Genomic DNA, 57,671 nt, shown 5'->3' with positions numbered 1-57,671 from the left:
GCATATTCGTTCATTGGCTCCACGGTTCCATTTTAATAAAGACGTTTCGGGATTTCCAGGAAGGGGGGTATGGAGGAAAAAATATTTTACAGCGATCGGTGCAGCACATACAGCAGCAGCAACCCCAGCGAAATATCGATGTGCTCGGCCAGGTAGGCGCGCACGGCATGGTTGGCTTTGGTGAAATATTCCTTGACGGTGTGGGGAGAAATCCCCATTTCCTCCGCGGCTTCGCGATAGGTTTTGCCCTCCATCCGGCAGAGGCGGAACGCTTTCTGCTGCTGGGGAGACAGGGCATCGAGGGCGCGCGCCAGCAAGGCCTGGCTGTCTTTCAGGTTAAATATTTCCTCTATGTGATTGTAGTTTTCGGAAGCTACCTGCCGGAAGTGGCCGTACAGATCCTGGTCGCGCTTCAGTTTGCGGTAGAAATCGATCATGAGGTGGTACCCGGCGCGAAACAGGTAAGCCTTGAAGCTTTTTTCCACCTGCAGCGATTCCCGCTTTTGCCAGATGCGGGAAAAGAGGTCCTGCACCAGTTCTTCGGCGATGGTTTCATCTTTGACCATCCGCAGAAAATTCCGGTAAAGTGTACCGCTGTATTGCCAGTAAAGTGTGGTGAACGCTTTTTCATCGCCTTTTGCCACCTGCAAAAGCAACTCGCTGTCCTGTATGCCTGTTGTATCCTCCCCTGTCATGCCACGTAGTTTGGTTGATCGCGCATCCGAACTACAATAATACCTAAAACAAGGTAAAGTTGTATATGGGCAAAATGGCTGGCAGCATATTTGCATCATAACCATCAAAACCTGACTTTATGCAAAAACCGACAAAAATCGATGCGGAAACCAACGTCATCACCTGGTTCGAAATCCCCGTCTCCAATACCCCGCGGGCCAAAAAATTCTACGAAACCATACTCGATATCGAGATGCGGACGGTACAGGCCGGAGACGATGAAGAGCTGACCTTCTTCCCTTCAGACCCGAACGTAGTGCAAGCCACATCCGGCCGCGTTACGGGCGTGCTCACCAAATCGCCGCAGGCCAAACCCGGCGAAGACGGCACCCTCATCTACCTCAACGCCTACCCGGAGATACAATCCGTGCTGAACCGGGTAGTGCCCGCCGGCGGATCGATCGTTACGCCCAGGCACCTCATCAAAGCGGGATACATCGCGGTGATCAGGGATACGGAAGGCAACCGGATCGGGCTGCATGCGGAACATTAATAATGCTCGATATGAAAAATTTTATCCAGCATATCAACCCGCAGCAGCTGCGCCACAACCCCGCGTTTTAGCAGGCGGTGGTGGCGCAGGATAAAGGTTGCGGGATGAATTGGATTTGCCGCGAAAAATCGCGTAAAACGGAAAATATTTTTTATTTGCCTGTCAGCTCGAAGGTGGCGGTCACTTCCACATACTCCATCGGTTTGGTACCGGGCTCCTTGCTGATTTTAGACCGCAATCTGCCGCGGATGATCCCCTTGTTGAAATCCAAAACGTCCACTTCTATCTTTCCCGGTTCATACAGCCCCCAGGTCATTAAATACCGGAAATGTAGCGGGGTACCGATGTCTAGCAAGTATGCATTATGCGTACCTGCGGAAAGGGAAGTAAAGGTGGCATAAAAACGATATCTCCTCGTAGTGGCCGTTGTAACGAGGCCGGTCGTCCATTTCTGTGCGGCCGGGTCAATAAACTGTTTCAGTTCGATCGTTTCCGTTGCGTCGGTCAGCGTATGCGTCTCGCCTTCTATGGTGAAAGTGATTTTTCCTTTGAGGACCCTATCCCTGGCGGTGCACACTTCGGCATCAGGGATTTTCGTAACGCCGCCCTTCACGGGATGAAGCGGCAGGAACGCCGTTGCATGACCGGATTCCTTATCTGTAATTTGATATTCAAATGCTTCGCTGCCCGAACACATGGGCAATTCAATAGCAAATTGCCCGTTTTCAAAGGGAATGGTTTGGGAATATCCTGCACCCTTTATAGTGATCTCACCTTTTTTAACCGGCTGCTTGTCACAATCGACGGCTTTCCCTTCGATTTTCCCGAAATTGGAATTCGATACGTTCAGCCGAATCACCTGCCCGTTCGCGGATTGCAGCGGACCAACGGTTGCAGTATACAAAACCGTTCCGCAGTTATCGCGCAGCACCACTTCGCAAGGGATACCCCGGGGAAGGTACGTTGCCGCTTCGCCGTTGCTGTTGGTGAATACTTCGTGCGACCATTGAGCGCCTTGCCTGCGGCCGTCTTTCCTTTTATAGGTAACGGAATAATACGCCAACGCATTTCCGTTCTGCTGTACGAACTGCTGTTTTGAAAACACCGGCGGCGCCTCGTCTGCCACGCAGCTGAAGCCCGCTTTCGGAACGTCGTACACATAACGGTCGTCTTTCTTCACGGCCGTTCCGATTTCTTTCCACAAGCCTTCCTTCAGTTCATACATCCAGGCGGTAGCGTTGTTGGGAGCGGTAGCCCTGGCGGCTTCGGGGATCAGGACGTGCATGGTGACCAACTTCCCTTTCACGACGTCTACCGTATCTATGCTCGTTTCATCCCGCAGGAGCGTGTGTACCATCACGTATGGATGCAGTACCATCATCTCCTTCTTTGCGTTTACCCCACGCATATCGCCCGGCTGCCGCGCTTCCAGGCCAGGAATGCCGGCTTCCCACCACCTGTAGTAGAATCTCGGATATATCGGCCCCAGGGCGTTTTTGGTATAATTCCAGAAAGACTGGTCGCCGTGTGTGATTGCCACGTGCTTCGGGTAGACCGGCAGGGTGGTCCCGGAGGTACCGATGAGGTTTCCGAGCAGGTAGTTCATTATCTGCTTGCGGAAAAAATGTCCTTTATCCTGTTGCAGGATCAGCGGAACGGAAACGGGGACCGCGGACGACGATTCCATGACGATGAGGGTTGCGTCTTCCCGTAAGGCCGGCTCGTTGACGGTGAAGATGCCGTTGCCGTCCGTCCACCCATAATTAAACCAGGGAGCGTTGGGATAGATGCCGAAAACTTCAAATCCCCTATGATCTACGGGCGCTCCGGTGACGTCGGAAACCAGTTGCCCGGTGATGGTTGCGGGAAGCTTCCGGCCACGGTCAGGGGGAGAAACAGGTGAGCCGGGCAGTTCCGCAGACTTTTCCTGGCAGGCGAAAAATGTTACGATGCAAAGCAGCGGCAAAACCAGGTGAGTGAGATAACGAAACATGATTTCTACGGGTTGGGGAGTTAATAAAAGCCGGAAACAAAAAAGCCAACTATCCGCTGGATAATTGGCTTTTCAAGAAATATGTTGAATTTGACTGCGAAAGGCAAATTCAAACTTGTCGGGATGGCAAGATTCGAACTTGCGACCTCCTGCTCCCAAAGCAGGCGCGATAACCGGGCTACGCTACATCCCGAGCCTTCAAACACTCTCCAGTCAAATCTGGTTGAGTTTGCGGTGAGGGAGGGATTCGAACCCTCGGTACAGTTTGACCCGTACGCCGGTTTAGCAAACCGGTCCTTTCGGCCTCTCAGGCACCTCACCGTTCCCTTGCGGGGTTGCAAAAATAGGAATAATTTAGAATTTTCCAAACAGAGAATGAATTAAGCGTAAATTTATTGTAAACCTGAATCCATGCCCGACGCAACCATCCTCCTGGCGTTCATCACCGCCGCCGTCATTTTGCTCATCATCCCCGGCCCTGCCGTATTGTATGTCATCACGCGGAGTACGGAGCAGGGCACCAAGGCCGGGCTCGTTTCCGTTTGCGGCATCCAGGCCGGCACGCTCGTGCATGCGGCCGCCGCATCGCTCGGGGTTTCTGCCCTGCTGATGGCTTCCGCCATGGCATTCTCCCTGCTGAAATATCTCGGCGCCGCCTATCTGGTGTACCTCGGCGTTAAAAAGATCGCCGATGCCCGGAAACAGTCTACCCGGCCGGAAGCCCCTCCGCCGCAGCCGCTGTCCGCCATTTTCTGGCAAGGCATGATCGTGAACGTCCTCAATCCCAAATGCGCCCTGTTCTTTTTCGCCTTCCTCCCGCAATTCGTTCGCCCGGAAAACGGGAACGTGGCGCTGCAGGTTTTGTTCTTCGGACTGCTGTTCACTTTCCTGGCATTCCTGACAGACGGCTCCTACGCCCTCGCCGCCGGCCGCCTCGGCAAATACATGAAACAAAACGCCTGGTACCGCCGCTTGGAAGCCTACATCTCCGGGATCATCTACATTTCCCTCGGCCTCCTTACCGTCGTGTTCCATCCGCAAACTTCGAAGAAGTAAACTCCCGTAAAAAAAACGGCCGGTACTGCAACCGGCCGGTGAAATATTATCGTAACGGTTCCACTTTCACCTGTTTCAACCGGAACAGCTCGTTCCCCGGTGCATCCGGCCGGATGCGGAGGCTCCACTCGCCGGGAGATTTCACACTCACCACCGCGATCGTCTGGTCGATGAACAGCAGCGGTTTGTGGGAATCGTATTTCCCCGTCAGCAACACCTGGAACCGAAAATCCTGCTGCGCGCCGCCATCCGGTTGCATTTCCACGATACCTTCCCGCTTTACGTGCGATGTATCCGCGGCATATTGCAAAGTGATCTTGTAATCGCCCGGTTCGGTGAACCGCAGGCGGTAGCTGATGCTGTCTTCCGGACGGCGCATACCGGCCGCGCAAACCGCGTGTTTCCAGTCGCCGAAGTAATAACTGTGTGTAAACCGTTCCACTTCCGCAGCGCCATGCACCGCCGCGCGTTCCGCCGGCAATGCGATGCTTTCGTACTGCGCGCCGGCCACCAGCGGGATGGCATGCCTTTCTTCCAGCGCGCCGCTATAATCCAGCACGATCACGGAATTGCGCGCATCGGGCAGCGAAGCGGGCAATGTGAGCCACACGTCTTCTCCGGATTGTTTGAAGGCAATGGGCTTGCCCCCGTCGAGCAGCCGGGCTTTGCCGGCTTTACCGGTGAACGCGGGCAGGAGGATTTTCCCGTTATGCGGCCGGTTGAACACGTGGAGGTACAGTTTCCCGGGGCGGCTCGTCATCACGCCCCAGGGCTGCTCCGCGATGGGAGCGTACGTGGAACCGTAAATCGCTTCGCCGTTCTTTTGCAGCCAACGGCCCGTTTCGCGGAAATATTGTTCCGAGGGCCCGGGAATCTTCCCTGTTCCATCTGGCCCGATGTTCATCATAAGGTTCCCGCCTTTCGACGCCACTTCCGCCAGCAGGCGGATGATCTCGCGGGGAGATTTGAAGTTCTGGTCGAAGCTGGAATACCCCCAACTGTCGTTATGCGTGAAAATAGCTTCCCACGCGCCTTTCACCACACCGGGCGGCACTTCGCCGTCGCCGAAATCCTTGAAATCGCCCAGGCCATTGCCTACGCGGCTGCTCACCAGGCAATTGGGTTGCAGACGATGCACTTTTTCCATGAACTCCGCAGATTCTTCTTTGCTCATATTCCCCGGCGTATCGAACCAGATGATGCCCAGTTCGCCGTAATTGCTCAACAGCTCGGTGATCTGCGGCAGTGATTTATTGCGGTAATAAGATGCGTAGTCTTTGGTTTTGTTATCGAAGTCCCAGCCATTGCCGCCGCCGTTGGGCTCGTGCCAGTCCTGGAACTGCGAATAATAAAATCCAAGCTTGATGCCGGCTTTTTTGCAGGCGGCGGCCAGCTCTTTTAAAGGATCGCGTTTGAAGGAAGTGGCGTCTGCGATATCGAAATCCGAATATTTGGAATCGAACATGGCGAAGCCATCGTGGTGCTTGGACGTGATAACGATGTATTTCACACCTGCCGCCTTGGCGATGTTCACCCATTCTTCCGCGTTGAATCCGGAGGGATTGAATCCTTTCGCCAGTTGTGCATATTCGTTGGCGGGAGTTTTATCCCGATGCATGATCCATTCCGTGATACCGTAATACCGTTTTCCGCGGATTTCTCCGCCGAAGTGCGAATAAGGCCCCCAGTGCAGGAAGAGCCCGAATTTGGCTTCGGTGAACCATTTCGTCCTGGCGCTTTTCCCCGCTTCGGCGTTCTTCCCCCACAATTCGCCGGGCTGCTGCGCCGAAGCGCCCATCGATCCCATCGCCAACGCGGCCACCATCGCCGCTTTCTTCAGGTCCGTTTTCATATCCGTAGAATTTACTGCAAGTATAACAAAGCCTGCGCCCCGCGTTTACAGTTAATTGCCGGTTACTGATAGTATTTGCACGCCGGAAAAATACGTTCCCCCCGGTCGGGAACATACTCTCGAAAGCGATTAACAATAACTAAAAACGGGAAAAGGTTAAGACCGTTGGCGCCGGCACAGGTAGTACGGGAACCTGCACCGGCCTCCAGGGGGTAATGGGGTTACAACGGTGGACAGGCCGATGGTCTTGGCAAATGGGCTACAGACCAATGAATTCCATCACAAATGTCTCGAATTCCAGATAGTCAGGAAAGCGTATTAATACCGAAAATCCGGAGCGTAGAACTACGCACCGCGTGTTAACTATCTGACCTCACATACGGGATATCCATCAATATTTTGACATAATTAATCTTCAGATGCATAATCATCGTTAAAATACCATGAAAAACGGCCAGGATTCGATCCTGGCCGTTGATGCAATCATGATAAATTCGGACTACCAGATCACGACACGCTGTGCGGGAGGCAACGTCATGGCATCGCCTTCGCTGCAATTCCAGGCATGCTGGAATTCTGCCAGGTGCGGCATGGGCCCGTTCACACGGAACTTGGCCGGGCTATGCGGATCGGTTTGGATCTGGTTGCGCAATGCGGCATCGGTGATGTTCATATGCCAAACCTGCCCCCAGCCGAGGAAGAAACGCTGCTGCCAGCTAAAACCATCGATGGGTGCGGGTTCCGCTTTCCCTTCGAAAGATTTTTTCAATGCGTAGTAAGCCAGCGTGAGCCCGCCGAGGTCAGCGATGTTTTCGCCGATGGTCAGCTCACCATTGATCTTGAAGCCAGGCAAGGCTTCCAGCTTGCCGAAGTAATCGATGTAACGTTTCGCCAGTCCGTCGAAATTCTTACGGTCGGCTTCCGTCCACCAGTTCTGCAAATTACCTTCTGCGTCGAACTGCGAGCCCTGGTCGTCGAAACCATGTGTGAACTCGTGGCCGATCACGGCGATGATACCGCCGTAGTTGATGGCATCGTCTGCATCGGGATTGAAGAACGGCGGCTGCAGGATGCCTGCGGGGAACACCACTTCGTTGTTCAGCGGGTTGTAGTACGCGTTCACGGTCTGCGGCGTCATGAGCCATTCGGATTTATCCACCGGCTTGCCGATCTTTTTGATCGTTTCGTCGTGCTTGAACTGCGTGGCATGGATGATGTTTTCCACCAGTTTGCCGCGCTGGATATCGATCGAGGAGTAATCTTTCCAGTTGTCGGGATATCCAATCTTATAGGTGAAGGCTTTCAGTTTCTTGTGGGCCATCTGCTTGGTTTCCGGGCTCATCCAGGTGAGCTGGTCGATGCGTTCGCCATACACGGTGCGCACGTTTTCGATCATCTCGGACACTTTCTGTTTGCTGGACCCGGGAAAATATTGCTTCACGAAAAGCTTGCCCAGCGGCATTCCCAGCACCCCGTCGGTAGAGCGGATGGCGCGGTCGATGCGGGGGCGCTGCATTTTCCGGCCGGTCATCACCGTGGCGAAGAACCGGAAATTCTCGTCATCGAACTGCTTCGGCAGATATCCCGCGAAAGTGCTCAGCAGCTGGAACTTCGTCCATGTTTTGAGCGTAGACAGCGGTGTGGATTGCAGGAGTTTGGCGCCATTGGCGATGTATTCCTTGTTTTGCAGCACGAGCGTATCGGTCCTGATCTGCTGCACGGCCGTAAACCCGCCCCAGTCGAATTCCGGCGCGAGGGTATGGAGCTCCCTGAAAGCGATTTTGTTATAGGTTTTCACCGGGTCGCGGAGCTGCACGTTGGTGAGCTGCAGCAGGGCGAGTTTCGTTTCGAAAGCGAGGATCGTCTGCCCGGGGTCTTTTTCCGGGAAACCCGCGAGGGCGAACATTTTGTTGATGTGGCCCACGAATTCCTTGCGGACGTTCCGGGTGCTTTCATCGGTACGTTCGTAATAGGAGCGTTCGCCGAGGCTGAGGCCGTCCTGCCCGCCGTATACCGCGTTCACTTTACTGTCTTTCATATCCGCGTCCACGCCAAACCCGGCCCAGGTGCTCACGCCGATGTTCTGGAGCTCGCCCACAACGATGGCCCAATCGGCCAGTGACTTGATATTGTCGATACGGCCGAACCATTTGGCGAGCGGCGTGATGCCGCGTTTTTCGATGGTGACGGTATCGAGGAAAGAGGCGTAGTAATCGGCGATCTGTTGTTCTTCCGTTCCTTTGGCGAGGCCGGTGCGGCTGGCGATGGCCTGGATAATACCTTTCAGGCGGACTTCCTTGTTTTCCTTATCAAGGATACCGCCGGCGCCCCAGCGGCTCTCGGTGCCGGGGATAGGGTTGTTTTTCTTCCAGCCGTTGTTGACGAATCCGTCGAAATCGTGGCAGGGTTTGATATTTCGGTCGATGGAAGAATTATCGAATGCCGGCACTTTCTGGGCGGCAACGGGCCCCGCGGCCGACAGGGCCAGGAGTATCCCGGCCGTCATGTGCCTGGCGGAGGTGTTGATAAATAGCATATGCTTGCAGATTTAGATGGATAAATTTATCGAAGTTCCGGCACTTACGGCGCGTCGTTTGTGTTAAAAGGTAAATTCGTAGGTTTGCAGAGACTAAAAAAAGTGCAAAGGGATGAATCTTCTGTTCGGACTATTTCGGTTTTTGACCTGGGGCAACCTGATTTCAGTGAGCCTGCTAGCGGTTTTCGTGTTGATTTCTGCATTGTTCAGCCCGTCGATACCGGCGTTGATGATGATATTGATGTATGCCACCACGTTCATGCATAATTACTATTGTCTGCGGCTGCAGCGCACGTTGCGGCAGCCGGGAGCCCCGCTGGCGGAGGGTTTCCCCAAGCAGATCATCATCCTGAGCGTACTGGCGTTCATTTACGCCATGTATTTCGTGTCTATGCTCATCCAACTGAACCGCCTGGAACCGTCGGAACTGGACAAACTGTTCCCCCTGGGCGAAATCCCAAAAGACACCGGCTACACGCGGCAAGACGTGCTGGGCGCCATGATGCGGATCATCAATTTCCTGTTCGGCATCCACGCCGCCGCCATCGCGGCAAACTGCGTGCTGTCCAGCTTTTTCCTCAATAAATGGAAGAAAGACCGCGAGCAGGCCGAGAACAACGAACATTTCTTCGACGTATAATTAAAAAGAACCATGCGCGCACCATTGGCAGAAAGACTCCGACCTGAAACGCTGGACGACCTCGTAGGCCAGGATCATCTGACCGGCGAAGGCAGCATTCTCCGGAAAGCCATCGCCGCCGGCAAGATACCTTCCATGATCCTGTGGGGGCCGCCGGGCGTGGGCAAAACCACCATCGCCAATATCATCGCGCATACGCTGCAGGTCCCTTTTTATACGCTGAGCGCCATTTCATCGGGCGTGAAAGACATCCGCGAGGTGATCGATCTCGCCAAAAGCCGCCATGCGGTGTTGTTTATCGATGAAATCCACCGGTTCAACAAATCGCAGCAGGATGCTTTGCTGGGCGCCGTGGAAAAAGGGATCATCACCCTCATCGGCGCCACCACCGAAAACCCGTCGTTCGAAGTGAATGCGGCCCTGCTCTCGCGAAGCCAGGTGTATGTGCTGAAGCCCCTCGGCCCGGAAGAGCTCGGCAAACTCCTCCGCATCGCCATGGAAAAAGATGCCTGGCTCGCTTCCAAAACGATCGAACTGCAGGAAACCGAAGCCCTCTTCAATATCTCCGGCGGCGACGCCCGCAAGCTGCTCAACCTTTTCGAACTGGTGGTAGACACGCTGCAGGAAGATTCGCCCATCGTTATCAATAACGAAAAAGTGATGGACATCGCGCAGCAGCGCGTGGCCATTTACGATAAGTCGGGTGAACAGCATTACGACATCATTTCCGCCTTCATCAAATCCATCCGCGGCAGCGATCCCAATGGCGCCGTGTACTGGCTCGCGCGGATGCTCGCCGGCGGCGAAGACATCAAGTTCATCGCCCGCCGACTGGTAATTCTAGCATCCGAAGATATCGGCAACGCCAATCCCAACGCGCTTTTGCTGGCAACCAGCTGCTTCCAGGCCGTGGCCATGATCGGCAATCCGGAATCACGGATCATCCTGTCGCAATGCGCCACTTACCTGGCTTCCTCTCCCAAAAGCAACGCGTCCTACATGGCCATCGGCGCAGCGCAGAGCGTGGTGGGCCAAACGGGCGACCTCCCCGTTCCCCTGCATATCCGCAACGCGCCCACCAAACTCATGAAGCAGCATGGCTACGGCAAGGGCTACCGTTATTCGCACGACTTCGATAACAACTTCTCCGAACAGGAATACCTGCCAGACGCCATCGCCGGCACGCGGTTCTATGATCCGGGAAGAAACGCCCGGGAAGACGAGCTCCGCCGTTACCTGAAAGCCTTGTGGAAAGAAAAATACAATTACTGATCCTTCGACTTGTCGAGAATCTCGAAGTCTAACCGGATCTGCTCCCCTTCCTCATCCACGATCGTCAGCATGTGCTTGCCCGCTTTCGGGCGGAACGACAGCTGGTGGAAATCCTTTGTTTCGCCGACGAATTCCTCGTCGAGGTGCCAGAAGATTTTGGCGTTGGGATGGCGGTGCGTGGCTTTGAACACGGTTTCGCCCAGCGCGCCGTCGATCTCCACGGGCACGTAAATGCGGGCGTGGGGCCGGGGATAGATGAGCTCCATCGCGCGGGCCCGGTCTTCGGCGGCGCAGCCGGGGAGATACGGCGGAAGGGGCTCGTAGGCGTGCGTGGCGCGATAGAAATATTCCATGGCGGGCGGCAGCACGAACCAGGGCTTGTGCTGCATCCGGTCTGGCTGCTCGCAATCGGCCGTAACGCGGTATTTGCCCGATGCGTCGAGGTGGATGAGTTGATGGTAGGGGCATACGGCCGAGCGAAGCCCTGCCTGCGGTACGGGCAGCGAATCGCGCTCGGTGCAATATTCTCCGGCCCGGTACCCGCTCTGCCGGCACACGGCGATGGTTTTGAGATGGTCTGCCGGCACGGTGAACGGCGCGGAATTCGGCAATAACCTGAAAATATCGAACATCAAAGGCGCCGCGGCGGAAACGCCCGTCAATCCCGGACGGCCTTCACCGTCGGCATTGCCCGTCCACACCGCCACTACGAACTGCGGCGTAACCCCGATCGCCCATCCATCCCTGAAACCGAAGCTGGTACCCGTTTTCCACGCAATCCGCTTCGACGATGCGAACGCCTGCCAAAGCATTTCTTCACCCGGGCGCATCACTTCTTCCATGGCGTTGAAAGTATACCAGATGGCGCCCGCGTCCAGCAGCCCGAATCGCGTAAGGCCGTAGCGGCCCGGCTTTCCGTCGGTAGCGCGGTACATGGGCGGATGATAGTCGTCCTGATCGTATTTGCCGCTGTAATGGTCCTGGTGCAGCAGCGTGCGCGCCAAGCTGGCATATACACCGGCCAGTTCCCACAGCGTGGTTTCCCCGCCGCCGAGGATCATCGACAAACCGTAGTGTGTGGCGGGTTTGCGCATGGTGGTAATGCCGAGTTGCCGCATGAGGTTGAGGAATCGGTCGCTGCGGTATTGCTGTAAAGTTTTGACGGCGGGAATGTTGAGCGACCGTGCCAGTGCGCGGGATGCGGGAACGCCGCCGTCGTAATGCTGGTCGAAGTTTTGAGGTGTGTACCCGGCGATGTGCGTGGGCACATCGGGCAGCAGCGTATTGGGCAGCATGAGGCCATCGTTCAGCATGCCGGCGTAGAGCAGCGGCTTGAGGGTGCTCCCGGGGCTGCGCGGCGCCTGGATGATGTCTACGTACGATTCCAACTCGGGGTTTTCGGGGTGATAGACGTTGCCGACGTAAGCGAGGGCTTGGCCGGACTCGACGTCGAGCACGAGGGCGGCGGCGTTATTGATGCCGTTGGCTTTCAGCTGGAGGTGGTGCCGGTTCACGATGTCTATGACGTTCTGCTGAAGGTCTCCGGTGATGGTGGTTTTCAGCCGCGTGCTGCCGGATTCGCCTTTCAGGCGGTACTCCTGGCGGAAGCGGCTCAGCAGGTGCGGCGCCAGCTCGGGCAATGGATGGGGCTTGTCGGGAAGGGGCTCCACACTAGCCAGCGCGCAGGTCGTACTGTCGATGGTACCATTGCGCCAAAGCCTTTGCAGCAGCGCGTTCCGTTTCTCCAACAGGCGCTGGCGGTTCCTGCCCGGGTGTATCAGGGCAGGACTATTCGGCAATACCGCGAGCGTGGCCGTTTCCGCCCACGACAACTGGTCCGGCTTACGCCCGTAATACCGCCACGACGCAGCTTCCAATCCCACCACGTTTCCGCCGAAAGGCGCATTCCCGGCATACAAACCCAGAATGGCCTCTTTCGAATACCGGAACTCCAGCCGCGTGGCCATCGCCATTTCCACGAGCTTCTGCCAGATGGTGCGCGGCTTGTTGCGGTACAGGCGGATCACCTGCATGGTGATGGTGCTCGCACCGCTCACTACTTTTCCCCCGCCAATATTCTGTTTCAACGCCCGGAAAGTAGCGCCGGGATCGATCCCCCAATGCCAGTAAAATCTTTTGTCTTCATACGCCACAATGCATTTGGCGAACTTCTCCGGCACGGATTTATCCGCCGGGAACCGCCACTGCCCGTCTTTGGCGATGGCAGCGCTCATCAGGTCGCCCTTCTCGTCTTCGATCACGAAAGAAGTAGGCGCAGTAAACAATTGCCGCGGCAGCAGGAAATAGTATCCCACCAGCAGCAGCGCCGCTATCGATAACCGCCATCTTCTCCGGTATGCCCAGGCCTTCAGTCGCGTCCACATAAGGAAAGAAAGGCCGGCGCTGTTACCCGCGCCGGCCCTGTTATATCGTTTAGAAAATTACTTCACTACTTCTACCCACTTGCCCGGCACAAATGCGTGTATCGTATTGTCGTACATCGCTTCGGCGCCCGTGGCGGGCAGATAGTACCGCCCGAGGTACGCCGCGTTCAGCAGCACCTGGTAGGTAACGGTTTTGCCTTCTTCCAGATTGAAATAGGTATACACCCGGTCGTCGCGGATATCGCGGTAGGTGTAGGGCGACATGCGTAATGTACTGTCGTTGCCCATCAACCGGGTATTGATGATCTCCCAGCCCGAGGGGAACACCTGTGTAAGCGCCAGTTGCTCGTAGAAACCGCGTTTGCCTGGGTTGCGGATGGTGACGGTAGCCACGAAGTCCGTTCCCTGTTTCATCTGTTCTATGTTCACCGGTTTGCCGGTGCGGGTGTTGTAATCCACGCTCATCGACATCACGTCCGGCTGGTTCTCGGCATAAGGGTTCTGCCCCGCTTCCGGCTGTCCGCGAAGGATCAGGCGGGCGTAGAGCACGTTCTGGCCATTATTCCGCATCGTTACGCTGTTCGTTCCTTTAAACGCTACCGGTAACTGCGACAGGTAGGATTCCGAATTAATCATCCCGCCCGCACCGTTCAAGCTATAGGAGAAACTCATCTTGCTGCCCTTGTTCGTTCCGCAGAATTTCGCCACGGCGATGAGCGAGTAGGCAGTGGTCTGGGTGCTGTACCATTGTTCTTTCCCCAGTTCGGCGGCTACTTCTTTGAGCAGGCCCAGTGCGGTATTGCGCTGGCCGAGGATGGTCAGTGTTTCGAGGATCATGGCCTTATCGCGCAGATCGGACCCGAAAGTTCCGCCCAGCTGCGTGTAGGGCGGTACCGTTACTGGCAGGCCGCGCACCAGCGAATTGGCGACTTCCGCCTGGCCGGCGAGTTTATACGCCGCGGCGAGCCGCCATTTGGCAGGGGCCGAGAGGTACTGGAATTCGCGGAGACGGTTCATGGCGCCCAGTTCCGGCGTGCGGGAAAGTGCCAGCAGGTACAGGCGGTATGCCTGCACGAGATCGCCGCCGGCAAAGTTGTAAGAGCTCGGCGCCCAGCTGATGGCTTTGTTGCGCTGGTATTTCCGCCAAGCGTCCAGGAATCCCGGGGGCAGGGCGTATCCCTTCTCCTGCGCTTCGAGCATGAAGTGGCCGGCGTAGTTGGTCCCCCACTCATCTGCATTGCCCGAACCCGGCCAGTACGACAGTCCGCCGTCGGTAGTCTGGAACCCTTTCAACCGGTTGATGCCGGCCTTGATATTACGGTCTACATCCGCTTTCTGCTTGTCGCTCAAATCCATAATGGTGCCGAGCGATAATTGCGGGAACACGCCGGAAGTGGTTTGCTCCACGCAGCCGTGAGGGTACTGGATGAGGAATTTCAATCGTTTTTCGAGGTTGAGCGCGGGAATGGTAGACACTTCCAGCACACCGGTATTGGTGCCGGCCATGCCCACCGGCGAGAACGGTGCGCTCCAGCTGCCGCCGGGCTCCAGCGTTTTGTCGATCACATTGGTCATGAACGGATTGGGATTGCGCACATCCAGTTCCACGTTTTCTTCCGCCCTTTCCTTACCGCTGGTGGCTACTACCTTGAATTTACCGATGCCTACGAGGTTGCGGATCTTCACGTCGAAATATACCAGCTGCTCACCGGGTTTCGGGAAGCTGACGGTTTTGGTAGCTTCGCCCACCACTTCGAAATACGGGTTAGACGTGAGGGTCACGCTGGCCTGTTTCACATGCGGTTCCAGACCGAAGACGGTCACCGGCAGCTGGATCGTTTCCCCGGGGCCCAGCACGCGCGGCGCGGTGGCCAGCAGCATGAGGGGCTTCTTCACGGCGGCCACTTTATCGGCACTGCCGTACGCTCCATCCTGCCCTGCTACCACCATGGCTTTTACGGAACCGATGTATGGCGGCAGCTGGAAATGATGTGTTTGCTGCTCTCCTTTCTTCAAATAAAACGGCCCCATGAATTTCACGACGGGCCTGAACCGGTTGGCCTTGGCCTGGCTGGCGCCGCGGTTGAGGCCTTCGTCACCACCGATGCTCAGTATCCTTTCCAGGTCGCCGCCCCATGCGCCGATCACGTAGTCGAACAAATCCCAGGTTTTCACGCCGAGGGCTTCGCGGGAATAGAATACGCCGTGCGCGTCGGGGGTTTTGAAGCGGGTGAGGTCGAGCAGGCCTTCGTCCACGATGGCTACCGTATAGGTCATCGGCTTGCCGCCGGCTTCGGAAACGGTGATGGATGCGGCAGACTCGGGGCGCAACGTTGCCGGCAGGGAAATTTGCGGTTTGAGGACCGTATTCGGATCTTCCACCAGCACGGGAATCGTTCCGTACATGCGGATGGGCAGGTCGTTCACGGTTTGCGCGTGCGGCTGCAGCAGGCTTACGTTCACATAAATATTCGGCGCCATGCTCGGCTCGGCCCTGAATTTATAAACGGTCTGCCCTTTTTCGGTACTGATCCAGTCGGTCTTGAGCACTTTACTGCCCGATTCGATGCTGATCAGTCCGCGGCCGCCTTCGCTGCTGGGGATGGTGATCGTCACATCTTCGCCTACGCTGTATTTCGTTTTGCTGGCGGTGAACACGAGCATGGAAGCTTCCGTCGGGTTTTCCTTCTGCATCCGTTCTTCGTAATTCGGCCAGTCGATGTATACGGATTGACCGGTGATGTGCCCGCTTTCGAGGTCTTTCACACGGATGAGGTACCGGCCCCAGCTGGGCTGCCGCACCAGGAGGTTCCAGCTGCCTTTGCCGTTCTGGAGCGTAACCTGGTCGGTGGAAATGAGTTGGTTATAGTTGTCGTTGGTGAAATTGCTGATATCGTCGTCGCTTTCATCCCACCACCAGCGCCAGCGGATTTTGTAAAGTTGCACTTCCACTTTCCTGCTACCGCCGATGTACCGGCCGCTGGCGTCTACGTTCACGATGCTGACGGAGTGTGTTTTATCGGTGACGAGCATGCCGGTCAGGCTGTTCCCCGTCGGCGCGCTCACGCCCACGTACGAGTCGAACACGTGATAGGGCATGGAGAAATGGTCGATACTGAAATCGCCGCCGGGCTCGAACACTTTCACTTCGAAATTGGCTCTGAGCACGCCGGGCGCGCGTTCCCCGACGGGAATGCTGGCAGATACCGGCGCGGAGCCTTCCTCGTTGAGGCTCGATTCGAAAATGGTTTTGTTCTCGGTGGAGAAAGATTCGGTGGGGTCGTCGAAATGGTAACCATCGAGTTTCGGGAACGTGGTGCGCGATGAAGTGAGCGACACGTCCACTTTGGCTTTGAGGCTTTGCGCCGGCGCGCCGAAGAGCCATGCCGCGGTGAGGGTCCCTTTGGGCTGATGGTCTTTCACCAGCGATGCCTGTCCGCCGAAATCGAGTTTCACCTTGAGGCGGTTGGGCTTCACGGTTTCGATGCGGATGTTGCGCCTGAATTCCGCGCCGCCCACTTTCACCTTGGCGAGCCAGCTACCCGTGGGCGCATCGGCATCGGTGAGCGTGTTGAAATTATAGAATCCGTTGAGGGAAATATGTTGATTGATGCGTTTGTACAGTTGTCCTTTCGGGTTGTACAGTTCCAAAGTTACCGGGTGGTTTTCGGGGAGCTTGTTGTCTTTGTCTTCCAGGAGGAAGGTCAGGAACAGGGAATCCCCCGGTCGCCAAACCCCTCTTTCCCCATACAAAAACCCTTTCATCCCGTGCTGCACCTGTTCCCCCTTTACGTCGAAGCGGCTCAGGGGCAGCGAGGAACCGTCGTCCAGCTTCAGGTAGCCACGCTCGTTTTCGCGTTTGGCTACGAGGAGGTAGGGCTTTTTCTTCAGTTCGAACTTCGCGAAACCGTCGCCGTCACTTTTCGTGGTGAACACCACCTGGTTTTGATAGTCGAGCAGACTGATATCCACGCCAGACATGGGTTTCGCGTCACGGATATCCGTTACGGCCACTACCATGCTGTTATCGTTCCCGCGTTTGGCGATGATGCCGATGTTGGAAGCGACGATGTTGCGCGAAGCCCAGCGTTCGTAATGGTAGTAACTGTTTCGGCAGGGATTGTCGCGGTCGTCCCAGCTGTACCCGTAGGGATAATAATCGTCGTACCGGCGCCAGAACGCGTCGTCTTCGTCTATCCCGTCTTCCCCGTAATATTCCCTTTCGCTTTCCTCGCCGTCTTCATCCGCAGCTTCGTCGTCACCTTTGCAGGAGTACAATGCGTACGCTTTCCGGAACCCGATCCTAACGCGGTAAATGGCGCCCGGCTCGGCTTTGATGATCTGTTCCAGGTCGAGGTTAAAACGGTTGCGGTGGCGGAGGTTGAGGGATTTGTCGGTATCGAGGCGGATGGTTTTTTCCACCACGGGCGCCGCCACGCGGCGCAGCTCGTTATCCCCGTTGAGGGTGTTGCGCTGGAGGTATTGAGGGATGTTGCTTTCGTATATTTTCAGTACCGTCACGTCTACGGCGGTCAATCCCACGGCTTCGAACGGCATGACCAGTTTCCCGCTTTGCGGCATGATCACGCCTTTTCCGGGAATGGAAACGGAAGGCATTCTATTTTCGAAATTCACGCTGCCGGTAAAGGCTTTGCCGAGGCGGTCCTCAAAAGCGCTCAGTACGCCTTCGTTCACGACCACGGTGTAATTCCCTTCCAGGCGGCCCGGTGCGAAAACTTTCACTTCACTGCCTTCGACGGTATATTTCAGGTCGGATTGTCCGCTGATGGTGATGAGGCCTTCCAGCGCCTGTGTGGGCAGGAGCGGGCAGGAGAACTGGATGAGCACATGTTCTTCGGGTTCATAGCGAGGCTGAATGTCGAGCACCTTAAAATCCCCGATGGCCGGCACTTCCACTTCGCGGCTGTCTTTCACGCCGGATTTGATGGGCGCTCCGTCCCACAGGATGTGGAGCCTGGCCGCTACGGATTTCCGGATGATGTTGCCGATGGTGAAGCGATAGGTTCGGTTGGCAACGTCGTGCTGCCAGCTCATGGTGGTTTTCGCGCCTTCGTATTGTACGGTCACGAGTTTTTCGATGGCCTGTACGTCTTCCGCGTCGGAAGTCCGCACCACGCCGGTGAACTGCATTTTCTCGCGGCTGTTGCCGGCGGTTTTAAGGCCCAGGAGCTCCACTTCGAAGGAAGGCTTGATGACTTCGAACCCGAATTCGAAGACTTTGAACTGCGAGGGAACGGCCATTACTTTCCCGAGCCTGAACTTGCCGGTGTAGCGTTTTCCGGGCTCGAGGTTCTTGTCTGGCCTGAATTCCAGCGTGGTAGCGTCTATCCAGAAAGCCTTCCCGGAGATAGCGGGGGAGAACGAGAATACGTCTTCCTCCACCGGTTCGTTGACGGCGTGGGTCACGTTCACGTCGCCGGCCAGCTGGATGCGGATGGCGCTTTGTTTGGAAATGATGCCAGACGTGTAGGCGTCGATGTAGCGGGCGAAAGCGGGGTCCACTTCTTTTGCTTTCGTTCCGCATCCTGCCTGGAATAACGCTGCGGCAAATACGGTTAACAGACAGGCCAGGGGCAGTAGCCGTTTGGTCGGATGCATAATGTAGGAGGTTTTTGAATGGACTAAAGGTATCGGATTTATATCATTTTCCCGCTGCGGATGCGCAAAAAGCGGTTCACGGGTGCGGGCAGCTCTTCTTCATAATGCGTAACGTAAATCATGGTCACGTCCATATGTTCGCAGAGCATTTCTATGATTTTTTTGAAGTGATTTCGCTGATGGTCGTCCAAACCCTGGGTAGGTTCGTCGAAGATGAGCAGCGGCGGATTTTTGACGAGGGCGCGGGCCAGCAGTACGAGCCGCTGGATGCCGGCGGGCACGTTCTTGAAAAGCTCCCCGGCATAATTCGCACTTTCCAGTACCTGCAGCCATTTCCCGGCGGTTTCCAGTTGTTCGGGGGTGGCGGGGCGCATGTAGCCGATGGTGTCATAGAACCCCGAGGCGGCAACTTGCAGGCAGGTGGCGTCGGATTTGAAATACTGGTGCAGTTCGGGGGATACGAAACCGATCTTCCGTTTGATGTCCCAGATGCTTTCCCCGCTGCCTCTTTTGCGGTCGAACAGGACGATGCGGTTGGCATACGACTGTGGGTTATCGGCCGTGATGAGGCTGAGGAGCGTGCTTTTTCCGGAACCGTTCGGTCCGAGTAGCGCCCATTTCTCGCCGGGGCGGACGTGCCAGCCGATGCCATCGAGGATAACGTTCTCACCATATTTCACATGGATGTTCTCCATTTGCACGATCGAGGTGAAATCGTATTTCGGGGCGGATTCGGTGAGAGATGCAACGAGCCCCGCGTCCATGGCGGTTGCGGCGGATTCCGGGGCTTCCGGGCGGTATTGCGCCAGGTATTCGGCGCGCGTCCAGGAGCCGGCGATGCGGCCACCGTCGAGTTCGAGGACGTGGGTGATGGCGGAGGGGATTTCCTGCGGGGTGGTAACGAGCACCACGGCCACGCCCGACGCGGCCAGGTGGTCTACGATGCCGTGGAAGGCCTGGCGGGTGGCTACATCGAGGCCGATGAAGGGATTATCGAGCAGCAGGAGCTCCGGCTGGCGCAGGAGCGCCCGGGCGATCATGACCCGGCGGGTTTCGCCGTTGGAGAGTTTGATGAGCTCTTTTTGGCGAAGGGGCCCGATGTTGAGGGGCGCCAGCAGGGGGGCGTCCGAGCGGTTTTCGAGGTATTCGTCGACCGTAGGTGCGTCTTCGGCGTCCATCGAGTTGAAACGCTGCTGGTAATAAAAATCCGGCATGTTCGATTTGTTCCTGAAATCGTTGTGATGCCCTACCATGGCTACGAGGCGGCGATAATTAAAGTAAGGGTCGTCTACGGGGTGCGTCTCCCGGTAGCGTTCATAAAAATAATGTCGGATACTCCCGCCGATCACATTATTTTTGCCGATAATTGTGTGAAGGAGGCTGGTCTTACCGGCCCCGCTCCTGCCAACTATCGCCCAGTGCTCACCGGTGTTGACATGCCAGGTGAATTCCTTCAGAAGGGTGTATTGCTGGTTACGGACCGTGATACGGTCCATCGACAGGAATGGGAGAGAATGGCTGCTCATGTTCGAAAAGGCTGTATGGTTTCCGGGGGCCAATTTCGGCACTCTATCCCTGAAATCAAACCCCCAAACGTGAAAAATTATCAAAAAAGGGTATAATAATGGATATAAGGTGGGAAATCAAGTCGTTCGAAGCGTTGAGCAACGAAGAATTGTACCAGGTGCTGCGGCTGCGGAACGAAGTGTTCGTGGTGGAGCAGCAGTGTGCCTACCAGGATGCCGACAACTACGACCAGCGGGCTTTCCACGTTATGGGCAGCACGGATGCCGGATTGGCAGCCTATACCCGGATATTTGCGCCCGGCATCAAGTTTGACGTGGCATCCATAGGCCGGGTGGTCACAGCTTCGTTTGCGAGAAATCATGGTTTCGGGCGGGAGCTGATGAACGTTTCGATTGCTGCGGTGCAGGAGAAATGGGGAAATATCGCTATTAAGATCAGTGCACAGCAATATTTACAGAAATTTTATGAATCTTTGGGGTTCGTACAGTGTAGTGATACGTATTTGGAGGATAATATCCCCCACATTGAAATGATTAGAGCATAATTATATATAAATTCAAAAAATGACGCCACTTGAACAGCTGCGTAAAATGCTGGACGAGCAGTATTATACGCAACAGAAAGAGGAATACTCGGTAGAATTGTTCCCCGGGCTTTCCGAAGACGAAATAGACGACATCGGCAATCAATTGCGCACCAATTATATCCCGGACGAGATCAGGGAACTCCTGGCCTTTTCCAGCGGTTTCCTCTTTTACGGCCTGGACGCCATTACTTTCGATGCGGTAAATGAATTCGAGATCCCGAACCTGATCCCCCGTTCTATCCGTATCGCCGGCGACGGCTACGGCAACAGCTGGGTGGTGGACGTGGATGCCGAGGGCGACTGGGGCAGCGTGTTCTACGTTGGCCATTCTCCCGCTGTGATCGTGAAGCAGGCGGATTCCCTCACGGGTTTCCTCGAACAGCTGCACGAATACGGTAAAGACCCGCGCAAATCGAACATCGGCCTGGTACACGAGATCGTCGTGAACGACATCTGGAACCGGGAAGACGGGCTGATTGGCCGCGACGATGCCAGTTATTCCGAAGATGCCGAACTGTCTGACTTCGCGCGCCGCCTGCCCCATTACTATATGCTGGGCGATCTGCGCTTCAGCGAAGTGGGCTCCGGTTTCGCCTGGGGCAAGTTCAGCACCGATCCCCGCGGTATTATCCGTTTCAAGGAAGGATATCTCTGGGGCATCGAGAAGAAAACTCCCCGGCCCGGTGGCTTCGGCGGAGGCGGTGGTCGCTTCGGCGGCGGTGGCGGCGGTCGTTTCGGCGGCGGCGGCAACCGTGGCGGCGGTGGCTACGGCGGCGGTAATCGTGGTGGCGGCGGCTATGGCGGCGGTGGAAACCGTGGCGGCGGCGGCGGTTACGGCGGCAATCGTGGCGGCGGTGGCGGCTATGATCGCGGCGGCGGCGGTTACGATCGCGGTGGAGACCGCGGTGGTTACGGCGGCGGCGGAGATCGTGGCGGTTATGGCGGCGGTGGCGACCGTGGCGGATATGACCGCGGCGGCGGATACGATCGCGGTGGTGATCGCGGCGGATACTCCGGCGGCGGTGACCGTGGCGGTTATGATCGCGGTGGCGACCGTGGCGGCTTCGACAGAGGTGGAGACCGCGGCGGGTACGACCGTGATAAAGGTAACAGCGGTGAAGAACGCGACTTTAACAGATAATATCGCTAAGGCATATATGCAAATCCCCGGTCCGTCGGACCGGGGATTTTTTATGCGAACCCCTATTCCGCAAACGGAAGCCTCTCCAAACCCAATCCCCCATTATTCAATCTTCCAACCCTCAAATCCATCCCACACCTGCCCCATCCACGTCATCCATAAAAAGCAACCTCATCTTCCTTTCAATCATAAATCCCTCAAATCCATCCGTCCCCCGCTCCATCCACGACATCCAATAAGGCAACTGCTTCCCCATTCAATCAGCATTCCCGCAATTATGCCTCCCCTTTCTCCAGCCAACCTAATTCAGCATTTCCCATCAACATAAAAATTGCCAAAAAAAGTCCCCGGCTGACCAGCAACCGGGGACGTATAACTTTCGTTCCGACTTATCAGGGAAGGCTCATTTTCTGCTTCACTTTCCACATTGGCAGCAAATAAGAGACCGTGTACTGCATATCAAACACATTGCCCTTGTTGCCTTTGCCGAAACCCGGGATCACCATCGGCGGATAATCTCCTTTCGATATTTTCTTCGTCAGCAGCAACCGGTCCTGGATGCTCCATCCGAGGTAAAAATTCTTCAATACTTCCACTTTCATCCCTACCGACACCTCGATCCAGTGGGCGGTTTTGGTGGATGATGCCAGGCTGCCCCGGAAATCTCCCCAGTAACTGCCGGGCACTTCGTAATTCGGCAATTCGTAATTGAACAGCGCAAATCCGTATTTCATCCCGGCGAACAGCATGAAATTCTCCTTCGGCACCTGCTTTTTCAACAGGTTGTAATTCACACCGAGCGAGATCGCCATGCCGTTGCCTTTGTAATTGTACAAGGTATCGGAATGCGAAGTTCGGTTCCAGGAAATATCCGATGCAAAGAAAATACGGTCGCGGTAACGGGCGTCGAGGGTAATGGTGGCGTCTGTGCGATAGGGTTGGAAAAAGTGCATCGCAATGCGCGAAAGGTCCGTACCGATACGCAGCCCTGCCGGCACTTCCACCACCAGGGCCTTCGCGGAATCCTTCTTTTTGTCCTGCGGGGCGGCAGCACCTTTGTCCTGCGCAACGGCACAGCAGGCGATCAGCAGGAAGCAGGCGCTAAAAATGGAGGATAATGTGAATTTCATTAATCGTTGTTATGTTTTTGGCGTTGAGCTGCACGGATTTAACGACATGCTTCGTAGACCAGGCGGAGTCGATGTTGAAATACATCACCACGCCGCACCCGGCAGACACGAAGTGCGGCTGGCGTTTGTACGCGAAGGTGAGCGTATCGGCCTTCGCCGTACTGTCTGACTGAAAATAGAACCGGCTCGTATCGTTATGCAGATCGAGCGGCAATTGCATGCCGCTGAGGCCGGTACGCTTCCGGATCAGGCTGTCTTTGTTCAGGGCAAACACCGTTACCTTGGGCAGCACGGTATCTTTATTCTGGGAGGGATTGCCGGGAACGGGATAGCGGAAACGGATGTTGGCAAAGGTACGCGTATCCTGATCGCACACCTTGGTATCGTCGTCGCACGCGGAAAGTGCCGCCATGCAACAAAGAAACAGGAACAGATATTTCATATAACGGGCTGTTGGCATGGTTCGCCTATTGCTTGAGTTCTTTCTTCAAAAATAAGGCGGTATGGCTTTCCTTGCATTTGCTCACTTCTTCCGGGGTTCCGGTGGCGAGGATGCGCCCGCCGCCTTCGCCGCCTTCGGGGCCGAGGTCTACCACATAATCCGCCACTTTCACCACATCGAGGTTATGCTCGATGACGAGCACGGTATTGCCCCGGTCTACCAGTTTGTTCAACACGTTGAGCAGCAGCTGGATATCCTGGAAATGGAGGCCCGTGGTGGGCTCGTCGAGGATATAAATGGTTTTGCCGGTATCCTTTTTCGACAGTTCGGTCGCCACTTTCACACGCTGCGCCTCGCCTCCCGAAAGGGTTACGGCCGATTGCCCCAGGGTGATGTATCCCAGGCCCACGTCTTGCAGGGTCTTCACTTTGCGATGAAGGTACGGCACGGCCTGGAAGAATTCCACGGCTTCCTCGACGGTCATGTCCAGCACATCGCTGATGGATTTGCCTTTATAGCGGATTTCGAGGGTTTCGCGGTTATAACGGCGGCCGTTACATTTTTCGCAATGCACGTACACATCCGGCAAAAAGTTCATTTCGATCACCCGAACGCCTGCGCCTTCGCAAACGTCGCAGCGGCCGCCTTTCACGTTGAAGGAGAAACGGCCGGCGTTGTACCCGCGGATCTTGGCTTCGGGCACCGCGGCAAAAAGCTGCCTGATCTCAGTGAAGAATCCGCAATACGTGGCCGGATTGCTGCGCGGAGTGCGCCCGATGGGCGACTGGTCGATCTCGATCACCTTGTCCAGTTCCTCCAGCCCTTTCACGCTTTTATACGGCATGGGCGTCAGTTTGGAGTTGTAGGCGTGGCGGGAAAGGATCGGGTATAGCGTTTCGTTGATGAGCGTGGATTTGCCGCTGCCAGAAACGCCGGTCACGCAGATGAACGTTCCGAGCGGCAGTTTGATGCCGACATTCTTGAGGTTGTTGCCGGATGCGCCTTTCAGTTCCAGGAACTTCCCATTGCCTTTGCGGCGCTCTTTGGGCACGGCGATTTCGTGTATCCCGTTCAGATATCCCGCCGTGGCGGTTTTCAGCTTCAGCATTTCGGCCGGTGTGCCCTGGGCTACCACCTGGCCGCCGTGCAGGCCTGCACCCGGACCGATATCGATCAGGTGGTCTGCATGGAGCATGATGTCTTTATCGTGTTCCACCACCAGCACCGAGTTCCCCATTTCCTTGAGGTTGCGCAGTGCGTCGATGAGGCGCATATTGTCTCGCTGATGCAGCCCGATGCTGGGCTCGTCGAGGATATAAGTGATGCCCATGAGCTGCGATCCGATCTGCGTGGCCAGGCGGATACGCTGGCTTTCGCCGCCGGACAGCGTGCGGGTAGGACGGTTGAGCGTGAGGTACGTGAGGCCCACGTCCAGCAGGAAGCCGAGCCGTTCGCGGATTTCCTTCAGCACGTCTTTGGCGATCACGTTCTGCTTGTTGCTCAGGCGTTTTTCGATATCGCTGAACCAAACTGCCAGGCTGGCGAGGTTCAGTTCACCGAGCTCGGAAATATTTTTCCTGTCCACCCTGAACATGAGGCTTTCCTTCTTGAGGCGGGTGCCGTTGCATTCCGGGCAAGCCGAAAGCTGCATGAAGCCTTCGGCCCAGTTGCGCACGTAGTCGGAAGAGGTATCGTTGAAATACCGGCGTACCATATTTACCACGCCTTCGTATTCCGTGGCGTAGGGTTCCGGGGCACCGTTTTCCTCGAATCCCATGTCCACTTCCAGTTTGCCGTTCTCGTCACCGAAAAGGAGCACGTTGAGGGCGTTTTCCGGGATTTTTTCAATGGGTGCGGAAAGGGAGAATTTATATTTTTTGGCGAGTTGCTGTACCTGCTTGAATGTGAAAGTGTCGCGCGCTTCGCCGAGGGGCACGAGGCCGCCCTCGTTGATGGATTTGCTGCGGTCGGGCAGCACATCGTCCATATTGATCTGGTAAATGGTGCCGAGGCCTTTGCAGCGGGGGCAGGCGCCGTAGGGCGAGTTGAAGGAGAAGGTGTTGGGCGATGGTTCTTCGTAGGAAATGCCCGTGTCTTCACACATCAGCTGCCGGCTGTACTGGGAAAGTTTGCCGGAATCGTGGTCCATGACGAACATGAGCCCTTTGCCCAGCTGGAGCGCTTTCTGGACGCTCTGGCTGATGCGGACGCGGGCATCGTCCTGCACCTGGATGCGGTCTATCACCAGTTCGATATCATGGATCTTGTACCGGTCTACCTGCATTCTTTCTTTGAGGTCCATCACTTCCCCGTCTACCCGTACTTTAACGAATCCCTGTTTGCGGACCTGTTCGAAAAGCTCGCGGTAATGGCCTTTACGGCCACGGACGAGGGGGGCGAGGATGACCAGTTTCTTTTTCGGGAAATGGGAAAAAATGTGCGCCATGATCTCTTCTTCGGAGAAGCGGGTCATGCGCTTGCCGGTGTTATAGGAGAAGGCTTCGCTGGCGCGGGCGTAGAGCAGGCGCAGGAAGTCGTATATCTCGGTGATGGTGCCGACGGTGGAACGGGGGTTCTTGTTGGTCGTTTTCTGCTCGATGGAAATAACGGGGGAAAGGCCGGTGATTTTGTCTACGTCCGGGCGTTCCATATCGCCAATAAACTGGCGGGCGTAGGCCCCGAAGCTTTCCATATAGCGGCGCTGACCTTCGGCGTAAATAGTGTCGAACGCCAGCGACGATTTGCCGCTGCCGCTGATGCCTGTAATTACGACCAGACTGTTTTTCGGAATACGGATATCCAGGTTTTTCAGGTTATGTTCCCTGGCGCCGTAAACTTCGATCATTTCATCGCTGTGCACGATGGGAGCCGGTTGTTCCGTTGTTTTTTGCTTTTTTGCCATATTAGATCCCGAACGCAAATTGAGGGTATAAAACTACGCATTTACCAAGGGATGGAAAAATCCGAGTTTCCCCAATTATATAATGAAAAAATAAATATCAATAAATCAAATATGAGAAGGGCTGCAGACTACTGGTCGGCTTGCCGGTCCATTTTATGCATCTCTTTCGGATGAATGCTGTTAACCCGAATCCCGGATCTCTACATACCCTGCAGGCATGCGGCCAACCCGACCCTGCATCCAGGTCCCAACCGGTGGGCGGGCGCCTGGAATATGCCTCGAACATCGTGCAACTGCACCTGGCCGCACGGTGAATAAATCTGCGCTGCCCGCATGTAGTGAGAGCGCAACTCCACATCAACACATGACCAATCCCGCATAACCCATTCGAACACAAACAACGGGCGCATCAGATGATGCGCCCGCTTGCTTACTTTCCTGCCGGAATTTGTCCGGCGCTTACCAGATCGGCGCTTCGCACTGATAACACTTTGAAAGGCCGTAAAAAAATGACCGGAGGCATTCCGGCGGCGGGGAGACCACTTCCCTGCGCCACCCCCGGCCGATCGGGATTTCCGCTCAGCGATAACTTTTCACTGAAGCGGAAGTAGCCGCCAGCGTGGAGATTCGCCGGGGAATACCCGTGTTGGCAACGGATTCCGTGATTTGTAACATGGGGTCGTAATCCGGGATGTGCTCCAACCGGAAGATGTAACGTACCGGGGAGGGATGCCTTTGATCCATCCTGTTACCCGGTTCGGGCTTTGTTTTCGCCAGATACCCTTCCGTGATCGGAGACATGCTTGTTCCCAGCAACATGGGATCGTGATCCGGTGTTACATCCGGTTTGAATTGGAAGGCTCGCGCATGGATGCGATGCATCGTTACTATAGAACCCGCCATCACAGCGGGCTCCGCCAATTCACCACCGGGGGTGTTGCCGGGCAATTGAGGCTCGCGGTCCGGGCCCGCTTCGACCCTGAACCGGTACGAAATGGGGACAGGGTGCGACTTCGCTGCCCCGAAAGCCGCCGTACGGGCGGTATCGGGCACAACGGAATGGGGTGCGGACAAACATTCAGTGTCCATCAACATGGGATCGTAGTCCGGAATTTGATCCAGGAAATTATAACGGATCGGTACCGGGTGAACCGTCTGCCGGGCACATCCCGATGTCAACATAACAATGGTAGCTGCTACCAGCACGAACAGGGTTTTACAATGTTTCATTACTTGTTTTTGTTTTGCTTTTACCCGGCCGCTTTGCCCGGATGCCTTATCCAGCTTTATCTTTCTTTCCGATTATTGGAGAAGCCCGCCACGCCGGAACAACCGCCCACAAAGCCGCGCTTCGGTCCCCCCGCTCCGGCCCCGGGCTTCCGCCGCAAGACCATCGCGCCGGGAAACACCCCGCGCTCCCGGAGCATCTGTACCGGGTTTGTCTTTTACCTCGTGTGCAATACACTGCCAGCCCGCAACGAAACCTCGCCGCGAACAAACATCAGCCATCACTCCCGCACCTGCATTATTTTTCTTCGGCGCCCGCATCTCGCAGCACACCAACGGCTACTTACAGCCCGTTACAGGAATTACCCGGAACAACCGCCCATACTGCATTACAGCATAGCCGCCCCTCAGGCAATGGCAAAAATCGGAAATCAATCAAGTTGTGATAAAACAGCCTACATCGCATTCGGATGGAAGGTTAACGAAGACAAAAATACTAAAAATTTTAGCAAAAAGAAGGGGAATTTGGGATATTTGATTTGATAATGCGTAAAAAACTAAAAGGGCGGAAGTTGTATTTCCGCCCTTTTTATCGTCAATTATGTTCGTGCGTATTAGCCCTTGAACTTCGCGAAAGCCGCAATGGCATTGTGCCCGCCAAATCCAAACGTATTGCTCAGCGCCACATTCACCGTACGCTTTTGCGCCTCGCCCAGCGTCAGGTTCAGGCCCGCCGGGATATCTTCTCCCAACTCGGTCGTATTGATCGTCGGAGGAACGATGTCTTCTTTCACCGCCATGATACAGGCGATCGCCTCAATCGCACCGGCAGCGCCCAACAGGTGCCCCGTCATCGATTTCGTTGCACTGATGTTCAGCTTGCTCGCATGTTCGCCAAACAGCGTCTTGATCGCTTTCAGCTCGCTCACGTCGCCCAGCGGCGTAGAAGTAGCGTGCGCATTAATGTAATCCACATCGGTCAGCGTAAGCCCCGCATCGTCGAGCGCCTCTTTCATGCCCAGCTGCGCGCCAAGCCCTTCAGGATGCGTAGCCGTGAGGTGGTATGCGTCGCAGCTCATGGCGCCGCCCACCATTTCACCGTAGATCGTAGCCCCGCGTGCGATCGCATGGTCGTAATCTTCGAGAATGATCGCTCCCGCACCTTCGCCCATTACGAAACCATCGCGGTCTTTATCGAACGGACGGGAAGCATGCTGCGGATCGTCGTTACGGGTGCTCAGCGCCTTCAAAGCGTTGAAACCCGCGATGCCCGCGCGTGTTACCGGGCTCTCGGAACCACCGGCCACGATCATGTTGGCCTTGCCGAGACGGATATAGTTGAAAGCGTCTACCAGCGCACTGTTGGAAGATGCGCAGGCAGAAACGGTGCAATAGTTGATACCCATCAACCCGTACCTGATCGCGATCTGGCCGGCAGCGATGTCGGAAATCAAACGGGGAATGAAAAACGGATTGAACTTCGGAACGAAATTCATTTGCGCGAATTCTACAATCTGGTCTTCGAAGGTCTGCATTCCGCCGTTCCCCGACGCCCAGATCACTCCAAACCGGCTACGGTCCACCGTCTCCAGGTTCACGCCGCTGTTCTCGATCGCCTGCTGTGCGGCAATCATGGCATACTGCGTAAACATATCCATCTTCCGCGCTTCCTTCTTCTCTATATATGCATCAATGTCCAGTCCTTTCAGTTCACAGGCGAATTTAGTCTTGAATGCTGTGGTGTCGAACCGGGTAATCGGGCCTGCGCCGCTCTTACCGGCTTTCATGTTTTCCCAGAAGGAGTTTACATCCAGACCGATCGGCGTGATGGCTCCCATCCCGGTTACTACGACTCTCCTCAGTGTAACAGTACGCATAGATTATACTTTGAATGACAAAAGTTAGGTCGCAAAGTTACTCGAATATTATCACGTTTGTGCATACGCATGAGAAAAAAGACGCATATACTTTGATTTTTAAATCCCTGTAACCCCAAAACCCGTTAAAACTGTAAATATATCGGCATCATGGGCTCCTGCGTCTTCACCTCGTTCAACATCCAGATAAACAGCACCATCACCGCCGCCGCTCCCGCCCAATGCAGGTTGGAAAAGCCCAGCGACAGTTTTTCATCCCATTTTGACGGTAAAAAATGCAGCAAATACCCTAAACCCATCAACATAAAAACCTCAGGGTATCCGGCCAGTACTTCGCCCAGCAAATGCCCCTGGAAATTCCCCGTTACCTGCCCCAGCAATTCCCAGGCCCCGGCGAATGTTTCGGACTTGAAAAATATCCAGCAGAAACAAACCAGGTGGAACGTGAACAGCACACCGCCAACTTTCCACAACCCGGCACGCAAAGGCGTGGCCCGTAGCCATTGCCGTTTTTGCTGCCAGCCGGCCCACAATTTATCGACCGCCAAAGCCCCGCCGTGCACGCCTCCCCAGCATATAAAATTCCAGCTGGCACCATGCCAGAACCCGCCGACGAGCATCGTCAGCATCAGGTTCACATATTGCCGGAACTTGCCCTTGCGGTTGCCGCCCAGGGGAATGTAGACGTAATCGCGCAGCCAGCTCGACAAACTAATATGCCATCTCCGCCAGAACTCCGTGATGGAACTGCTTTGATAAGGCTTGTCGAAGTTCGGGGGGATGACGAACCCCGTCCACCGCGCAATCCCGATCGCCATGTCGGAATACCCGGAAAAGTCGCAATAGATCACCATCGCATAACCGTAAACGCCCAACAGGCATTCGATACCGGTGTGGCGCGCGGGATCGTCGAAAATATATTGTACGAAATGCTGGTAAATGAAATCCGAAATGACCACCTTTTTGAAAAGCCCGTTCATGATGAGGAACATCCCTTTCCCCACGTCTTCTTTGGACAGCACGTACGGCCGGCGGATCTGCGGAATGAAATCCGCCGCGCGCACGATGGGGCCCATCATCAGTTTCGGGAAAAACGACAGGAAGAAAAGATAATCCATGAACTTGTCTACCGGCTTGATTTCCCTGCGATACACGTCTATCGTGTAACTCAGGTTCTCGAAAGTATAAAACGAAATCCCGATCGGCAGCAAAACCTGGATGGGGTGGATGTTTCCGTTGGCGAGGTCGTTGATGCAGGTGATGAAGAAATTCGTGTACTTGAAATAAAATAGCAGACCGATGTTGATGATCACGCTGAACCATAGCAAGCCTTTCCTGACGCTGTCTTTCGTTTCGCGGTGGATGCGGTTGCTGAGGTAAAAATCCACGATGGCGGCGATGATGACGAGCAGGACGTAGCTGCCGCAGGCGAGGTAGAAAAAGTACAGGCTGAAGAAGCTGAAAACGGCTACGCGTCCGCGTTCGCTGTTGCGCACCAGTTGGTAGCAGAGCAGGAATGCCGCGAGGAAGAACAGGAAAAAACCGCTGTTGAAAAGTATCGGCGTTTTTTCGTTATACAGGAGCAGGGAATACAGGTTTTCGAGGGACATGCGTCAGTTTTTCCGTATGGTTTGTTGCCAGCTACGATACCCCTGCAGGATAGCTTTTCCGAGCTGTTCGCCCTGCAGGCGGTAACCGTTTGCGTTAAAGTGGACGTGATCGTGGCTCCAGGCGCGGGTGTACCGGCTATCGGACCGCATTTCGCCGAAGAGGTCCCAATAGGCGTGGCCTTCGTCGCGGCAGAAATCGATGATGGCCTGGCGGACCGTTGCGGCCTGGGGCACGGCGATGAATTTAGTGCGGTACTTCGTGCGCTTGGAGCCTTTCGGGCGGTAAGCCACAGATCGCTTTTTCATCATGCCGGAAGGCGGTGTGGTGAAGAGAAACTTTGCATCCGGCGCGTATTCCCGCACTGCGGTCACCGTTTTTTCCATTTCCGTTTTCAGTTGGCCGGCCGTAATTGCGCCGAAAGCTTCATTCGTCCCTAAAGAAAGAATGACGAGCAACGGCTTCGTCAACATCCCCGCCGCACCCGCTACGCTGCCGTCGAAAAGATTGTAATGCTGAAACTGGGCACCGTTGATGCCGATGGCACTGTAATTAATTCCTTTCGCTGAGCGCTCGTCAACAGCGCCGTAAAACCGGCTGATCCCTGGGAAACGTATCGCCAGGGCCTTCATACCGCTATCCGCTTTGATGCGTATTTCGCGCTCCGGCGCATCTTTTCCGCCTTCAAACACCCATCCGCCGGTTACTTCCGGTACATCATTTCCTTTATACCAAACCCGCAGCCAATGGATCGCACTGTCAGACGTAAACTGGACCGTGGCCGGTGCCGATTCCCGGGAAAGCATGATGCCGCCGGGCCCGGGCCATTCGCTGATATTACGGTCTACCATCCGCTCGCCGTTCCAGCGGACATTGCTGCCCCACTTATATCCGTCCGGACCGTTGGTGCCGGCCAGGTTGTAAGGGAACACGAAGCCCCGGCCAGCGTACCCGAACTGGTCTTGCAGCACTTTCCGCACCGCATCGGGGTAAGTGCCGGCCTGGACGTGGGAGTCGCCCAAATGCAGCATGGATATGGCATTTGTGCTGGTATCGAGGGCCTGGTACACGGGGTACAGCCCCGTATCGTTCATCAGCTTCTGGGCATGCGCGCCCAGCCAGCCGCCGGCCAGCAACATCATGGCAACCGCCCGTCTACATAGCTTCCTGCCTGAATTCATCCATGATCGCTTTATACAGCAGGGCGCCTACTTTGGAAGCCCCGCGGAAGTTGAAGTGTGTGTAATCCTTATTCGCCAGCGCCTGTTCGCCTTCTACCCAGCGCGCCATCGCCCCGTCTCCGCCCATGGCGGAATAGAGGTTCCAGTAAGCCATCCCGTTTTCTTCGGCGAACTGGTGCTGCACTTTCAGGAGCGCCTTCACACCGGGAGCCGTCACGTATTTACCGTTCTTGCGGTACGATTTATCCGCCGTGCCCACGATGAGGAAGCTGGACTGCGGGAAGTATCTCCGCAAAGAATCCACCACTTTTTCCATGGGGCGCTCGTACCAGTCGAACCGCGTGTTTTCGGGCATGAACAGCACGTTGGCACCGTAATGGAGCACGATCAGGTCGTACGGGCGGACCGACTGTACCTGTTTCCACATGTCGCTGCTGAGTTTTCCCAGCTCGATGCCGCTGATCCCGCGGAAAGAAAAATTATCGAGAAATATCCCGTTCCCGCTTTCGAAGCAAACGCCGTACAGGGGCACCTTCTGCTCGCCGGCGAATTTGAAGGTGAGGGACCGGGTGGCCGAATCGGTAAGGAACGAGTAGGCGTTGAGGTTACCATTGCCTTGCAGTTTGGCTGGCTGGTCGTTGATCTTCACCTGTCCGGCGCCTTTTCCGTACAGCAGGCTCACTTCGCCGAATTCGTCGAGGCGTTGCCGTTTGACGGGCTGGAAGCGGACCCAGCTTTCGGGAGCGGGTATGAAGGCATGCCCTGAAATACCCAGCTCCACGCCGGCGGGCGGGGAATTTTTGAAATGATAGTCGGTCCAGTTGGGAGAAAAGCTGTGCGTGATGGTGGTCCGGAATCCGGAAACGACCGAAGTGGCGGGCACGAACCCGACGCCTTCTCCGCCGAAATATGCCTGGAGGCTGTCGCGAAGGTCCTGGGTGATGAGGTCTCCCTCGATCATGGAATCCCCGAAATAGGCGATGCGTACTTTCTTGCGGGAGCCGGTGCGGAGTTGGCGGAGGGCTTCCACGAAATGGTGCATCCCGGCGCCGGGGGCGCCCGTCGTATAGCCGTAATCGAGAATTCCCGGGTAAGTGAGATAGTCCCGCGGAGGCAGGGGCGCCTTGTGCAGGGAATCCGTTCCCCGGGCCGTGTCTGCCACGGCGAGCAAGGCCGCATCGGCAACCGTTTCCGTAACGGGAGCGGGCGTACGCAGATCGGCGAAAATATCGAGTGGACGAAGGGTGTAATTACCCGCTGAAACCACCGGTTTCAGGAACGAAACCGCTGCCAGGCCCACGATGGCGCCCATGGTTATGAGAAGCGGATAGGGATGTTTATTTCCGGAAGACATAAGTCGGCATATTCGAAATAAGCGGTCTTCCCGCTGCAATCAGTCGCAAATCTACAGTTTGGCGAGCTTCATTGCATCATCCAGTTCATATAATTTGTATTTTTTAATCATGGACCGGACCCTGCTCACCCAAACCTGCCCTGCAGTGGAGTAGCCGGAACGGATCAGCTTGTCGAGCCATTGATTATAATCGTCGTTTCCTTTCATGGCCACGAACCACTTCTTTTTCATCACCACTTTCGTAAAATGACGGTAAGAAGCGGAGTCGCTGGTGTATTCGCGGTACATGCTGCGATAGGTGAAGCCGCGCTTGGCGAGATTGTTTTTTCCGACGATCCCGAAATGATTTTTCAGCAAACGGGCGTTTTTGCTCGTGCCCATGCCTGATTCCAGCATCGCGATGCCGAGAATGACACTGGCCGGCACACCGGTTTCCTGGGAGAGGGTAACAGCAATGGGGCGAAATTGCTCAAGATACTTTTTGGGGGTTTTCTGCGCCGAAACGGTCAAACTGGAAATCAGCATCCCGCCCAACAGCAGCTTTCTTCTGGTTAAAAACATGCGAAATATTTAGATGAACCCATCCACACTGTTCCCGGATCACCCCGCAATATTACGCCATTCTGAAAGATTAAATGTAAGTGATATGTTAATATGTTATAATTTATGGTAATTATTATATCATATTAACATGATTTCTTCCGAAATGGAGAAAATAATGTCAGGCTTCGTCCTGCGCGCAGTCTGCAAATGTGAAGTTCAGATGGCCCGTGCGGAGCCCGTGCCCCTGGTACACTACCATCTTCAGCCAGTAACGGCCATCGTCGAGATGGATCAGTTCACAGGTTTCGATCTGGAGGTTGTAAAAAGAGCGAAGGTCCATATCCAGCTGTAAATCAGCGGTTTGATCGAACACAAAAGGATACAGGCGGTCTTCGTCCGACTTTTCGTCGTACACGGCGAAAGTGAGGGCGATAGACTCGTCTTCGAAATTGAAACGCAACTGGTAAATGCCCTGGTCTGCGAGGCTGAGTTGCTGTATGGCGGCGATGGTTTGAATGGTCGTTTCCATATTCTGTGTGCTGAAAAGAGAAGCCATACCCTTTGCGGATATGGCTTTCATAAGGTAATAGCTGTCAGTTTACAATTACTTTTTCACGAGCGACAGGGCCAGTTCGTCGAGCTGGACCTGGTCGATAGAAGACGGTGCGTCGAGCATCACATCGCGGCCCGAGTTGTTTTTCGGGAAAGCGATGAAGTCGCGGATCGTTTCGCTGCCGCCCAGCAGGGAGCAGAAGCGGTCGAACCCGAAAGCGATCCCCCCGTGCGGAGGTGCGCCATACTCGAATGCGCCCAGCAGGAACCCGAACTTGTGATCTGCCTCTTCCTTGCTCATCCCGAGGGCGGAGAACATTTTCTCCTGCAGGTCGCGCTGGAAGATACGGATGGAGCCGCCGCCGATTTCGGTGCCGTTCAGGACGATGTCGTAAGCGTTCGCCTTGATCTTCGCGTACTGGGACAGGTCGTCCATCAGGTGGATATGCTCGGGCTTGGGTGCCGTGAACGGGTGGTGGCGGGCTACCCAGCGGTTTTCTTCTTCCGCGTATTCGAACAGCGGGAAGTCGATCACCCACAGGGGCTTGTACACGTCTTTGTTGCGAAGGCCGAGGCGCTCGCCCATTTCGAGGCGGAGCTCGCTCATGGCTTTGCGGGTGCGCTCTTCCTTACCGGCGAGGATGAGGATGAGATCGCCCGGCTGGCTCTGGCACTGGTCTGCGAACAGTTTCAGGGCTTGCTCGTTGAAGAACTTATCGACAGACGATTTGAGGGAACCGTCGGTATTGTGCTTGATATAAACGAGGCCGTTCATGCTGATCTGCGGGCGTTTCACCCATTCGGTCAGCTCATCGAGCTGCTTGCGGGTATATTCGCTGCAACCGGTCACGTTGATGCCGACAACCAGTTCTGCATCGTCGAACACCTTAAAACCGTTGCCACGGCCCACTTCGCCGAGGTCAACCAGTTTCATTTCGAAACGGATATCGGGTTTGTCGTTGCCGTAATACTTCATCGCATCTTCCCAGGTCATGCGGGGGAAAGGCTCGTTGAACTCGATGCCTTTAATTTCGCGGAAGATGTGTTTGGTCATCTCCTCGAAATTGCCCAGCACGTCTTCCTGGTCCACGAAGCTCATTTCGCAGTCGATCTGGGTGAATTCGGGTTGACGGTCGGCGCGGAGGTCTTCGTCGCGGAAGCACTTCACGATCTGGTAGTACCGGTCGTACCCGCTCACCATGAGCAGTTGTTTGAAGGTTTGGGGCGACTGTGGCAGGGCGTAGAACTGGTTGGGGTTCATACGGCTGGGCACCACGAAGTCGCGCGCGCCTTCCGGAGTGGATTTAATGAGGTATGGCGTTTCCACTTCCATGAACCCGCGGCTGTCGAGGAAGTTCCTGGCAGCGCGGTTTACGCGGTAGCGGAGCGTGAGGTTTTGTTTAACGATGTTGCGGCGAAGATCGAGGTAACGATATTTCATGCGCAGTTCATCGCCGCCGTCGGTATCATCCTGGATGGTGAAGGGCGGTGTTTTGGAGCCGTTGAGTATTTTAAATTCCGAAACGGTGATTTCGATATCACCGGTGGGGATGTTGGGATTTTTGTTGGTGCGCTCGGTGACGTTGCCTTTCACCTGGATCACGAATTCGCGTCCGATGGGCTGATTATCGAGCTGGGCGTTGAGCGATTCGCCGAGCAGCAGCTGCGTGATGCCGTAGCGGTCGCGCAGATCTACGAAAGTGATGCTACCAAACTTACGGACGGTCTGCACCCATCCGGCCAGTGTTACCGGCTGGCCCACATGTTCCATGCGCAATTCTCCACATGTATGCGATCTATACATTGTTTGCTGTCTTTTAATAAAGGAGGTCAAAGATAAGAAAGCCCGCGGGAAATGCTACCGCAAGGCATTAAAAAACCGTGTAATGTCTATTTCCGGCGGCATTTCCTCTCCTTTCACCAGGTTCCCCACGAATTTCGCGGCAGCCCAGGGCGCGAGGGAACAGCCTTTTGAGCCCATCCCGTTGAAAATCCCGACCTGCGGGAACTTCGGGTGCAACCCCGCCATGGGCCTGCGGTCTGGCCCGGAGGGGCGAACGGCGGCTTTATGGCCGATGACCTCGAAGTCCGTTTTCAGCAGTTGCCGGAGCTGGGATTCGATGTGGGCGCGGGCTTCCGCGGTGGGCGAAGTATCCGGGTAATCCCAGGAGAACGTGGCGCCGGCCCAGAAGGTCTGATCGCCGAGGGGTACGAGGGTGATGCCTTTTTTAATGATGTCTGTGGTATCGAACGGGAGGCGGACGATGAGGGCTTCCCCTTTGTTGGGAAGGAATTTAAGCTTGCCGAACCATGGGTTTTGCGGGGAAGCGACCCCTTCGCAGAAGATCACCGCTTTCGCCTCCAATCCCTTGTATTCCACGCCTTTATCCGTCAGTTTGAGCGATGGGATTTCCAGCGTTTCCCGGCGCACCCCGGCATGGGCGGCCCAGGCGGGCAGCAGCGTTCCCAGGTCTACGTTCGCGCCCTTGACGATCCCCGCGCCAAAGGGCGCTTCCAGGAGACCGGCGTACCGCGGGGCCGGGGAGACGATGCCGTATGGCGAGGGATGTTCGGCGAAGGCGTCGCGCATCTGGGCGGAGGTCCACACGTTCCAGATATCGCGCTCCGTAAACACCGGAATGCCAAAAGCCGCTTCCATGGCCCTGTAGGTGGCTTGGGCCCGGGGGTATACGGCGTCGTACCGCCACGACACTTCGAACTTCCGTCCCGAAACGGGATTGATGATGCCCGCTGCGAGGCGGGACGCGGCATCGGCGCGCCCATCGTCGAACTGCGCGATCGTGAGCCCTGCCTGCTGCATTTCCCAGCCCAGCAGGGTACCGGCCACGCCCTGGCCTACGAGTATGTAATCGACTATTCCCATAAATCCGCTGCAAAGGTAAGGGCAAAAAAATCCCCGTCACGGTGCCGCAACGGGGATATATATAAGGTATGAATTACCGGGAGATTAAGCGGGAACGCCTTTCAGTACTTCTGCCATGCGTTTGCCGATATCTGCGGGGCTGTCTACCACATGAACGCCGCAGGCGCGCATGATCTTCATTTTAGCGGCGGCAGTATCGTCTGCACCACCGATGATGGCACCGGCGTGGCCCATACGGCGGCCCGGAGGCGCGGTTTGGCCGGCGATGAAGCCTACAACGGGTTTGTGCGGATTGGCTTTGATCCATTCTGCAGCTTCCGCTTCCATGGAACCGCCGATTTCGCCGATCATGATGATGGCTTCGGTTTGGGGGTCGTTCATCAGCAGTTCTACCGCTTCGCGGGTGGTGGTGCCGATGATCGGGTCGCCGCCAATACCGATGGCGGTGGAAACGCCCAGACCGGCTTTTACCACCTGGTCTGCCGCTTCGTAAGTCAACGTACCGGATTTGGATACGATACCTACTTTACCTTTTTTGAAGATGAAGCCGGGCATGATGCCTACTTTGGCTTCTTCAGCGGAAATAACGCCCGGGCAGTTGGGGCCGATCAGGCGGGTATTGTGTGCTTTGAGGTAGTTTTTGGCTTTCACCATGTCCTGAACGGGAATACCTTCGGTGATGCATACCACCAGCGCGATACCCGCGTCAGCAGCTTCCATGATCGCATCAGCAGCGAATGCCGGCGGTACGAAGATGATGGAAACATCCGCTCCCGTAGCGTTCACCGCGTCTGCCACGGTATTGAACACAGGGCGCTCCAGGTGGGAGCTGCCGCCTTTACCCGGCGTTACGCCACCTACCACGTTGGTGCCGTACTCGATCATTTGTGTGGCATGGAAAGTACCTTCAGTTCCGGTAAATCCCTGCACGATCACTTTGCTGTTCTTATTAACTAAAACACTCATCGCGTCTGATTTAATTATTTTTTAGATAAAGTGGGGCAAAAATAACGGATTGCGGCTAAAAAGAAAAGGAAAGCCGCTTTAGTTGAGGAATATTAACTATTTGTTACCCGCTTCTCCCCCTTTATGCCGCCATTTTTTGTCGCGGAAAGCTTCCGTTTTCCGCATTTCCTTGATGTCCTGGAAGAATTCGGACGCGAAGATAAAATCATTCAGCAGCTTGTCTTCACTGAAAATAATGTCTTCATTGCTGCCTTCCCACTGCTTCTTCCCCTGGTGCATGTAAACGATATGGTCCCCGCTTTCCATGACGGTATTCATGTCGTGGGTATTCACCACGGTCGTAATATTATAATCGATCGTAATATCCTTGATGAGTTTGTCGATCACGAGGGAAGTCTGCGGATCGAGGCCGGAATTGGGCTCGTCCACGAACAGGTATTTCGGGTTGAGGACGATGGCCCGGGCGATGCCCACCCGTTTTTTCATCCCGCCGCTGATTTCGGCCGGGAATTTTTTATTGGCGTCTTTGATGGCCACCCTGTCCAGGCACTCCTGCATCCGCTTGCGCTTGTCTTTATAACTCATGGTCGAGAACATATCGAGCGGGAACATGACGTTCTGCTCCACGGTCATGGAATCGAAGAGCGCGGAGCCCTGGAACAGCATGCCGATGGCCTGGCGGATGGGCTTTTTCGCATTATCGTCCATGGCGGTGAAGTCTTCCCCATTGTAAATCACCTGGCCGCTATCGACCGGGATCAAGCCCACCATGCATTTCATGAGCACTGTTTTGCCGCTGCCGCTGGCACCGATGATGAGGTTGGTTTTCCCTGCCTCCATCGTGGCGGACACATCCTTCAGTATCTCCTTTTCTCCAAAGCTTTTGCGGATATTTTTCAGTTCTATCATAGATCGTTCTTCTCGGTTAATGGGTTACAGCAGCATGGCTGCGAGGGCATAGTCGGCGAAAAGGATCATCACGCAGCTGATCACCACCGCGGTGGTGCTGGCTTTTCCGATCTCGAGGGCGCCACCCTGCACATGGTATCCGTAATAGGCCGGAATGCTGGAAATGATGAAGGCGTAAGTATAGGATTTGCTCAGGGCGAAGAATACGTTGTAGCCGTCGAACGAGCTGCGGAGCCCTTCCATGAACTGTTCATGCGAAAGGATGCCGCTCAGCTTACCGGCTTCCAGCCCCCCGAAAATCCCCAGGAAGGCGGCGATCACCACCAGCGCAGGGATCGTGAGCAGCGCGGCGAGTATCTTGGGACCGATGAGATAGGCCTTGGTATTGATCCCCATGATCTCCTGCGCGTCTATCTGTTCTGAAATCCGCATGTTCCCCAGTTCCGACGCGATCTTCGACCCCACAACGCCCCCCAGCACGATACAGATCATGGTGGGCGCCAGCTCGATGATCATCGTATCCCGCACCACCATCGCGATGGTCGACTTCGGAATGAACCCGCTCACCAGCTGATATGCCGTTTGCACCGTGGTTACGGCACCGAGGAACGTGGAAATGATCACGACGATGCCCAGGGACCCGATCCCGATGTCCACACACTGTTTCATAAACTCCTTCCAGTACATCCGCATGTTCTCCGGGCGGGAGAACATCCCTTTCAACATCAGCAAAAACCTGCCGAAATGATAAAAAAACCTGAACTCCATAACTTGTCAAAGATACTGGGAAAATACATTGCTTCGCCCCCCTTACCGCAAACTCCCCACAAGAAGCCGCTTCAAACTCCGCTCGATAATTTCACCCATCGTTTTGCACCGGGCAAAAACGGGGTCGCGGTAATGCTCCGCCAGCTCCTCGCCCAATTGCCTGATCTTACCGGGGAAGGACACACGGTCTGTCATGATCACATCCCGCAAATCCTTGATCCGGTGCCGCTGCGCCTTGATCCGCCGGGCAATGAGCGACCGCTCCTCCTGCTGGTACTGCTTTACCACTTCCGCGTTCAGGTGCTTCATCGCCAGCTCCACGAACACCCTGTTTTCCTTGAAGAACTGCGGCATGTAGAGGGTTTTCTTCCCTTCGTAAAACTGCTGGTCGAAATCGATGGCCCGGATGCGGAACTGCACGTCGTCGAAATCGGGGGTGATGTCGAATATGAAATTGTACGACCGCATATCGCCCAGCAACCGCACGAAGCAGCGCTCGTTGAACTTCACGAATTCCTTCGCGATACGCCTGGGGTTGAACTCCGGCCGGTGCAGCCAGTCTTTGGCGAACTGATCCCCCGGAACGCCGGCGATGTGCTCTTCCACCAGCGTATTCCCGTCTACGAGAAAGTTCATCCAGTACGGGGAAAGGATATGCTCCAGCTCGAGGCCGTATATGCGCGAAGCATCGGCTATCTTGATGTAGAAATAGTCGTATACCTCGTTGTAATTGTTGACGATCTTGATGCGGAATGGGTGGGAATTCCCGAAGGTGCAATAGTCGATCCGCTCGATGTGCAGGTGCTCTTCGGCGGCCTGGTCTCCCCCGGCCTTGAGGATGGAATAAATGCGCTTGAGGCCCGCATGGATGGGCTGCACCATGCTCTGCGGGTACATGACGGATTCCCAAAGCGTGTCTTTGCCTTCCTTGTCGTACACCGGGATGCCGTATTCGTAATACTTCAGCTCTTCGTAAGACACCGGCAGTTTGATTTCCCGCTCATACAGCCTCAGGTAGTTCCTGAACGCCGGGTTGAGCGGGAAGAAAATCTTTTTGCGGGAGATGGATTGCATGCCGGAAATTACGAATTATCCGGCTTTGGCGGCTATTTCGATGCGGCTTCGATGTCTTTCTGGATTTTGGCGGCGATATGCTCGCCCCAGATTTTGCCGGCTTCCTGCGACTGCCGGGTGATGAGCGGCATTTTCTCCACCATCTTTTTGCCTACGTCGGTTTTATAGAAATAGATAATCTCGTCCACTTCGGTTTCGGAGAAGTTCCGCTCATAAATCGGTACCAGCAGGTTGGTGAGGTCTTTTTCGTTATAATACCCCTCTATCCGCTTCCAGACGGCCGTATCCAGCGAGGGATAAGCTTTCCGGTACTGCGCCATGATCTGTTGGACCGCGTTCATGCTCACGCGCGAAGTGCCGTTGAGGCTCAACAGCACGCGGATTTTGATCGATTTGGCGGATTCCTGCGCGGAGGCGCCCAGCGCGGCGCCCGCGAACAGCAGTGTGAACAGTAGTTTTTTCATATCGCTACCGGGTATAGATATCCGGCCGGGTGCAAGATAGTAAATGCCGGCGTTCCGGCCCTCACCGTCATGCTTCCTCCTGTTCCTTTTCCAGCTTTTCCTCCATGAGGATCTCAAAAAAAAAGCGGGCCATAAAGCCCGCTTTCCCGTGTCATTATTTTACACTTGATCATTTCTTTTTGCCGGTGGTTTCCACTTCCTTGCAGCATTTCGTTTGTGCGTCCACGACGGCGATCAGTACCATGTTCACGATCTGCCTTACCGTTGAGCCCAGCTGCAGGATGTGCACGGGCTTCTTCATACCGAGCAGGATGGGGCCGATGGCGTCGAACCCGGCCACGCCCTGCAGGAGGTTGTAGGCCACGTTGCCGGCGGCGAGGTTGGGGAAGATGAGCGTGTTCACGTCACCGTCGATCAGTTCGGAGAACGGGTAGTTCTCTTTCAGCACGGCTTTGTTGAACGCCATCGCCGCCTGGATCTCTCCGTCTACGATGAGCGTCGGGTCTTTCTGTTTCACGATTTCGCGGGCGCGGCTCATGAGCTGCGCTTCCGGCGTCTGGCTCGATCCGAAGTTGGAATAGGATACCATCGCGATGCGCGGCGTCATGTTGAACTGCTTCACTTCCTTGGCTACCATCAGCGTGATCTCGGCCAGCTCTTCCGCCGTGGGGTTGAGGTTGACAGTCGTATCCGCGAGGAAGAGCGGTCCGCGCTTGGTCTGGATGATGTACATCCCCGCCACGCGTTTGGCGCCGGGTTCCATACCGATCACCTGCAACGCCGGGCGGATAGTGTCCGGGTATTTTCGGGTGAGGCCGGAGATGAGGGCGTCCGCTTCTCCCGTTTCCACCATCATACAACCGAAATAGTTGCGTTCGCGCATGATCTTCTTCGCTTCGTACAGGTTAAGACCTTTGCGCTGGCGCTTCTTGAAGAACAGCTCCCCGAAATGGTGGCGCTTGTCGGCCATTTCGTCGCTTTTCGGGTCGATGATGATGACGTCTTCGATCTCGATGGAATTCTCTTCCATGAGATACCGGATTTTTTTCTCGCTGCCCAGCAGGATGGGGATGGCGATATTTTCGTCGGCCACCACCTGTGCCGCCTTGAGTATCTTGATATTGTCCGCTTCGGAGAAAACCACGCGGCGCGGGTCTTTCCGGGCTTTGGAACCGATCATGCGGAACAGCTGGTTATCGAGGCCGAGGCGGTTGTTCAGTTCCGTTTCGTAGGCTTCCCAGTCGGTGATGGGCGCCGTTGCCACACCGCTTTCCATGGCCGCTTTGGCCACTGCGGGCGCTACGGTGCTGAGAAGGCGGGGGTCAAGCGGTTTGGGAATGATATAAGCAGGCCCGAAAACGAGGTTGCGCTCGTTGTACGCGAGGTTCACGATATCGGGAACGGGGGTTTTGGCCAGTTCCGCCAAGGCGCGCACCGCGGCCAGTTTCATGGCTTCGTTGATCTGCGTGGCCCGCACGTCGAGGGCGCCGCGGAAGATGTAAGGGAAGCCCAGTACGTTGTTCACCTGGTTGGGATAATCGGAACGGCCGGTGGCCATGATCACGTCTTTCCGGGCGCCGGTGGCGGCTTCGTAGGAAATTTCGGGATCGGGATTGGCCATGGCGAACACGATGGGGTTCTTGGCCATGCTCTGTACCATTTCGGGCGTTACCACGTTGCCGATGCTCAAGCCTACGAACACGTCGGCACCTTTGATGGCTTCTGCGAGCGTGGTGAATTTGGTGCTGGTGGCAAACACCTTTTTCATATCGTCGAGGTCAGTGCGCTGTTTGTTGAGCACACCGTCTTTATCGAACATGATGAAATTCTCGGGTTTTGCGCCGAGAGAGGCGTAGAGGCGAACGCAGGCCATGGCGGCGGCACCGGCGCCGTTCACCACGATCTTTACCTTCTCGATCTTCTTTTTCACGAGCTCGAGGGCGTTGAGAAGCGCGGCGCTGGAGATGATGGCGGTACCATGCTGATCGTCGTGCATCACCGGGATCTTGAGCTCCTTTTTCAGGCGGTCTTCGATGGCGAAGCATTCCGGGCTTTTGATATCTTCCAGGTTGATGCCGCCGAAAGTGGGCTCCATGGCCTTCACCACGCGCACGAATTCGTCAACGTCCTTTGTGTTCAGTTCTATGTCGAAAACGTCGATATCTGCGAAAATTTTGAACAGTACGCCTTTTCCTTCCATCACGGGCTTGCCGGCTTCGGGGCCGATGTCGCCCAGGCCGAGCACTGCGGTACCGTTACTGATAACGGCCACAAGGTTTCCTTTTGCGGTGTATTTGTACACATTCTCCACGTCTCTGGCGATTTCCTTGCAGGGCTCCGCCACGCCGGGGGAATAGGCGAGCGAAAGGTCCCATTGTGTCTTGGTGTCTTTGGTCGGGATGACTTCGATTTTGCCGGGGCGCCCTTTCGCATGGTAGTCGAGGGCGTCCTGCTTGTTCAGTTTCTTGGCCATATAAGATTGTAATTGGGGCTGCAATATACGGACTTCGCGGCGAACGGGCCCGAAAGGCCACCCCATTGTTCCTTAAATTTACTTACTTTTACGCTGTTAAACATTCGCTTTTAATATGATACAACGCATACAAAGCCTTTGGCTCCTCCTTGCCGCTATCGCCGGCGTAGCCGTAGCCCGCTTCGATCTCTGGAAAGCCACCTACACAAAAGGAGCCACTGCAGGCGTGGACATTTTCAATGCCACATCCAACTACATGGTTTTCATTTTGCTGATCATCGGCATCCTCCTGTCTGCGGTTTGTATCTTCCTCTATAAAAACCGCAAGTTGCAATTCCGCCTCACCGTGGTGAACCTCCTCCTTTCCGTAGGCATCCTGGCGCTCATTTACCTGAAGATCGGGGAAAGCGCGCAGAAACTGGCGGCAGACGGCGCCGTGAGCATCCGCGGATCGTACCTCATTCCCGCGTTCCTGCCGGTGGTCATCATCGTGTGCCTGTTCCTCGCGGCACGGGGGATTTACAAAGACGAAAAGCTCATCAAATCGCTGGACCGCCTCCGCTGATCCGCGATGGCATATTTCATGGAAGCCCTGGCCCAAAGCCGGGGCTTCCTTTTGCTACCAAACGGTAAAATAATATCGTTTTCTTCCTGGAAAAAGCAGCCGGAACATATACATACCATAGGGATGCAGTACCCCCTCAATACGGATACTATACTGGAACCGTAGCCGAACCGTACCATTAGGGGGCGGAACGATCGATTTCCAGCTCCGAAACACATGCTGTATTAACGTACAAAAGGCCGGCTGAATCGATCAACCGGCCTTTCCAATTACATATGCTGCGCTTACAGGAACTTCCCCGTATAGCTTTCTTTCACTTTCTTCAATCCTTCCGGAACGCCGGCGTACAGCAGGTTCCCCCCGCCTTCGCCCCCTTCCGGCCCCAGGTCGAGCACCCAGTCGGCCGAGCGGATCACGTCGAGGTTATGTTCGATCACCAGCACGCTGTGCCCCTGGTCGATCAGCGCGTTGAATGAATCCAGCAGCTTCTTGATATCGTGGAAGTGCAACCCTGTAGTAGGCTCGTCGAAAATGAACAGGATATGCCCCTGCGCCTTGCCCTTGCCCAGGAACGACGCCAGCTTCACACGCTGCGCCTCGCCACCGGAAAGCGTATCGCTCGACTGGCCCAGCTTCACATATCCCAAACCCACGTCGCTCAAGGGTTTGATCCTCGACACCACGTCTTTTTCGTCTTTAAAGAATTCGATGGCCTCGTCTACGCCCAGTTCCAGGATGTCGTAAATATTCTTGCCCTTGTACTGCACTTCGAGCACTTCGTCCTTGAAGCGCTTTCCGCCGCAGGTTTCACAGGTAAGGTGAACATCCGCCAGGAACTGCATTTCCACGATCACCTCGCCTTCGCCCTTGCAGGTATCGCATCGCCCGCCATCTACGTTGAACGAGAAATGTTTCGGCTGGAAACCGCGCATTTTGCTTAGCTGCTGCCGGGAATAAAGGTCGCGGATTTCGTCGTATGCCTTGATGTAGGTAACAGGATTGGAGCGGCTCGATTTGCCGATGGGGTTCTGGTCAACCATCTCGATCTGCGTGATGTAGTCCATATCGCCCTTCATAACGCGGTACTGGCCCACCCGGTCGGTAAATTCCCCTTTCAGCTTCATGAGCGCCGGGTAGAGGATCTGCTTCACCAGCGTGGTTTTCCCCGATCCCGACACACCGCTGACCACGGTAAAGATCCCCAGCGGGAACTCCACGTCCACGTTCTTCAGGTTATTCTGCCGGCAGCCTTCCAGCTGGATGGAGCGTTTCCATTTGCGGACGTGCGCCGGCGGCTCCAGGCGGTAATGGCCGCTGAGATACTTGCCGGTGAGGCTCTTCCCGTCTTTCAGGATCTCGGGATACGTTCCCGCAAAAATGACTTCACCGCCGAGGTGGCTCGCCAGCGGGCCCATGTCGATGATGTAGTCCGCCTTTTCCATGATCTGCTCGTCGTGCTCCACGATCACCACGGTATTGCCGAGGTTCCGCAGTTCATGCAGCACGCGGATGAGCCGGTGCGTGTCGCGCGCGTGGAGGCCGATGCTCGGCTCGTCGAGGATGTAGAGGGAATTGGTGAGGTTGCTGCCCAGGGTGCGTGTCAGCTGGATGCGCTGGCTCTCGCCACCGGAGAGGGTATTGGCAACGCGGTTGAGGGTAAGGTACCCCAATCCCACGTCCAGCAAAGTTTTCAGCCGGTGATTGATCTCAATGAGGATCCTTTTGGCCACCTGCTGCTGATATTCGCTCAGTTCGAGGTTATCGAACCATACTTTCAATTTTTCCACGGGCATGTCCACCAGTTCGGAAATGCCTTTGCCGCTCACTTTCACGTACGTGGCTTCCTTACGGAGGCGGGCGCCGTTGCAGGTGGGACAGGTGGTCCGGCCGCGGTAGCGGGCCTGCATCACACGGTATTGCACCTTGTAGAGGTTCTGCTCTACCATTTTGAAGAACTCGTTGATGCCGTAGAAGTGCTCGTTGCCGGTCCACAGGAGGTCCAGCTGCTCGTCGGTCAGATCCGAGACCGGTTTATGTACGGGGAAGCTGAATTTGCGGGCGGCTTTGATGAGGGCTTCCTTGTATTCGCCCATTTTCTCGCCGCGCCACGGGGCGATGGCCCCTTCGAACACGCTGAGGCGCTTGTCGGGGATCACGAGGTCGCGGTCGATCCCGAGCACCTGGCCGAACCCTTCGCAGGTGGGGCAGGCGCCGTACGGGTTGTTGAAGGAGAAGAGGTTGGGCACGGGCTCTTCGAACTGGATGCCGTCGAGCTCGAACCGGTTGGAGAACACGGGCCCCAGTTTACCATCTACTTCCAGAGTGCAATACCCTTCGGATTCGTAGAAAGCGGTTTGAACGGAGTCGGCGATGCGGTGTTTATCGTCTTCTTCGAAGTCTTTGACCACGATACGGTCGATGAGCACGAAGGTTTCTGCCGCTATTTTGGGGGCTTTTTCTTCCAGGAGTTCTTCGATCCGGACGAGCGATCCGCCGGCGTAAAGCCTGGAGAAGCCTTTCTGCATGAGGATACCCAGTTCTTCCAGCGGTTGGCGGTTGGCATGCTGGCGGAAGGGCACGAGGATCTGGACCTTGGCGCCGTGGGGGAGTTTGGAGATGTAATCCACCACATCGGCTACTTCGTGTTTTTTGACGAGCTGGCCGGAAACGGGGGAAAAAGTTTGCCCGGCGCGGGAATACAGCAGGCGCAGATAGTCGTAAATCTCGGTCATGGAGCCAACGGTGGAGCGGGGGGTGCGGGTTACGACCTTTTGCTCGATGGCGATGGCGGGGCATATACCTTTGATATAATCCACGTCGGGTTTGTTCATCCGCATGAGGAACTGGCGGGCGTAGGCGCTGAGGCTTTCGGCGTAACGGCGCTGGCCTTCGGCGTAAAGGGTGTCCATCGTAAGGCTCGACTTTCCCGAGCCGCTGACGCCCGTAACGACCACCATCTGGTTCCTGGGGATGGAGACGCTGACATTCTTCAGATTATGTACCCTCGCTCCCTTGATAAATATCTCGTCAGGAGCTATAACTGGTTCACGTTCAATGGTTTTTTCCTTGGATTTGACTTTTGCGCACATAAGGATTACAAATGTACGCATTAACGGGTATTTTACAGGAAGCTTGTTGTTTTATTCAACTATTCCGTTATATTTGCATTGACCGGCAACTTATACCTAGTCAATCCCGGTTAACTTTTCATAACTATAAATTGTACATTATCGCTCGACTTTTACGCTACTAAACAACCTACTGACGGCAACGTCCGTACTATTTACTAACCGCTATTGGTAGACGTATATGCAAGTAATGTACAAGATGAACGATGAACAACTCATCGCACTGTTCAAAAAGGGCCATGCTTCCGCTCTGGAGGAGTTGGTTTACCGTCATAAGGACAAACTTTTCACTTCTATCGTATTACTCGTAAAAGACACTTTTCTTGCCGAAGATATCTTCCAGGACACCTTCATCAAGATAATCGATACCATTCGTGCCGAGCGATATACAGAGAAAGGAAAATTTCTGCCCTGGGCGATGCGCATAGCGCACAACCTTTGTGTGGACCATTTCAGGAAAGTAAAACGAACGCCGGTGATCAAAACCGGAGACGACAAAGATATTTTCAACGTGCTGAACTTCAGCGAGCCGAGTGCGGAAGAGAAAATGATGACGCGGCAAAGCCATCACAACGTGCGCCGCATGCTCGACCTGCTCCCCGAAGAACAGCGGGAAGTTATCATCCTCCGCCATTATGCGGACCTCAGCTTCAAGGAGATCGCGGACCTCACCCAGGTGAGCATCAACACCGCCCTCGGCCGTATGCGGTACGGACTGATCAATCTCCGGAAGATGATGACGGAAAAACAGATTTGTTTGTAATACCCTTTTTTTGCTTGCCATAAACGGGCGGTAAGATGTAAGTCTAACCGCTCGTTTTTTTATTTCCCCTTCCCGATCATCAGCACCCCCGTCAGCACGAGCGCCGTTCCCGCCAGCTGCTCCCAGGTGATCGGCTCTCCCAGAAAGATATACGCCTGAACGATGGTGGCCACCGGCCCGATGCTCGTCACGATCGCCGTGTTCCCCGGACCGATCTTCCGGATGCCTTCGCTGGTGAGGAATGTGGGTATGACGGTGGAAACGATCGCCATCTGGAAGCACAGCCAGTAGGTTTCCCCGCTGAAATGGCGCACCTCCGCGCCGTGGGTCACGAAATACTGCGCGAAGATCCCCAGCGAGGCAAAGCACAGCGCATACGCCGTAAACTTCATCGACCCCACTTTCGGGATCACTTCCCCGCCGCCAACAATATAAAAAGCATATGTCACCGCGCAACCCAGCACCAGCAGGCACCCCGTGATCACGCCCGGGCTCCATTCCTGCCGCACATCTCCCGCAAACACCACCAGCATCCCCGCATACGCGATGGCCAGGGCCCAATATTGCGTTTTGGTGATCTTCCGCTTGAAAGCCACCGCCCCGATCACCAGCGCAAATGTGGGGTACAGGAAGAGGATCAGCCTTTCAAGCCCCGCCGAAATGTAAGCCAGGCCCATGAAATCGAGCAAACTGCTCACGTAATACCCCAGCAACCCCAGCGCGCCCACCCACACCCATTGTTTGGGCGTAAGCTTCACGTTGCCGGTTCGGCGGAAAAGGAAAATAGCGGTGATGATGTAAAAAGGGAGAGCGAAAGACATCCGCAGCGCCAGCATAGAAATGGCATCGATGGCTTCCGTCCGGTAGATGAGCTTCACGTAAATTGCCTTGGCGCTGAACATCATGGCGCCCAAAAGGGCCATGGCGTAGCCAAGGGCGTAATCGGATCTTTTCATGGCAACTGTAGGGGCTCTGCCGGGCGGAAGCGCCGGCAGGGCCGGGTATGGGGAAACCCGGGACCTCCGGGATCAGACTTTTTCGTAGACAATAGCGGCACCCTGCCCAACGCCCACGCACATCGTGGCCAGGCCGTACTTTACGCCGGCGCGGCGCTTCATTTCGTGCATGAGGGTAGTGGTGATGCGCGCGCCGCTGCAGCCCAGCGGATGGCCGATGGCGATGGAACCGCCGTTGAAATTGATCTTCGAAGGGTCGAGGTTCAGCTCGCGGATGCAGGCCAGCGCCTGCGAAGCGAACGCTTCGTTCAACTCGATCACGTCCAGGTCGGAAGCACGTATACCACTGCGTTTCAACGCTTTAACGGTCGATGGCACGGGGCCTACGCCCATAATGGCAGGGTCTACCCCCGCTACGGCCATGCCCCGCACCATGGCAATGGGCGTGAGGTTGAAACGTTTCAGCGCGGCTTCCGACACGATCAGCACCGCGGAAGCACCGTCGTTGATCCCGGAAGAGTTACCTGCGGTGACCGTCCCGTCTTTTGCGAACGCCGGGCGAAGGCCCGCCAGCTTGTCGAGCGACGTTTCCCGGGGATGCTCGTCTTTGGAGAAAACCACCTTGTCTTCCTTATTGGGCGTGATTTCCACGGGAATGATCTCATCCTGCCAGATACCGTTCAGATGGGCCTGTTTGTATTTGGACTGGCTTTCGAAGGCGAACCGGTCCTGGTCTTCCCGGGAGATTTTCCATTCGCGGGCCACGTTTTCGGCGGTTTCGCCCATGGAGAAGGGGTAATAGACGTCGGCGAGCTTCCTGTTGGTGAAGCGCCAGCCGATGGTGGAGTCGTAGATTTCGGTTTTGCGGCTGAAGGCGGCGTCGGCCTTCGGCATTACGAGGGGCGCGCGGGTCATGCTTTCCACGCCGCCGGCCATGTAAACGTCCCCTTCCCCGACCATCACGGCCCGGGCGGCGTCCATAATGGCCTGGAGGCCGGAGGCGCAGAGGCGGTTGACGGTGTTGCCGGCTACCGAAACGGGCATTCCGGCGAGGAGCACGGCCATCCGGGCCACGTCGCGGTTGTCTTCCCCGGCCTGGTTGGTAGCCCCGGCGATCACGTCTTCCACGGCAGCAGGGTCTACCGAGGGGTTCCGGGTGAGGAGCGACTTGAGCATCAGCGCCAGGAGATCGTCTGGCCGGATAGTGCTAAGTGCGCCACCATAGCGGCCTATAGGGCTTCTGACCGCGTCCACGATATAAGCAGTTTGCATTTTTCTTCAGGTTAAGATTGCGAATTTATGGCTTCCGGTCGGGATAACCACACACACAAACGAATAGGCCAGGCCGGGGCGGGTTCCGGAAATCTCCGCGGGGGCGGCAAATCTCAACGCCGCGCTTTTCGGCAATCGGAAAATCGGACGTACCTTTGCCCGATGACGAGGAAGCAAAATATCCGGCAACTGACGCTCCCCCAGTTGCGGGAGGTGTTCGGAGAGATGGGGGAAAAACCGTTCCGTGCCCAGCAGGTGTATGAGTGGATCTGGACCAAACAGGCGTCCGGGTTCGGGGATATGACCAACCTGAGCAAGCCCCTGCGCGCCGCGCTGGAGGAAAGGTTCGAATTCCCTGCCGTAACGGTGGACGCTACCCAGCTGTCGACCGACGGTACCATCAAAAGCCGGTTCAAACTGCACGACGGGTACCTGGTGGAAGGGGTCCTCATCCCCACGGCCAGCCGTCAAACCGCCTGCGTATCCTCCCAGGTGGGCTGCAGCCTCAGCTGTAAATTCTGCGCCACGGGCTTTATGGACCGTAAACGCAACCTCGAATTCGACGAAATCTTCGACGAAGTGGCGCTCATCAACAGGCAGTCCCTCGAATCATCCGGTAAAAAACTGACCAATATCGTTTATATGGGCATGGGCGAACCCCTGCTCAACTATAAAAACGTCCTGAAATCCATCGAAATGATCACTTCGCCCGACGGCCTGGCCATGAGCCCGAAACGGATCACCGTTTCCACCGCCGGCGTTGCCAAACAGATCAGACAGCTGGGAGACGACAAGGTGCGCTTCAACCTCGCCCTTTCCCTCCACGCCGCCAATGATCAGAAACGCAGCGAGATCATGCCGATCAACGATTCCAACAACCTCAAAAACCTCGTGGAAGCGCTCAATTACTTCTACAAGGCCACCGAAAACGAGATCAGCTTCGAATACATCCTTTTCAAAGACTTCAACGATTCCCTGAAAGATGCCGACGAACTGATCAAGATTTACCGGCAGGTGCCTGTAGACCTGGTGAACATCATCGAATACAACCCGATCGACAACGCCCGTTTCCAGAAACCCTCCGAAGAAAAAACCGCCGCATTCATGGAATATCTCGGCAAAAACAGGGTAAACGCCCGCCTGCGGAGAAGCCGCGGAAAAGATATCGACGCAGCGTGCGGACAGCTCGCCAACAAAGCATAAAACATACTGCAGGAATGCAGCAAACTACATAACACATGAAACAAAGCAGACCGCCCCGCAAAGGCTTCACACCGTTCAAGGAAAACAAAAGCGGTAAATCTACCCGCTCCGGCGACGCAAAACCCGCCGGTAAAAGCTTCCGCGACAGGGATGACAAAGAAGGAAAACCCTTCGGCGACAAACCCAAAAGAACTTTCGGCGGCGATAAAGAAGGAAAACCCTTCGGCGATAAACCCCGCAGATCATTCGGCAGCGATAAGGAAGGCAAATCCTTCGGAGACAAACCGCCCCGTAAATCTTTCGGCGACCGCGACGCCAAACCCTTCCGCTCCCGCGAAGAAAACGGCGACAAACCCCGCAGGTCTTTCGGCGGCGACAAGGAAGGCAAATCCTTCGGAGACAAACCGCCCCGTAAATCTTTCGGCGACCGCGACGCCAAACCCTTCCGTTCCCGCGAAGAAAACGGCGACAAACCTTTCCGCGCTAAAAAAGACGGCACTACTTTCGATAAAACCGCCCCGGCAGACGGCGAGCGCAAACCTAAAAAGGAGCGCGAAGTGAAACCGGGCGACAAGCTCTTCCAGCATGCATTCGCAGACGGTGCGCCATTCAAGGAACTGCGTTCCCGCAAAGGCAAACCGAAAGACCCGAAAGACATCGTAGAAGACAAATCGTTTGGCGAGATCGCCGATGAGAAGTCGTACAAAGAACTCCGCGGCGACAAGCCCCGCCCCCGCAAGAGCGAGCGCAAGGCTGCGGTGCACGGTTCCAAATCCAACAAACCGAAGAGCACCCGCAAACGCATTGCGGTAGAGGCTCCGGTGGAAATAGAAGGCGGCGATATGCCCCTCAACAAATTCATCGCGCATTGCGGCATCTGCAGCCGCAGAAAGGCCGTGGATTATATCAAGGAAGGGAAAGTGACGGTAAACGGCGAAGTGATCGTTGAACCGGCGTTCAAGGTAACGGGGAAAGAATCCGTGAAACTGAACGACAAGCGCATCCACCTCCAGAAAAACCTCGTATACGTACTGCTCAACAAACCCAAAGGATACATCACCACCACCGATGATCCCGAAGGCCGCCAGACCGTGATGGAACTGGTGGAAGACGCGGCCGAAGAGCGCCTCTACCCCGTTGGCCGCCTCGACCGGAATACCTCCGGCCTGCTGCTGCTCACCAACGACGGCGAGCTGGCGCAGAAACTGGCGCATCCCAGGCACAACGTGAAGAAAATCTATCATGTAGAGCTGGACAAACCCCTCACCAAAGCCGATTTCGAGCGCATCCTCGGCGGCCTGGAACTGGAAGACGGGCTGGCTTCGGTAGACAGCCTGGCCTGGGTAGACACGAAAGACCGCGCCCAGATCGGGATCGAGATCCACAGCGGTAAAAACCGCATCGTGCGCCGCATTTTCGAACATCTCGACTATAAAGTGGAGAAGCTCGACCGTGTGATGTACGCGGGCCTCACCAAAAAGAACCTCAATCGCGGCAAATGGCGCTTCCTTTCTGAAAAAGAAGTGATCCTCCTCAAACATTTCAAATAACGGCTGCGGATATGCACATCGATTCCCTGATCATATTCGAGAACGACGATTTTGTGGCGGTCAGCAAACCTTCGGGATTGCTGACCATCCCCGACCGGCACGATAACGAGCTGGCTTCGCTTTCGGGATTGCTGAAAAAGAAATACGGACAGATTTTCATCGTTCACCGCCTCGACCGGGATACGAGCGGCCTGGTGATCTTCGCCAAAAACGAAACCACCCATAAATTCCTGTCCCAGCTGTTCGAATCGCGGGAAGTGGAGAAGTATTACCTGGGACTGGTGAACGGGGAACTGGCCCTCCCGGAAGGCAGTGTGAACGCGGGCATCATGGAGCACCCGGTGCAGCGCGGCAAGATGGTCACCAATGCCAAAGGGCGCCCGTCTTTGACGGATTACCGTGTGGAGGAGGCTTTCGGGCTGTACAGCCTCGTGCGCTTCCGGATCCATACGGGCCGTACGCACCAGATCCGTGTGCACATGAAACATTTAGGCCACCCCATTGCGGTAGACGAGCTGTACGGGACCGCAACTCCGGTGCTGCTTTCCACCATCAAGAAGAAATTCAGGCTGGGTAAATTCACCGAAGAAGAGCGCCCCCTCCTCCAAAGGCTCGCCCTGCATGCCTGGAAACTGAAATTCGTCGATGAAAAAGGGGAAACCGTCGAGTTGGAAGCACCCTTACCCAAAGATATTCAAGCAGTTCTGCAACAGCTCCGCAAGCACAGGAAGCCGCAGCACAACTAATTCAACGATTTTCCGTTTTCAATACATTAACACCCGGATGTAACTGCATTTGGGTGTTTTCGCGTAAATTACCAACAAACTGCTTTGTATTTATGATCAAGCTCCAGATCGCAGCAGCCGCCTTCGTGGGTATCGCGGCTTTGGCTTCCTGTAAAAAAAGCGGAAACCCCAGTCCAGGCGGTGGCAATCCTCCGCCCACCACCCCCACGAACGGCACGCGTTTGCAACTTAGCCTCGATTCCCTGTACCTCTACGCAAAAGAGACTTACCTGTGGTACGATGCCATCCCCGCTTACGAATCCTTTAATCCGCGCCAATATGCCGGGTCCGACGATTTCAACAGCCTCACCGAAGAGTTATATAAAATCACCCAGCTGAAAAACGACCCCGCCACCAGCAAACCATTCGAATATTACGCGCCCGCACCCAGCAGGTCGAAGTTCTCGTATGTGGAAAAAGGGAACCTGGCGAGAGGGATCAAAGCGTCGGTAGATTTGGAGGGCGACGGGAACGATCTCGGCCTTGTTCTCGCCGTCGTTACTTTCGGCTCCGACCCCACTACCTATCTATATGTCCGCAATGTGGAAAAGGGCTCCCCGGCCGACAAAGCCGGGATCACCCGCGGATGCCTCATCACCAAGGTGAACGACGGCGCCCCGCCCACATCGCAATCGGGTGCTACTTCGCTCATGAACAGCGCCACGGCGAAACTGACCTTCACCAAGCCGAATACCTCCACGCCCGTTACCGTCACGATCAACAAGGCGGCCTATAAAAACGACCCCGTCGTGACCTGGAAAACGTTCGGCCCCGTAAACGGCAATGTGACGGGGTACCTCGTGCTGGGGCACTTCTCCCGTCTAACCGTAGCCAAACCTTCACTGGATAAGGCTTTCGCGGAATTTGCCGCAAAAGGTGCGAACTCGGTGGTGGTAGACCTCCGGTACAACGGCGGCGGTTACGTGGCCACGGCGGAATACCTCACCAACCTGCTCGCCCCATCTGGCATGCAGACGAAAGTGATGTACAAGCAGGTGTACAACGAGCTGGTCCGCAATAGCAAAGCCCCCATCCTCAAGGCGATCCCTTACCTCGACGCCAATTACCAGCAGGTTTACCAGGGCTCAAAAGCGCTGACATACGCGGATCTCGACTTCACGGAGAACGGGAATACCTATTTCTTCGATAAAGCCGGTCCGCTGACCACGGCGAAGAAAATCGTGTTCATCGTTACCGGCACTACCGCATCCGCCAGTGAACTGGTCATCAACTCCTTTAAAGCCTGGCCGGCGAATGTGACCGTGCGTACCGTGGGCGTTAAAACCTACGGCAAGCCCGTCGGATTTTTCGGGATCGGGATCGATAAGTTTACCGTGTATATGGCGCAATTCTCCAGCAAGAACGCCCTGGGAGCAGGCGACTATTATTCCGGCATGACACCCGACATCGCCGCACAGGATTACATCCCGCTGGATTTTGGCGACCCGGAGGAAAAAAGCCTCAAAGCCGCGCTGGATTACATTTATTACGGCACTGCCGGAGGAAGAGCGGCCGCTGCTACCGTGATGATCAACGGACGGTCGGTAAACGCCAACGAAATACGGTCTCAGGCCGCCGGGGAAGAGAAATTCAACGGCATGGTGGAAGATCGCCGCAAAATTCGTGTGCAGTAATTAACAGCTATTTTATTGATAAACGGGAGGTTGCCGGGTCGGCAGCCTCTTTTTTTTGCCGGCTGGGCACAAAAAAACGGGGAAAAATCCCCGTTTCGTAAAATCAAAAACCAACCATTAAAAAAAAGGTTCAGGAGTAAAGCTTTGTAATCATTTATTTTACAAGGTCTTCGCTCCAATATGTTGTACTTCCTTGCCGGAAGAGAATCGCTTTCGCAGGTTGAGACGGAAGCTCCGTTTCGCGGGCAAAGATAGGTAGATTATTTATTCGGTTGCGGAGTTGTTCTCAAATAGGGCTTGATAATTTTGTGGCCCTTGGGAAACTTCGCCGGAATATCTTCTGTTTTCACTGCCGGAACTACGATCACGTCTTCACCGTCTTTCCAGTCTGCCGGTGTGGCAACGCTGTAGTTGGCTGTCAGTTGCAGGGAGTCGATCACGCGGAGCACTTCATGGAAGTTGCGGCCGGTGGATGCGGGATAAGTGATGGTGAGTTTCACTTTCTTGTCGGGCCCGATCACGAAGAGGGAGCGCACGGTGAAAGTTTCGGAAGCGTTGGGGTGGATCATACCGTAGAGGTTGGCCACCGTTTTGTCTTCATCGGCGATGATCGGGAAATCGACGTTGCAGTTTTGCGTTTCGTTGATATCATTGATCCAGCCTTTATGTTTATCGAGCGGGTCAACGCTGAGTGCGAGCACTTTTACGTTGCGCTTGGTGAATTCGCCATTGAGGAGCGCAGTTTTACCGAGTTCGGTGGTACAAACCGGGGTATAATCTGCGGGGTGGGAGAAGAGAATGCCCCAGCTGTCGCCGAGGTAGTCGTAAAAATTGATTTCTCCAATGGTGGTCTTTGCCGTGAAATTGGGAGCAGCGTCCCCAAGTCTTAAACTCATATCAAATCCTGTTTAAGGAATTCAAAAATACCATTTTCCTACAATTTTAATAGACTTTATAGATTTTTTTTTTGGGGTTTAAGGATAATTTAAGGAGGCGGCGGGCCGGACCAGGTTGAAAGGAGGATGCCTGGTCCGGACAACCCGGCGGATCAGTGCCGGCCGCCGCCCCGGGAAAATGCACGGGGCATGGTAGGTATAGGGTACAAATCAGGACGAGACCTGCGTACAGGGCGCCGCTCCGGGGATCCGGGAGCGCCGGGAACAAGGGGTATTTCTGCCAAAAAAAAATCGTTCGGGCTTGAAAAGTTGTTTCCAGGGGTCCGGGTTAACGGCAGTAATGCGTACTGCGGGAAACGGCGAAGGTCCATTTTGCCTCGCGGACGGCCCCGCACGCGAAAGTGCGGGGGCCGCCGCCGGGTTTAACTGCCCGGAAGGTTGGCTTATGGCGGTTCCGGTAAGAACGGCCTGCCTCCGGTGCTCACATCAGGCAAAACTGCGGCGGTTGTCATATGCAGCGCCGCCGGGAGACAACAATGGATGAGGGGTCCGTTTTTCAACGGTCCGCATCTGTGGGTTAACTCGGGCAACAGGGCCCGTTTGTGTGTCCCGTCCTAGAATAAGTTGACGGTTTTAAACTGGATTAATTGATCCCTGGTTTTCATCGGCCAGGGATTTTTCATGTGCCTGAGTTGGTGTCAGGTATCTTAAACTTAAATGTGGTCTTATGT

Annotated in this window: 42 protein-coding genes and 2 tRNA genes (1 of these 44 running past the window's edge); 12 read left to right on the top strand and 32 right to left on the bottom strand. The window is 55.4% G+C overall.

Annotation, left to right across the window (positions count from 1 at the left end; translation table 11 throughout):
* Positions 1-14, bottom strand: partial view of a FecR family protein gene (locus EJ361_RS07410; RefSeq protein WP_240646597.1) — the start only. Its footprint begins 1,144 nt before the window's first position; the window shows 14 of its 1,158 coding nt (coding positions 1-14); its start codon is at positions 12-14; the stop codon falls past the left edge of the window.
* A 72-nt stretch (positions 15-86) separates the two neighbouring features.
* Positions 87-695, bottom strand: coding sequence for an RNA polymerase sigma factor (locus EJ361_RS07405; protein WP_164714123.1), 609 nt, complete (start codon positions 693-695; stop codon positions 87-89).
* Positions 696-814: 119 nt separating this feature from the next.
* On the opposite strand from EJ361_RS07405, the gene EJ361_RS07400 reads away from it, so the two are divergent.
* Positions 815-1,228, top strand: coding sequence for a VOC family protein (locus EJ361_RS07400; RefSeq protein ID WP_126244853.1), 414 nt, complete (start codon positions 815-817; stop codon positions 1,226-1,228).
* A 151-nt stretch (positions 1,229-1,379) separates the two neighbouring features.
* Here EJ361_RS07400 and EJ361_RS07395 read toward each other — a convergent pair whose 3' ends face one another.
* The 3 genes from EJ361_RS07395 to EJ361_RS07385 all read right to left on the bottom strand — a co-directional run bounded on the left by EJ361_RS07395 (position 1,380) and on the right by EJ361_RS07385 (position 3,542).
* Positions 1,380-3,221, bottom strand: coding sequence for a hypothetical protein (locus EJ361_RS07395; protein ID WP_126244852.1), 1,842 nt, complete (start codon positions 3,219-3,221; stop codon positions 1,380-1,382).
* A gap of 118 nt (positions 3,222-3,339) precedes the next feature.
* Positions 3,340-3,414 (bottom strand) — tRNA-Pro (locus tag EJ361_RS07390).
* 39 nt (positions 3,415-3,453) lie between these two features.
* A tRNA-Ser gene (locus EJ361_RS07385) sits at positions 3,454-3,542 on the bottom strand.
* Between the two features lie 90 nt (positions 3,543-3,632).
* Here EJ361_RS07385 and EJ361_RS07380 point away from each other — a divergent pair.
* Positions 3,633-4,277, top strand: a complete 645-nt coding sequence (locus EJ361_RS07380; protein WP_126244851.1) for a LysE family translocator — start codon at positions 3,633-3,635, stop codon at positions 4,275-4,277.
* 46 nt (positions 4,278-4,323) lie between these two features.
* Here EJ361_RS07380 and EJ361_RS07375 read toward each other — a convergent pair whose 3' ends face one another.
* Positions 4,324-6,129 carry an alpha-L-fucosidase gene (locus EJ361_RS07375; protein ID WP_240646572.1) on the bottom strand — a complete coding sequence of 602 codons (1,806 nt, stop codon included), beginning with the start codon at positions 6,127-6,129 and terminating at the stop codon, positions 4,324-4,326.
* A gap of 499 nt (positions 6,130-6,628) precedes the next feature.
* Positions 6,629-8,665 (bottom strand): M13 family metallopeptidase, encoded by a 2,037-nt coding sequence (locus tag EJ361_RS07370; protein WP_126244850.1) that lies wholly within the window; start codon positions 8,663-8,665, stop codon positions 6,629-6,631.
* A gap of 229 nt (positions 8,666-8,894) precedes the next feature.
* Here EJ361_RS07370 and EJ361_RS07365 point away from each other — a divergent pair, with 229 nt between their 5' ends.
* The gene (locus EJ361_RS07365) at positions 8,895-9,305 is read left to right on the top strand and encodes a hypothetical protein (RefSeq protein ID WP_126244849.1); all 411 of its coding nucleotides are present in this window, start codon (positions 8,895-8,897) and stop codon (positions 9,303-9,305) included.
* A 12-nt stretch (positions 9,306-9,317) separates the two neighbouring features.
* Positions 9,318-10,577 (top strand): replication-associated recombination protein A, encoded by a 1,260-nt coding sequence (locus EJ361_RS07360; RefSeq protein ID WP_126244848.1) that lies wholly within the window; start codon positions 9,318-9,320, stop codon positions 10,575-10,577.
* Here the strand turns inward: EJ361_RS07360 and pbpC are convergent.
* From pbpC to EJ361_RS07345, 3 genes are read right to left on the bottom strand one after another with little or no spacing between them, the layout of a single operon-like run.
* Complete coding sequence (pbpC, locus tag EJ361_RS07355) at positions 10,571-12,961, bottom strand: penicillin-binding protein 1C (protein WP_126244847.1); 2,391 nt, start codon at positions 12,959-12,961, stop codon at positions 10,571-10,573. The two genes, EJ361_RS07360 and pbpC, sit on opposite strands and share 7 nt — an antisense overlap.
* Positions 12,962-13,018: 57 nt before the next feature.
* Positions 13,019-18,580 carry an alpha-2-macroglobulin family protein gene (locus tag EJ361_RS07350; RefSeq protein WP_126244846.1) on the bottom strand — a complete coding sequence of 1,854 codons (5,562 nt, stop codon included), beginning with the start codon at positions 18,578-18,580 and terminating at the stop codon, positions 13,019-13,021.
* A 38-nt stretch (positions 18,581-18,618) separates the two neighbouring features.
* The gene (locus EJ361_RS07345; RefSeq protein ID WP_126244845.1) at positions 18,619-20,106 is read right to left on the bottom strand and encodes an ATP-binding cassette domain-containing protein; all 1,488 of its coding nucleotides are present in this window, start codon (positions 20,104-20,106) and stop codon (positions 18,619-18,621) included.
* 98 nt (positions 20,107-20,204) lie between these two features.
* Between EJ361_RS07345 and EJ361_RS07340 the strand changes: the two genes are divergently transcribed.
* Positions 20,205-20,651: a GNAT family N-acetyltransferase gene (locus tag EJ361_RS07340; RefSeq protein ID WP_126244844.1), complete on the top strand. Its 447-nt coding sequence runs from the start codon at positions 20,205-20,207 to the stop codon at positions 20,649-20,651.
* Positions 20,652-20,670: 19 nt separating this feature from the next.
* On the top strand, positions 20,671-21,834 hold the full coding sequence (locus EJ361_RS25565; protein ID WP_164714122.1) for an SMI1/KNR4 family protein: 1,164 nt from the start codon (positions 20,671-20,673) through the stop codon (positions 21,832-21,834).
* Between the two features lie 392 nt (positions 21,835-22,226).
* Here EJ361_RS25565 and EJ361_RS07325 read toward each other — a convergent pair whose 3' ends face one another.
* From EJ361_RS07325 to EJ361_RS07240, 18 genes are all read right to left on the bottom strand, one after another.
* On the bottom strand, positions 22,227-22,964 hold the full coding sequence (locus EJ361_RS07325) for a DUF6048 family protein (protein ID WP_126244843.1): 738 nt from the start codon (positions 22,962-22,964) through the stop codon (positions 22,227-22,229).
* The gene (locus tag EJ361_RS07320) at positions 22,936-23,406 is read right to left on the bottom strand and encodes a DUF6452 family protein (protein WP_126244842.1); all 471 of its coding nucleotides are present in this window, start codon (positions 23,404-23,406) and stop codon (positions 22,936-22,938) included. Before EJ361_RS07320 ends, EJ361_RS07325 begins: the two co-directional genes overlap by 29 nt.
* Before the next feature lie 25 nt (positions 23,407-23,431).
* On the bottom strand, positions 23,432-26,308 hold the full coding sequence (gene uvrA / locus EJ361_RS07315; RefSeq protein WP_126244841.1) for an excinuclease ABC subunit UvrA: 2,877 nt from the start codon (positions 26,306-26,308) through the stop codon (positions 23,432-23,434).
* Between the two features lie 579 nt (positions 26,309-26,887).
* On the bottom strand, positions 26,888-27,538 hold the full coding sequence (locus EJ361_RS07310; RefSeq protein WP_126244840.1) for a hypothetical protein: 651 nt from the start codon (positions 27,536-27,538) through the stop codon (positions 26,888-26,890).
* A gap of 611 nt (positions 27,539-28,149) precedes the next feature.
* Positions 28,150-29,412, bottom strand: a complete 1,263-nt coding sequence (fabF, locus tag EJ361_RS07305; RefSeq protein ID WP_126244839.1) for a beta-ketoacyl-ACP synthase II — start codon at positions 29,410-29,412, stop codon at positions 28,150-28,152.
* A gap of 125 nt (positions 29,413-29,537) precedes the next feature.
* Entirely contained in the window at positions 29,538-31,022 is a 1,485-nt protein-coding gene (locus EJ361_RS07300; protein WP_126244838.1) for an MBOAT family O-acyltransferase, read from the bottom strand.
* 3 nt (positions 31,023-31,025) lie between these two features.
* Positions 31,026-32,162 (bottom strand): GDSL-type esterase/lipase family protein, encoded by a 1,137-nt coding sequence (locus EJ361_RS07295; RefSeq protein WP_164714121.1) that lies wholly within the window; start codon positions 32,160-32,162, stop codon positions 31,026-31,028.
* A 13-nt stretch (positions 32,163-32,175) separates the two neighbouring features.
* Entirely contained in the window at positions 32,176-33,555 is a 1,380-nt protein-coding gene (locus EJ361_RS07290) for an SGNH/GDSL hydrolase family protein (RefSeq protein ID WP_126244836.1), read from the bottom strand.
* A gap of 51 nt (positions 33,556-33,606) precedes the next feature.
* A complete protein-coding gene (locus EJ361_RS07285; RefSeq protein WP_126244835.1) occupies positions 33,607-34,116 on the bottom strand; it encodes a glucosaminidase domain-containing protein in 510 nt (169 codons plus the stop codon).
* Positions 34,117-34,276: 160 nt separating this feature from the next.
* Positions 34,277-34,654 carry a hypothetical protein gene (locus EJ361_RS07280; protein ID WP_126244834.1) on the bottom strand — a complete coding sequence of 126 codons (378 nt, stop codon included), beginning with the start codon at positions 34,652-34,654 and terminating at the stop codon, positions 34,277-34,279.
* A 48-nt stretch (positions 34,655-34,702) separates the two neighbouring features.
* Positions 34,703-36,454, bottom strand: coding sequence for an aspartate--tRNA ligase (aspS, locus tag EJ361_RS07275; RefSeq protein ID WP_126244833.1), 1,752 nt, complete (start codon positions 36,452-36,454; stop codon positions 34,703-34,705).
* A 54-nt stretch (positions 36,455-36,508) separates the two neighbouring features.
* Entirely contained in the window at positions 36,509-37,534 is a 1,026-nt protein-coding gene (locus EJ361_RS07270; protein WP_126244832.1) for an NAD(P)/FAD-dependent oxidoreductase, read from the bottom strand.
* An 84-nt stretch (positions 37,535-37,618) separates the two neighbouring features.
* A complete protein-coding gene (gene sucD / locus EJ361_RS07265; RefSeq protein ID WP_126244831.1) occupies positions 37,619-38,500 on the bottom strand; it encodes a succinate--CoA ligase subunit alpha in 882 nt (293 codons plus the stop codon).
* A 96-nt stretch (positions 38,501-38,596) separates the two neighbouring features.
* Complete coding sequence (locus EJ361_RS07260; protein ID WP_126244830.1) at positions 38,597-39,409, bottom strand: ABC transporter ATP-binding protein; 813 nt, start codon at positions 39,407-39,409, stop codon at positions 38,597-38,599.
* A gap of 24 nt (positions 39,410-39,433) precedes the next feature.
* Entirely contained in the window at positions 39,434-40,177 is a 744-nt protein-coding gene (locus EJ361_RS07255; protein ID WP_126244828.1) for an MlaE family ABC transporter permease, read from the bottom strand.
* 42 nt (positions 40,178-40,219) lie between these two features.
* Positions 40,220-41,251 (bottom strand): hypothetical protein, encoded by a 1,032-nt coding sequence (locus EJ361_RS07250; RefSeq protein WP_126244827.1) that lies wholly within the window; start codon positions 41,249-41,251, stop codon positions 40,220-40,222.
* A 32-nt stretch (positions 41,252-41,283) separates the two neighbouring features.
* Positions 41,284-41,715 (bottom strand): DUF2059 domain-containing protein, encoded by a 432-nt coding sequence (locus EJ361_RS07245; RefSeq protein WP_126244825.1) that lies wholly within the window; start codon positions 41,713-41,715, stop codon positions 41,284-41,286.
* Positions 41,716-41,884: 169 nt separating this feature from the next.
* Positions 41,885-44,188 (bottom strand): NADP-dependent malic enzyme, encoded by a 2,304-nt coding sequence (locus EJ361_RS07240; protein ID WP_126244823.1) that lies wholly within the window; start codon positions 44,186-44,188, stop codon positions 41,885-41,887.
* A gap of 115 nt (positions 44,189-44,303) precedes the next feature.
* Between EJ361_RS07240 and EJ361_RS07235 the strand changes: the two genes are divergently transcribed.
* Positions 44,304-44,753, top strand: coding sequence for a DUF4293 domain-containing protein (locus EJ361_RS07235; RefSeq protein WP_126244821.1), 450 nt, complete (start codon positions 44,304-44,306; stop codon positions 44,751-44,753).
* A 284-nt stretch (positions 44,754-45,037) separates the two neighbouring features.
* Here EJ361_RS07235 and uvrA (EJ361_RS07230) read toward each other — a convergent pair whose 3' ends face one another.
* On the bottom strand, positions 45,038-47,863 hold the full coding sequence (gene uvrA / locus EJ361_RS07230) for an excinuclease ABC subunit UvrA (RefSeq protein WP_240646571.1): 2,826 nt from the start codon (positions 47,861-47,863) through the stop codon (positions 45,038-45,040).
* Positions 47,864-48,062: 199 nt separating this feature from the next.
* On the opposite strand from uvrA (EJ361_RS07230), the gene EJ361_RS07225 reads away from it, so the two are divergent.
* Positions 48,063-48,644, top strand: coding sequence for an RNA polymerase sigma factor (locus EJ361_RS07225; protein WP_205686951.1), 582 nt, complete (start codon positions 48,063-48,065; stop codon positions 48,642-48,644).
* Between the two features lie 59 nt (positions 48,645-48,703).
* Here EJ361_RS07225 and EJ361_RS07220 read toward each other — a convergent pair whose 3' ends face one another.
* On the bottom strand, positions 48,704-49,600 hold the full coding sequence (locus tag EJ361_RS07220; RefSeq protein ID WP_126244819.1) for a DMT family transporter: 897 nt from the start codon (positions 49,598-49,600) through the stop codon (positions 48,704-48,706).
* Between the two features lie 72 nt (positions 49,601-49,672).
* Positions 49,673-50,872 (bottom strand): acetyl-CoA C-acyltransferase, encoded by a 1,200-nt coding sequence (locus EJ361_RS07215; RefSeq protein ID WP_126244817.1) that lies wholly within the window; start codon positions 50,870-50,872, stop codon positions 49,673-49,675.
* 162 nt (positions 50,873-51,034) lie between these two features.
* Between EJ361_RS07215 and rlmN the strand changes: the two genes are divergently transcribed.
* The 4 genes from rlmN (at position 51,035) to EJ361_RS07195 (ending at position 56,044) form a co-directional block, all read left to right on the top strand.
* Entirely contained in the window at positions 51,035-52,075 is a 1,041-nt protein-coding gene (rlmN, locus tag EJ361_RS07210) for a 23S rRNA (adenine(2503)-C(2))-methyltransferase RlmN (protein WP_126244815.1), read from the top strand.
* 35 nt (positions 52,076-52,110) lie between these two features.
* Positions 52,111-53,625 carry a pseudouridine synthase gene (locus tag EJ361_RS25860; protein WP_126244813.1) on the top strand — a complete coding sequence of 505 codons (1,515 nt, stop codon included), beginning with the start codon at positions 52,111-52,113 and terminating at the stop codon, positions 53,623-53,625.
* A gap of 11 nt (positions 53,626-53,636) precedes the next feature.
* Positions 53,637-54,371 carry an RluA family pseudouridine synthase gene (locus tag EJ361_RS07200; protein WP_126244811.1) on the top strand — a complete coding sequence of 245 codons (735 nt, stop codon included), beginning with the start codon at positions 53,637-53,639 and terminating at the stop codon, positions 54,369-54,371.
* 92 nt (positions 54,372-54,463) lie between these two features.
* Complete coding sequence (locus EJ361_RS07195; RefSeq protein ID WP_126244809.1) at positions 54,464-56,044, top strand: S41 family peptidase; 1,581 nt, start codon at positions 54,464-54,466, stop codon at positions 56,042-56,044.
* 260 nt (positions 56,045-56,304) lie between these two features.
* Here the strand turns inward: EJ361_RS07195 and EJ361_RS07190 are convergent, their stop codons facing one another.
* Positions 56,305-56,940: a peroxiredoxin gene (locus EJ361_RS07190; RefSeq protein ID WP_126244807.1), complete on the bottom strand. Its 636-nt coding sequence runs from the start codon at positions 56,938-56,940 to the stop codon at positions 56,305-56,307.
* Between the last annotated feature and the right edge of the window lie 731 nt (positions 56,941-57,671).

The sequence above is a fragment of the Chitinophaga rhizosphaerae genome, assembly GCF_003958645.1.
GTDB lineage: Bacteria > Bacteroidota > Bacteroidia > Chitinophagales > Chitinophagaceae > Chitinophaga > Chitinophaga rhizosphaerae.
Note: the sequence above shows the minus strand (reverse complement) of the source record. Positions and strands in the feature narration are given on the sequence as shown.

What these genes read in the sequence shown, in the direction of transcription:
- EJ361_RS07405 (WP_164714123.1), bottom strand. Translation starts at nt 695, where the DNA reads ATGACAGGGGAGGATACAACAGGCATACAGGACAGCGAGTTGCTTTTG.
- EJ361_RS07400 (WP_126244853.1), top strand. Translation starts at nt 815, where the DNA reads ATGCAAAAACCGACAAAAATCGATGCGGAAACCAACGTCATCACCTGG.
- EJ361_RS07395 (WP_126244852.1), bottom strand. Translation starts at nt 3,221, where the DNA reads ATGTTTCGTTATCTCACTCACCTGGTTTTGCCGCTGCTTTGCATCGTA.
- EJ361_RS07380 (WP_126244851.1), top strand. Translation starts at nt 3,633, where the DNA reads ATGCCCGACGCAACCATCCTCCTGGCGTTCATCACCGCCGCCGTCATT.
- EJ361_RS07375 (WP_240646572.1), bottom strand. Translation starts at nt 6,129, where the DNA reads ATGAAAACGGACCTGAAGAAAGCGGCGATGGTGGCCGCGTTGGCGATG.
- EJ361_RS07370 (WP_126244850.1), bottom strand. Translation starts at nt 8,665, where the DNA reads ATGCTATTTATCAACACCTCCGCCAGGCACATGACGGCCGGGATACTC.
- EJ361_RS07365 (WP_126244849.1), top strand. Translation starts at nt 8,895, where the DNA reads ATGATGATATTGATGTATGCCACCACGTTCATGCATAATTACTATTGT.
- EJ361_RS07360 (WP_126244848.1), top strand. Translation starts at nt 9,318, where the DNA reads ATGCGCGCACCATTGGCAGAAAGACTCCGACCTGAAACGCTGGACGAC.
- pbpC (WP_126244847.1), bottom strand. Translation starts at nt 12,961, where the DNA reads ATGTGGACGCGACTGAAGGCCTGGGCATACCGGAGAAGATGGCGGTTA.
- EJ361_RS07350 (WP_126244846.1), bottom strand. Translation starts at nt 18,580, where the DNA reads ATGCATCCGACCAAACGGCTACTGCCCCTGGCCTGTCTGTTAACCGTA.
- EJ361_RS07345 (WP_126244845.1), bottom strand. Translation starts at nt 20,106, where the DNA reads ATGAGCAGCCATTCTCTCCCATTCCTGTCGATGGACCGTATCACGGTC.
- EJ361_RS07340 (WP_126244844.1), top strand. Translation starts at nt 20,205, where the DNA reads ATGGATATAAGGTGGGAAATCAAGTCGTTCGAAGCGTTGAGCAACGAA.
- EJ361_RS25565 (WP_164714122.1), top strand. Translation starts at nt 20,671, where the DNA reads ATGACGCCACTTGAACAGCTGCGTAAAATGCTGGACGAGCAGTATTAT.
- EJ361_RS07325 (WP_126244843.1), bottom strand. Translation starts at nt 22,964, where the DNA reads ATGAAATTCACATTATCCTCCATTTTTAGCGCCTGCTTCCTGCTGATC.
- EJ361_RS07320 (WP_126244842.1), bottom strand. Translation starts at nt 23,406, where the DNA reads ATGAAATATCTGTTCCTGTTTCTTTGTTGCATGGCGGCACTTTCCGCG.
- uvrA (WP_126244841.1), bottom strand. Translation starts at nt 26,308, where the DNA reads ATGGCAAAAAAGCAAAAAACAACGGAACAACCGGCTCCCATCGTGCAC.
- EJ361_RS07310 (WP_126244840.1), bottom strand. Translation starts at nt 27,538, where the DNA reads ATGAAACATTGTAAAACCCTGTTCGTGCTGGTAGCAGCTACCATTGTT.
- fabF (WP_126244839.1), bottom strand. Translation starts at nt 29,412, where the DNA reads ATGCGTACTGTTACACTGAGGAGAGTCGTAGTAACCGGGATGGGAGCC.
- EJ361_RS07300 (WP_126244838.1), bottom strand. Translation starts at nt 31,022, where the DNA reads ATGTCCCTCGAAAACCTGTATTCCCTGCTCCTGTATAACGAAAAAACG.
- EJ361_RS07295 (WP_164714121.1), bottom strand. Translation starts at nt 32,162, where the DNA reads ATGATGTTGCTGGCCGGCGGCTGGCTGGGCGCGCATGCCCAGAAGCTG.
- EJ361_RS07290 (WP_126244836.1), bottom strand. Translation starts at nt 33,555, where the DNA reads ATGTCTTCCGGAAATAAACATCCCTATCCGCTTCTCATAACCATGGGC.
- EJ361_RS07285 (WP_126244835.1), bottom strand. Translation starts at nt 34,116, where the DNA reads ATGTTTTTAACCAGAAGAAAGCTGCTGTTGGGCGGGATGCTGATTTCC.
- EJ361_RS07280 (WP_126244834.1), bottom strand. Translation starts at nt 34,654, where the DNA reads ATGGCTTCTCTTTTCAGCACACAGAATATGGAAACGACCATTCAAACC.
- aspS (WP_126244833.1), bottom strand. Translation starts at nt 36,454, where the DNA reads ATGTATAGATCGCATACATGTGGAGAATTGCGCATGGAACATGTGGGC.
- EJ361_RS07270 (WP_126244832.1), bottom strand. Translation starts at nt 37,534, where the DNA reads ATGGGAATAGTCGATTACATACTCGTAGGCCAGGGCGTGGCCGGTACC.
- sucD (WP_126244831.1), bottom strand. Translation starts at nt 38,500, where the DNA reads ATGAGTGTTTTAGTTAATAAGAACAGCAAAGTGATCGTGCAGGGATTT.
- EJ361_RS07260 (WP_126244830.1), bottom strand. Translation starts at nt 39,409, where the DNA reads ATGATAGAACTGAAAAATATCCGCAAAAGCTTTGGAGAAAAGGAGATA.
- EJ361_RS07255 (WP_126244828.1), bottom strand. Translation starts at nt 40,177, where the DNA reads ATGGAGTTCAGGTTTTTTTATCATTTCGGCAGGTTTTTGCTGATGTTG.
- EJ361_RS07250 (WP_126244827.1), bottom strand. Translation starts at nt 41,251, where the DNA reads ATGCAATCCATCTCCCGCAAAAAGATTTTCTTCCCGCTCAACCCGGCG.
- EJ361_RS07245 (WP_126244825.1), bottom strand. Translation starts at nt 41,715, where the DNA reads ATGAAAAAACTACTGTTCACACTGCTGTTCGCGGGCGCCGCGCTGGGC.
- EJ361_RS07240 (WP_126244823.1), bottom strand. Translation starts at nt 44,188, where the DNA reads ATGGCCAAGAAACTGAACAAGCAGGACGCCCTCGACTACCATGCGAAA.
- EJ361_RS07235 (WP_126244821.1), top strand. Translation starts at nt 44,304, where the DNA reads ATGATACAACGCATACAAAGCCTTTGGCTCCTCCTTGCCGCTATCGCC.
- uvrA (WP_240646571.1), bottom strand. Translation starts at nt 47,863, where the DNA reads ATGCGTACATTTGTAATCCTTATGTGCGCAAAAGTCAAATCCAAGGAA.
- EJ361_RS07225 (WP_205686951.1), top strand. Translation starts at nt 48,063, where the DNA reads ATGCAAGTAATGTACAAGATGAACGATGAACAACTCATCGCACTGTTC.
- EJ361_RS07220 (WP_126244819.1), bottom strand. Translation starts at nt 49,600, where the DNA reads ATGAAAAGATCCGATTACGCCCTTGGCTACGCCATGGCCCTTTTGGGC.
- EJ361_RS07215 (WP_126244817.1), bottom strand. Translation starts at nt 50,872, where the DNA reads ATGCAAACTGCTTATATCGTGGACGCGGTCAGAAGCCCTATAGGCCGC.
- rlmN (WP_126244815.1), top strand. Translation starts at nt 51,035, where the DNA reads ATGACGAGGAAGCAAAATATCCGGCAACTGACGCTCCCCCAGTTGCGG.
- EJ361_RS25860 (WP_126244813.1), top strand. Translation starts at nt 52,111, where the DNA reads ATGAAACAAAGCAGACCGCCCCGCAAAGGCTTCACACCGTTCAAGGAA.
- EJ361_RS07200 (WP_126244811.1), top strand. Translation starts at nt 53,637, where the DNA reads ATGCACATCGATTCCCTGATCATATTCGAGAACGACGATTTTGTGGCG.
- EJ361_RS07195 (WP_126244809.1), top strand. Translation starts at nt 54,464, where the DNA reads ATGATCAAGCTCCAGATCGCAGCAGCCGCCTTCGTGGGTATCGCGGCT.
- EJ361_RS07190 (WP_126244807.1), bottom strand. Translation starts at nt 56,940, where the DNA reads ATGAGTTTAAGACTTGGGGACGCTGCTCCCAATTTCACGGCAAAGACC.